The organism is Agrobacterium burrii (assembly GCF_017313405.1).
Classification (GTDB): domain Bacteria; phylum Pseudomonadota; class Alphaproteobacteria; order Rhizobiales; family Rhizobiaceae; genus Agrobacterium; species Agrobacterium burrii.
The window spans coordinates 1-56,666 of the sequence record NZ_JAFLNA010000021.1 but is presented as its reverse complement, the minus strand read 5'-3'; the positions used below and the strand labels follow the sequence as shown (position 1 = coordinate 56,666).

The window sequence follows — 56,666 nt, the reverse complement described above, 5'->3', positions numbered from 1 at the left end:
TTGCTTGAATTAGAATCCTCTAAATATACAGTTCAGTTACGCCATGGGGCGTGATCAAACATAAGAGGAGAGAGAAATGATTGCTAAATTTGCTTGTGTAGCCGCTGTTCTTACTATCGCTTCCGTTGGTCAGGCCAATGCCGGCGGTCTTCTGGGCGGTATCCTTTCCGGAAACAGCAACAAGGGCGGCGCGCTCGTCGTCGTGTCGCCAAGCATCGATCTGGGGCTCAACGGTATCCTGTCCAATAACGGGATTCTGAACGGCAACAAGACCGGCATCCTGAGCGGTATTCTGAACGGCAACAAGACCTCCGTTGATGTCATCGACAACAAGAATGACGGCGGCAAGAAGCGTCGGCACTAATCAGTCAGATCGAAAATCGACAGGGATTTTCGACGGTAACGATGCGCGCAGGACATAAGCCGGGAACGATCTCCGAGTTGCGTGTGTATGACGCATGGCGCTTCCGGCAACAACAAACGGCGCATCGCACAACTGAAAGGGGGCCTCGCGGCCCCCTTTTTTTGTTCATATTTTCTCGGCCATACTTTCACAATGTTGCGTGCTTAACGCTACTTCTGATGGATTTTGTAGATTGGACTTAGCCGTAATCGCTTAATTATGATCGCTCGGATTTACGTGTCTATTGTCTAATTTATATATTGTTATGTCTGGAAATATTAACGGATTTATATAGTTCATACTTATATTTTTATAATTTTCACACGATGTTAACCTTGTTGAGCTTCAATCATAAGGTGCGTTCACCTTGTTAATTACGTTGTGTTTCGTGGCGGATTTGTTCGTGCCCCGCAGCGTGGTGGGTGAAGTTATTTTTCAAGGAGCTATCGCATGTTGAAACAATCATTTCTGGCACTCGTCACACTCGGCGTGTTTTCGGGTGCTGCGGTTGCCGCTGATGCGGTCAATGACATTCCGGCTGCACCGTATGTCAATGACGTCGCGCCTTCCTTTTCCTGGGACGGTTTTTACGCCGGTGCTTCGGCTGGTTATGGCTGGAACCGTGTGAAGTCGACCACTTTTGGCGTCACCACAAAGCATGAATTCGATGGCGCCCGTTTTTCCGGTTTTGCCGGTTATAATTTCGAGGTGGCACCATCCGTCGTTCTCGGCGTCGAAGGTGACCTTGGTTATGCCTGGGGGGACAAAACCATTGTTACCAGCAAGGTTTCCGCAGGTCTGAACGGCTCCGCGCGTCTGCGTGCCGGTTATGCCATCGATCGTGCCTTGATCTACACTGCCGGCGGCTACACCGCGACCGACAGTGAAGTGGATGCACCGTTCGGCAAGGACAGCAAAATGCTGCACGGCTGGACGGTTGGCGCCGGTATTGATTACGCGTTCACCAACAATTTGTTCGGCCGCGTTGAATATCGCTACAACGATTTTGGTAAGGCGACGTATAGAACGGGTGCGATCTCGTCGGTCGGCGATGTCAATGAACATGTCGTCAAGGTTGGTCTCGGCGTAAAGTTCTGATCAGGGGCGCTTCCGCTCTTCCGAGAAGACGAGGTCGCTGATAGCGCCAACGCCATGGGCAACCATGGGACCGTTTTATCGATCCATACCGGCCCGGCGGAAGATGTTCTGCCGGGCCGGGTAACTTATTGCGAGGCTGTGCTTGCCGGGAGACGCGAAAGAAGAAGCACGTTTCGTTCAAAGCCAAAAAACGTGCGCTTCCTGATTTACGAGCTTGAACCGCGGTCGGTTTTGGTGAGATGGTGCGATCCTGTCCCGTCTCCCAGCTTCCAATCGATTCCCCATGCTTCAGAAAAGCACTTCGCCGGGCGCTTTTGATCGTCAGGCCTATATGATCGCGCTGCTGGTGTTCGTTGCCGGCGGCACCAACGCGGCTGTCGTGCCGTTTATCGGTTTTTACATCATTCAGGTGCTCGGCCATCCGCCGGCAACGCTTGGCCTTTATAGCGTGACGGCGATGGTTGCCTCGATTATCGCCAGCCGTTTTTATGGCGAGCGTGTCGATGCCGGGGTGCGGGTGCGGCCGTTGCTGCTTCTCTCCGTGTCCGGCGCTTTTGTCGCGGTGGGGGCTGCGACCTTCGGGCATTTGGGACTGCTGGTGGCGATAACGGCGGTCGGCATGGGGCTTTCCAACGCTGCCAGCACCCTCATCTTCAGTTACGGCCGTTATCACGGCCGGGTGCAGGCGTTGAATACCGCCTCTTATAACGCTTTCCTGCGGACGATGGTGTCGCTGGCGTGGATGCTGCTGCCGGCTGCAGCCTATCTCATCTTCGATCTTGCCGGCGCAAAGGCCGTATTTGGCATCGCCCTGCTGATGACGACCATCTGGGGCGGGCTTGCGCTTGCCATCGTGCCGCGCGGCCAGACATGCCCGATGGAGCGGCGGCAGGAGGGCGAGGCAGATGAGGGGCGCAACCTGCCGCTGCTTCTGGCGGCGGCGGCCAGTTTTTGCATGTCTTTCGCCCACGCGCTCTGCGCTTCCGCCCTGCCGGTTTTTTTGGTGCGCGAGGTGGGCCTGCCGGATTATGCGCCGGGTCTGTCGCTCAGCGTCAAATGCGCCATGGAGGTGCTGCTCATCCTGCTTGCGCCGAGGATCATGCGCCGGGTCAGTGCCCGCATCCTTCTCTGCATCGCGGCCGTGATGGCGATCGTCGCGTTCAATGTCATAGCTTCGGTCACGACGCTACCGGCCATGTTGGTCGGCGCGGCGCTGGAGGGAGCCTATTACGGACTTTGTGCCGGTACATGCCTGACCTTCGTGCAGGGTTTCGCACGCGGGCGCACGGCGCGGGCAACCGCGCTCTACATGAACTCCATCTTCCTTGCCGGGCTGTTTGCGGTGCCGCTGATGGGGTTTGTATCGCAATATGCGAGCTTCGGCGCGTCGATAAGGCTTGCTTCGGTTGGCGCTGGAGCGGCCCTGATGATGCTTTTCCTGACGCGACGCCAGGTGAGCGAGTAGGGCCTTTGTGCATGCCGAAAACCTCTCCTCCGTCATGCCGGCCTTGAGCCTACATCCAGCCATGGCGCGTCTGCACCGTGCGAAGTGTCCCTTTCGCGATCAAGGACTTTATCCCCCGGACCCCGGCTCAAGGCCGCGTTGACGGATACGGCCCCGTCCGCCCTTACGCTGAAATGTCGATGATACCGCAATCACCCGCCTCTGAGGCAAAGGCGAGCAGTTTGCCGGTGGCGCTCCAGTCCATGGCTGTGATCGCACCCTTGCCGGGGCGGCGCAGCAGAGCTTCCTTGCCATCTGCCAGGCGTACGCCGAGGATCATGCCGTCGATGAAGCCGATGGCCAGCACGTCTTCAACCGGGTGGAAGGCGACATGGGTGACCATGATGTTGGCGCGGCTACCGAGTTCTTCCGGCGCCTTGCCCATCGGGCCGTCCTTGCCGGCGAATGGCCAGACGATGGCGGCCGGTGCGCCGGAAGATGCAAGCCATTTGCCCTTTGCAGACCAGGAAATGGATTTGACCTTGGCGGGATACCCCGTCATGCGCATGTGGCGGGCTTCCATGCCGCCTTTCGTGGCCTCCATCTTCCAGCCATGCAGGGCGTTTTCCTGCATGGTGGTGACGAGGAACTTGCCATCAGGCGAGAAAATGACGCCGGTATGCGCGCCCTTCCATTCCAGATCGACCGGATCGCCGGCGCTCGCCACCCAATGCAGCGTCACGCCGTTATACCGCGCCACCGCAATGCGCAGGCCCTTCGGCGCAAAGGCGATGGCCTCCACCGTGCGCTCTTCCTTGAATTCCTTGACCGTGCCGTCCGACAGGCGCACGCAGCTGGACTTGCCGACGCCATAAGCGACCGCCTTCTGCGGCCCGCCGGCGACGACGCCGATCCATTTGCGCGGCACGTTCGCCAGCTCGCTGATGCTGCCGTCGTGGCCGATGCGTAGCACGCGCCCATCTTCGCCGCCGGAAAGCAGCGTGGCGCTGTAGGGATCGCGAATGCAGGTCAGAAGCCCGTCATGCGCCTGCGTTACCTTCTCGCCGCCATCCAGCCGGTGAATGGTGCCGGCGGCGGTGGCAAACAGCGGAATGTCGCCGAGAAAATGGGTCGAGACCACGTGGCCTTCGATATCAAGCGGGGCAACAGTCGGCATGGGGAATCGGTCTTTCGTCTATGTGTTTTTCGTTTGGTGGATTTCGGTCGCTGACCAAGTCGGGAAGACCCGTTGGTGCGGTTTCAACCCGTCGCGTCATGGTCGGGTCTGACCCGGCCATCCACATGCTGGCGGCAATGGGTCCTCGGGTCAAGCCCGAGGATGACGTCGAGAGTGGGGAAGGGCACCGGGAACACAAAAGAGCGTCTCGGTGCGTCCTTCAAAAACCTCAAGCGGTCGCGAGGCAGGCGTTGAAGCTCTTTTCCAGCTTTTCGCGGTCGAGTTCGCGGCCGATGAAGACGAGGCGGCTTTCGCGCTTTTCGCCTTCTTTCCATGGGCGCTGGTGATCACCTTCGATGATCATGTGCACGCCCTGCACCACGTAACGTTCCGCATCGCCCTTGAAGGCGATGATGCCCTTGAGGCGCAGAATGTTCGGGCCGTCGGTCTGCGTCACTTTCTGGATCCACGGGAAGAAACGTTCCGCATTCATCTCGCCGCCGCGCAGCGACACGGATTGCACCGTCACATCATGGATCGGCGAAACCGCGCCATGGTGGTGGTGATCGTGGCCATGGTCATGATGCGCGTGATCATGGTCGTGATGATGGTGGTCATGGTCGTGCCCATGATCATGGTCATGATGGTGGTGGTCGCAATCAGGACCGCAGGCGTGGTCTTCATGGCCGTGTTCAAGGAAATGCGGATCGTTTTCAAGCGCCCGTTCCAGATTGAACGCGCCCTGATCGAGAACGCGGGCGAGATCGACGCCCGAGCGGGTGGCCTTGTAGATGCGGGCGGAAGGATTGATGGCGCGAACGACGTCCTCGACGCGGGCCAGTTCTTCCGGCGTGACGAGATCGGTCTTGTTGACGATGACGACATCGGCAAAGGCGATCTGGTCTTCGGCCTCGCGGCTATCCTTGAGGCGCAGCGGCAGGTGCTTGGCATCAACAAGCGCAATGACAGCATCCAGCTCGGTCTTGGCGCGCACATCGTCATCCATGAAGAAGGTCTGGGCGACGGGAACCGGGTCGGCAAGGCCTGTCGTCTCGACGATGATGCCGTCGAAACGGCCGGGACGGCGCATCAGGCCTTCGACCACGCGGATCAAATCGCCGCGCACCGTGCAGCACACGCAGCCATTGTTCATTTCGTAGATTTCCTCGTCGGATTCGACGATCAGATCATTATCGATGCCGATCTCGCCGAATTCATTGACGATGACAGCGTATTTCTTGCCGTGGTTCTCAGAGAGAATGCGGTTGAGAAGCGTCGTTTTACCGGCGCCGAGATATCCCGTAAGCACGGTGACTGGAATGGGCTTGGCTGGTGCTGTTTCGGTCATGGAAAACCCCGCGTGGAGACAAGGCCCTTAGAGGCCTCAAGGAAGAAGTGTTGTCGTCCATATAGGCGCGACATCCGGGCAGTTCAAAGAGATTTTGGCCTAAACCGGCCAAGTGGTTCAAATTTTGTTATGAAATAACGTTATGTCAAAAGCGTGGACGTCTTCAAGCAGTTCGACAAGGCCGTTGACGGCGTGCGAGATCAGCCTTTCACCCTTTTGCGCCGTGGCAGCGGCGGCGTTTCCGGCAACGCCGTGAGCGTTGAGATCGCTCATCAGCCAGCCGAAGGCGTGCGGGCCATAGGCGCGCAGATGTTTGAAACGGCTGGCGAAATCGCTTTGACGCGAGGGGAAGTCGGCAACCTTGTCTATCGCCACCCGTTCCGGGCAGAGCGCCAGCATGACGGAGGTTTCGATATCGCCGCCATGGATGTCGAGAGCCTTGGCTTCCGGCGTCACAATATCCGCCGGCACGCCGAAACGGGTCCAGCTGGTGGCGACCGCCAGCATGCCGAAGCGGGCGCGGGCCTCGGTGGCGACGATGGTCATCAGTGGCGAATTGCCGCCATGGGCATTCAGCATCACGAATTTACGCACACCTTTTTCATATTCCGTCTTCGCAATGCCGAGCCAGCGCTCAACGGCCTCGTCGTAACGTAGTGTCTTCGTGCCCGGCACATCCATGTGTTCGATGGAATATCCGACGGGTTCCACCGGCAGGAACGAGACCGGCAAATGGCCGGGCAGGGCGGCGGCAAGACGGGCGACGATGCCGTCAGCAATCAGCGTATCGGTCTCGAATGGCAGGTGCGGACCATGCTGTTCATGTGCGCCCAGCGGCAACACGGAAATTGCACCGGTTGCGCGAAGATGAGGGTCTGTTACGTTTTCGTCGTGATAATGCGTGTATGTGTTTGGCATCTGGCAGTCCGCGCGTGCATTCGGTAAGGATTTCCAGCAACATATATCGGTTCCGCCACAGGGTAAAAGGCACTCGCATATGAGCAAGGATAAAACTGGGAACAAGGACAAGGGCGCCAAGAAGGAGAAGGGCAGCAAGAAAGTAAAGGACGCCAAAAAAAGGGATGAGAATTTCAACCCGGAGGAACTGGCGCAATCCATTACCCAGGCCGCCCGCTCCATGCGCACCGCGCTGAGCCACAGCCTTGCCGAAAGCGGTCTTTATGCCGGGCAGGACGGTGTTATTCTGGCTTTGGCGCAGGAAGGCAGCCTCACGCCGGGACAGATCGCCCAGAAGCTCGGCGTCAAGGCGCCCACCATGACGCGCACCATCGGCCGCATGGAAGCCCAAGGTTTCGTGGAACGTAGCGGTGACGACGAGGATGGCCGGGTCACGCTGGTAAAGCTGACGGAAGCCGGCCTGCAAAGCGTCGAACACATCAATGTCTCGATAGCCGATTGCGGCGCGCGGGCCATAGAGGGGCTTTCGGCCAAGGATGTGCGCACTGTGGTTAAACTTCTCAAGGTAATCGATACCAATCTTCAATAATTTGTTGAAATTTTTAAAAATAAAACTCTGTTTTGTGGGTATCTCTTAAACGGGTTGCGGATTTTGTTTAAATTGTTTAATTGCAATTTAAACAGGGACATCCGTCGCTGACATGCGTTTGGGAGGAATGCTGTGGCTCAAAAGATCAAACTGTCCACGATTGCCGAGAGTCTTGGTCTTTCGACCGCTACCATTTCCCTTGCATTGCGTGACAGTCCGCTGGTTGCCTCCGATACGCGCGACAAGATCAAGGAACAGGCGCGGGCGCTGGGTTATATCTACAACCGCCGCGCCGCCAGCCTGCGCACCTCGCGCTCCGGCATTGTCGGCGTGGTGTTTCACGATGTGATGAACCCGTTTTACGGCGAAATTCTCAAAGCCATCGAAAGCGAGCTGGACCGCAGCCGCCAGACCTTCATTCTTTCCAACCATTACGATTCGGTGGAAAAACAGCGCACCTTCATCGAAACGCTGCTGCAGCTCGGTTCGGATGGCATCATCATGTCACCCGCCATCGGCACGCCGATCGAGGATATGACGCTGGCCGAAGAGAACGGCATGCCCGCCATTCTGGTGGCCCGTTCGATGGACGGCGTCGATATGCCGACCTATCGCGGTGACGACAGCTACGGCATTTCGCTGGCGACCAACCACCTGATCAGCCTTGGCCACCGCACCATCGCCATGGTTGGTGGTACCGACCAGACATCGACCGGCCGCGACCGGTATCAGGGTTACGTCAATGCGCTGCGCAAGGCGGGCATCGAGGTTGATCCGAACCTGCGCATTCCCGGCCCCCGCTCCAAGCAGGGCGGTTTCGAGGCCGCCGTGCATTTCCTGTCGCTGCCGCAGAAGCCGACCGCCGCCGTCTGCTGGAACGATCTGGTCGCCATTGGCCTGATGAACGGCATTTCGCGCGCCGGTCTGGTGCCGGGTGTGGATATTTCCGTCACCGGCTACGACGACCTTGAGGAAGCCGCCATCGCCACGCCAGCGCTGACGACCGTTTCCAACGGGCAGGCCGAGGTCGGGCGTCTTGCGGCCCGCGCGCTGCTGGACCGGCTGGCCGGTAGCCACGAACCTGATGGCATTCACCTCATCAAGCCGGAAATGCGCATCAGGCAATCGACCGGGCCGGTGCGGCCGCGGGTGTGAGCCTGACCTGATGGCACAGCAGCGGTCTTAGCGTCGCGTCCCTTCGTCATTCCGACCCGGCCCGAAATTCGGCCGTCGTGTGTCTGCGATGGAAAGACGTTTTTTCAGGGAGGTGAGCCACGCCACCGCGCCGACGTCATCCTCGGGCCTGTCCCGAGGATATGCAACCTATTGATTTTGTGGATGTGATTAGATCCTTGGGACAAGCCCAAGGGTGACGTTGCGCGAAGCCGTATCCATTGCGCTCAATGCCTTCATGTGTATTCTATTTAGAAATTCACACCCGGCAGCGATGAATCGGTCCGGCATGACGGTGAGGGATACGTCAAAAAAATCGGCATGAAACTTCCGTCTGCCCCCATAGCATCCCCTTATTGCCCTTTTCACGGTCGTCTTTGTTTGAAAGGATCGCCGCCCAGAGGAGTGGCATGGCGAGCGGTTCGCTTGAAACCCACTCCGGCTATTGGAATGTTATCAGGAGGAATATCCGCTCATGTCTTACAAAAAGGCCGTCGTTCTCGTTCCCGGCAAGATAAACCCGCGCGTTCTCGAACGCCTCGAAGGCAAGGTCGAGATCGTGGCAGCGCCTGCCGGTGCAGAGCCGGTTCTGCCTGATGGTGCGGCTGAGCGCATCAATGCCATCGCCGTTTCCGGCGTCGTCAACGCCAAATGGATCGCTGCGCTGCCGAAACTCGAGATCATCGCCAATTTCGGCGTGGGTTATGACGGCGTCGATGCCAAACATGCTGCCACGCGCGGCATCGTGGTGACCAATACACCTGACGTGCTGAACGACGAGGTTGCGGATACGACGATTGCGCTGTTGATCAACACCGTGCGCCGTCTTTATCAGGCCGAGACCTGGCTGCGCGACGGCAAATGGGTCGGCGAAGGACCTTTTGCGCTTTCGCCGTTTTCGCTGCGTGGCCGCAAGGTTGGTCTCTTCGGCATGGGCCGCATCGGCCAGGAAATCGCCAAGCGGCTGGAGCCCTTCAAAGTGGAAATCGGATACCACACCCGCAGCAAGCGGGATGGCCTTTCCTACACCTATTACGGCTCACTGAAGGAGATGGCGCAAGCCGTCGATATCCTGATCTGCATCGTACCCGGAACGCCGGAAACACATAAGGCGATCAACACCGAAATCCTCTCGGTGCTCGGGCCGCAGGGTGTGTTCATCAATGTCGGCCGCGGCTCCAGCGTCGATGAGGATGCGCTGTTGGAGGCGTTGCGGAGCGGTGCTGTTGGGGCCGCAGGTCTCGATGTCTTCTACGCCGAACCGAAGGTGCCGGAAGCCTTCCTGTCGCTGCCGAATGTTTCCCTGCTGCCGCATGTTGCCTCCGCCTCGGTCCCGACGCGTAACGCCATGGCCGATCTGGTGGTCGACAATATTCTCGGCTGGTTCAAGGACGGCAAGGTGCTGACGCCGGTGCCGGAAACGCCAGTGAAAAGCTGATACCTTTCCTGCGTCATCCTCGGGCTCGTCCCGAGGATTCAACCACGTCGCGTTAAATCGATCGGTTGCAGATGCTCGGGACAGGCCCGAGCATGACGAAAGAGGCGAAACTCGGCGCTCACCTCATACCCATCCCTATTCCACAATCTCCCCAGTCGCGACCCAGCGCCCTTCGGCAAAGGACCGGGCCATGGCGTGAATGCTGCGCTCGATCTTCAGCCCTTCCTCGAAATCGATAATATGGGCCTTCTTGCCCTCGATTGCCGCGATCAATTCGTGGCATTCAATCACCTTCAGATCGTTGAAGCCTAGACCGTGGCCGGGGGCGGGGATGAAGCGGTCATAGGGCTTGTGGTGGGGTGCGGCGAGAATGGTTCTGAAACCCTGCTCTTCCGGGCGTCCGTCCGTGGTGTAGAGCTGGAACTCGTTCATCCGTTCCTGATCGAAAAGGAGCGAACCGGTGGAACCGTAAATCTGGACGGCGATGCGGCCTTTGCGGCCCCAGGCGGAGCGGTTGGCGATGAGCACGGCGGAAATGCCGCCTTCAAGCTTTAGCAGAACGCTGGCAAGATCGTGTGTTTCGACTGCGCGGTCGCCGCCGCCGGCAAGCGGTCGTGTTTCATAGGGTTTCACCATGTCGGTGATGGCGCTTTCGGCGTGGCCGAACAGGGCGTAGAGCAGCGACAGCGGGTGCACGGCGAAATCATCCAGCGCGCCATAGCCGGAAGAGGCCTCGCTCTTCCAGTAGAAGGGCTGGGTGGCATCCGCCATGAAGTCTTCGTCCATTTCGGCCCGGACGTGATAAACTTTGCCAATCGCGCCTTCGTCGATCAGGCGGCGCATATGGCGGATGACAGGGTTCTGGATGTAATTGTAGCCCATGGCGGCTGCCTTGGCGGACCGGCGGGCCGCATCGCGCATCTTCACCGCGTCAGTAAAGGCGGGCGCCATCGGCTTTTCACACCAGACATGTTTGCCGGCCTCAAGGGCGGCAATGGCCATTTCCGGGTGGAAAGCATTCGGCGTGGTGACGGAGATCACGTCAATCTCGGGATCGGCAAGTAGATCGCGCCAGTTGCCTGTCGAGCGGGCAAAACCGAACTCCGCCGCCTTCTTTGCCGCAAGCTCGGGGTTTACCTCCGCGAGCGTGACAAGCCGGGGACGTTCCACGTCGCCGAAAACGCTTGTGACATTGTTCCACGCAAGCGCGTGGCATTTGCCCATATAACCCGTGCCAATAAGTCCCACGCCAAGAGCGGCCATGGTCTCTCCTCCCAAATTTTTAAAGTGAAATATACCTGTCAGGGATTGTCGCGTTTGAAAATCCAGTCGTGATCGGGATGGTTCTTGAAGCGCCATTTGCGCATCGGCCCCGCCATCACGTTCAGATAATACATCTCATAGCCGTAGGGTGCGCCACAGGGGTGATGACCCTTGGGCACCAGCACGACATCGCCGTCCGACACCGCCATGGTCTCATCAAGCGAGCCATCTTCGGTGAAGACGCGCTGGAAGCCGAAACCCTGCGCCGGGTTGAGGCGATGATAATAGGTCTCTTCCAGATAGGTCATGTCGGGGTAGTTATCCTCATCATGCCGGTGCGGCGGATAGGACGACCAGTTGCCCGAAGGCGTGAATACCTCCGTTACCAGCAGGCTGTCGGCCACATTGCGCTCTTCCATGGCGATGGGGAAGATGTAACGCGTATTGGCACCCTTGCCGCGTTCTGTCAGCTGCACGCCGTTTGGGCCGATCTGCTGCGCCTCGCGGCTGCCTTTTTCGCCGGGTGCGGTGCAGACACCGACGGTGCAATCCGTTGTGGCTGTCAGCGACCATTCGGAGCCGGCCGGAACATAAACGCAATGCGGCGGCTTACGCTCGAACACATTCATGCGGTCACCGAGTTCACCGAAATCCTTATCCCCCGCGGAAATCGTCGCCTTGCCTTCGACCAGCACGAGGATAACTTCAGTATCGCCGGTATTTTCCGCAGCCGTCTCGCCCGGCTTCAGGCGGTAAAGGCCGAAACCGACATAACCCCAATCCGCGCTTTGGGGCGTGATATCGTGCACCTTGCCGCTGGTCGCGACCGGCTTGCGCAGAAGTGAGGTCATGGTGTTGTTCCTTTTTTGGTCAGTCGTTCAATTTATCGGGCGGCTATTCCCGCGTTTCCCTCATCCCTGTGCTTGTCACAGGGCTCCAGCCAGCCCCAAGTCCTTGGGCTGAGAGGAGTCTTTCCGCCGCGCCGACGCGCGTCGGCTGGATTCCTGTGACAAGCACAGGAATGAGGGAGGAGGGGTTGCCCCGGAACATACGATTCTAGGACGTATAGACGAATGCCCCCCGCTCAGCTCAGGCAGCCTCGGCCTTGTCCAGCCCCGCTTCGCGGGCAAAAGCCTTCAGCGATTTCAGCCCGAGGCTCTGATATTCGAAGGGGTTGCGCACGTCAGGATCCTGCTCGGCCTCGATCACCAGCCAGCCGCTGTAACCATGCTCGGCCGCCACTTTCAGAACCGGCGGGAAGTTCACGCCGCCTTCGCTGTCGCCGGGAACGGTGAACACGCCGCGGCGAACGCCTTCGAGGAAGGAGAGCCGGTCATTGCGAACCTGATCGGCAATGGCGGGACGCACGTTCTTGGCATGGATATGGCCGACGCGGCCCATATATTTCTGCGCGACGCGCACGGGATCGCCGCCACCGAACAGGCAATGGCCGGTATCGAGCAGCAGATGGGTCTTCGGCCCGGTGTGCTTCATCAGAAGGTCGATCTCGTCTTCGCTCTCCACCACCGTGCCCATGTGGTGATGATAAACGAGGGTGATGCCCTGTTCGGCCGCATAAGCTGCCAGCGCTTCGACGCCTGCGCCGAACGACGCCCAGTCCTCGGCCGCAAGGCGCGGACGGTCGACCAGCGCCGTGTCGTCTGCGCCATGGATGGCGTTGGAGGTTTCGCAGACGATGATGACTTTCGAGCCCATGGCCTTCAGGAGATCAAGCGCCGGCTGCATGGCCTTCTTTTCGGATTCGATGTCATCGGTCAAAAGGTTCAGCGAATGCCAGCCGGAGACGAAGGAGAGGCCACGCGGCGAAAGCACGCCTTTCAGGCCTTCCGGATCGGTCGGGAATTTATGGCCCTTCTCGATGCCGTCGAAGCCGATCTTGGCGGTTTCATCCAGGCACTGTTCGAGGCTGATATGGGCGCCCAGCGTGCGGTCGTCGTCGTTGGACCAGGCGATGGGGTTGGTGCCGTAACGGATCATCTTACTGTCTTTCCTTGAGATGGTTTTCATAACGGGCGCGCGCGCCGGCAATTTCGCCGCGCTCGGAAACTTCAGGCACCGCGACATCCCACCAGTGACCACCGGCCTGCGGCGTCGGGTAAGGGTCGGTATCGATGACGATGACAGTCGTGCGGCTGGAGGCACGGGCGGTGGCAAGCGCCTCTTCGAGTTCGGATATGGTGGACACCTTGCGTGCATCCGCGCCCATCGAGCCGGCATGGGCCACGAAATCAATGGCGATCGGGTTGACGTTGGTGTGGGCGTAGAGGTTGTTGAACTCCGCGCCGCCGGTTTCCATCTGCAGGCGGTTGATGCAGCCGTACCCGCGATTGTCGGTGATGACGAGCGTGATCTTCACACCCATGGCAACCGATGTCGCAAGCTCGGAATTCATCATCATGTAGGAGCCGTCGCCGACCATGACGATCACGTCGCGGTCCGGTTCCGCCATCTTGATGCCGAGGCCGCCGGCCACTTCATAACCCATGCAGGAGAAGCCGTATTCCATGTGATAGGAGAGCGGCAGCTTGGATTTCCACAGCTGGTGAAGCTCGCCCGGCATGGTGCCTGCGGCGCACATGACGACGGTATTGTCACGCGACTGGCGCTGTACCGCGCCGATGACCTGCATGTCTGTCGGCAGGCTGTTCACATGCTCTTCACCCGGTGCCGCCGTATCGGCATCGGCCTTTTCGAACCATGCCGCCTTGAGGCCCGCATCCGGTGCCGCAAAACGGTGACTGCCGAGGGCGGCCGACAGTTTTTCAAGCCCGATCTTGGCATCTGCCGTCAGGCTGATCGCATCATGCTTGGCGCTGTCATAGGGCTGCACGTTAAGCGCCAGGATCTTGCGGTTCGGGTTCTTGAACAGCGCCCAGGAACCGGTGGTGAAATCCTGAAAACGGGTGCCGACGCCGAAGACCAGATCGGCCTTTTCGCTGACGATATTGGCGCTTTCCGCACCGGTAACGCCGACGGGACCGAAATTGAGATCATGATCCCAGGCGAGGGCCGATTTACCGGCCTGCGTTTCGACGACGGGAATGGAGTGGGTTTCGGCAAAGCGCTTCAGCGTCTCGGTTGCGCCGGCAAAATGCACACCGCCACCGGCAACGATAACGGGGTTCTTAGCAGCCTTCAGCGCGGCAACCGCCTCTTCGAATTCCACGACATCCGGCTCAGGACGCCGCTGGCGCCAGACGCGCTTTTCGAAGAAACTTTCGGGGTAATCATAGGCTTCCGCCTGTACATCCTGGCAGAAGGCGAGCGTGACGGGGCCGCAATCTGCCGGGTCTGTCATGGTGCGCATGGCGCGGGGAAGGGCGGTCAGCAATTGCTCCGGGCGCATGATGCGGTCGAAATAACGGCTGACCGGGCGGAAGCAGTCATTGACCGTCATGGTGCCATCGCCAAAATCTTCGAGCTGCTGCAGCACGGGGTCCGGGCCGCGATTGGCGAAGACATCGCCGGGGATCAGCAGAACCGGCAGGCGGTTGACATGCGCGAGCGCTGCCGCCGTCACCATATTGGCCGCACCGGGGCCGATGGAGGAGGTGACTGCCATGGCCCGGCGGCGGCGCAGCTGCTTCGAATAGGCAATGGCCGCATGGGCCATGGACTGCTCGTTCTGGCCGCGATAGGTCGGCAGTTCGTCGCGGATGCCATAAAGCGCCTCGCCGATGCCGGCGACGTTGCCATGGCCGAAAATCGCCCACATGCCGGCGATATAGGTTTCGCCGTGTTCATTCATCTGCGCTGCCAGGTAACGAACCATGGCCTGCGCAGCCGTCATTCTGATTGTCTTCACGCTGCCTCTCCCTTTTTGGCGCGCGCCTCATCCCATATGTGGCACAGGCTGGTATAGCGCTGCGCCATGTCCCTGACCGCTTCCTGATCGGTGATCTTGCCGGCGAGCCAGGCCCGTGCGGCGTCTACGAAAATCGTGCGGCCGACGGCGAAACCTTTGACCAGATCGAAGTCGGCGGCAAGGCGGAAGCTTTCCTCCAGTTCGCTTTGTGGCGCGTCGAGACCGAGAACGACGATGCCGCGCACATAAGGATCGTTGCGATGCACGGCGTCGCAGGCGTTTTTCCACGCGGCACGGGTCTTCATCGGCTCCAGCTTCCACCAGTCGGGATAAACCCCGATTTCATAGAAACGCTCGACGATGCGGGCGGCGGTGAGATCGTCGGTCGGGCCGACCTTGGAGGGAATAACCTCCAGCAACATTTCCAGCCGGTTGCGGCGCGTGGCCTGGAACAGGCGGCTAACCGTTTCCTCCTGCGCGGCGCGCATCTCATCCGTATCGTCAGGGTGATAGAAGCACAGAACCTTAACGACATTTTCAAGCGGCCATTCGGAAAGCCCGCCGAAATCCTTGCCGAGTTCCGGTTCCAGCGTCAGCGGGCGCGAGCCCGGCCATTCCACCGGGCGGCCGATCCACAGGCCCGAGCCGCTGGCGGCAAAAAGCGCGTCGCGTCCGAGGCGTCCGTCGCAGAGAATGCCGTAACCCGGCCTGTCGCCCGCAACCGTCTGCGCCGCCTCAAGGCAGAGCTTCTTGAAAGCGCCGATCTTTTCGTGTTTCACGCCAAGCTCGTCGGCGATGGCCTCAAGCTGCATGCGATGGTCGAAGGCGAAGACGCGCATCGTGTCCCATTCGCCCTTGCGGTTGGTGGACCAATGCACCTGTTCCAGCGCCTCGTCCTTGCGCAGCGCCTTGTTGCGAATGCCGGCCTTGAAGAAATATTGCAGCTCTTCCCAGCTCGGATAGGCAGGCGTGCAGCCATGGCGGGAGACGGCGAAGGCGCCGCAGGCATTGGCGTATTTCAGCGTCGTCGGCCAGTCCTCGCCGCGCAGCCAGCCACGAAACAGCCCGGCCATGAAGCCGTCACCGGCGCCCAGAACGTTGAAGACTTCGATCGGAAAACCTTCGCCCGTCTCGCCATCGTCGAGGCTTGCGGGAATGTCGCCGGTGAAGACCGAAGCACCCATCGGCCCGCGCTTGCACACCAGCGTCGCGTTCGAAACCTTGCGCACGGCCTTCAACGCAGCGAGCGTATCGGTGGAGCCGCCGGCGATGTGGAATTCTTCCTCGGTGCCGACAATCAGATCGAAAAGATGCAGGGTGGATTGCAGCTTGGTGGTGACCTTCTGCGATTCGACGAAGCGGCTTTCGCCATCGCCATGGCCGGCAACACCCCAGAGATTGGGCCGGTAGTCGATATCCAGCGCGGTCTTTGCGCCATTTTCGCGGGCAAGTTTCAGCGCTTTCAGCACGGCCGCTTCGGTATTGGGATGGGACAGATGTGTGCCGGTGGCGCAGACGCAGCCAGCTTCAGCAATGAAGGCGGGGTCGATATCGTCTTCGCTCAGCGCCATGTCCGCACAGTTTTCGCGATAGAAAATCAGCGGGAACTGGTTCTGGTCACGAATGCCGAGCAACACCAGCGCGGTCAGCCGCTCCGGATCGGTTTTCACGCCGCGCACGTCGACGCCTTCGCGAACCAGTTGCTCACGGATGAAACGGCCCATATGCTCATCGCCAACGCGGGTGATGACGGCGCTGTTGAGGCCTAGCCGGGCAGCGCCGGCTGCGATGTTGGTGGGGGAGCCGCCAATATATTTGGCAAAGGAGGCCATGTCCTCCAGACGGCCGCCGACCTGCGAACCGTACAGGTCGACAGACGAGCGCCCGATCGTGATAAGATCAAGTTTTTTCAAAAGGTTCCTCCTTCGGGCCGCCTGTTGCGGCGGCCTGCCTCACATGTTTGGAGCGATATCGGACAAAGCTGCCCGCCCCTTTCGCCATCCCGTTCCGGCAGGCCTCCTCCGCCCACTGTCATCCGTCACGAGACGGACGAATATGGAATGCCCGTTTCATGGATTTGGATCATAAATTCTATTTTTTCCATTTTCAATAAAAATATTCAGGCCGTTTTGCGGGTTCCCACAGCTACGGCCAGCGTAATAGCCAGACAGAGCGTTGCGGAGAGCGAGCGGAATGCGCCGAAGTCGATTTCCGTGACCGTCAACAGCGTTGCGCCGGATTTTCGCAGCGGATTGACGGCGGAATCAGAGAGCGCAACCACCGGAATGCCATTGGCCCGTGCCGTTTCCGCCAGTTCCAGCGTTTCGGCGGAATAGGGAGAGAAGGTGATGGCGATCAGCGCGTCATCGCTGGAGATGGCGCTGATATTGCCCAGCCCGCCAACGGCGCTGTGCAGAACCGCTGGCACCTTCATTTTTTCGAAGGCATAGGCAAGGTAACTGGCTATGGGGAAAGACCGTCGCAAACCGATAATGTGGACAGTGCGCGCGCCAGCCAGTGCCGAAACCGCCTCGTCAAGCTGCCGCGTATCGACCGATTTCAGCAGCATTTCCAGCGAGGAACGACCGGCTTCGACAAATTCCGCAAGCAGGCTGGAGGCGCTTTCATCGCCCTTTTCACGCAGATGATCTAGTCGTGTGGTGTAATCCGGCCAGCCGCCGACATAGGAATCGCGAAACAGGCGCTGCATTTCCGAAAAACCGGAAAAGCCCATGATCTGGCAAAACCGCATGAAGGCCGAAGGCTGCACGCCAGCACCCTCTGCCATTTCGGCGACGGTGGAAACGGCAATGCGGTCCTGATTGGATGCGACATAATCGGCGCATTGCCGCAATCGTTTCGGTAGCCCCTCTGCAACCTGGAGCAACCGCTCCTCAAAAGCCTTCACCGATTCTGGCGCCTCGATTGCCGTCATTGTCGTTCCTTTATGCAGACTGAAATCGTGTGCACTTTAACTCCAGTGGAATTTTTATTCCATTGGGTTTTTTGAGGTATGAGTGATGGACGGGATCTGGGGCAGGAGTGACCAGCATACTCTCCTCATCCCTGTGCTCGTCACAGGGATCCAGCCGACGCGCGTCCGCGCGGCGGGGAGAGTCCTTTCAGCCCAAAGACTTGGGCTGGCTGGATTCCTGTGACGAGCACAGGAATGAGGAGAGTGCGCGTTCTTGCTTGTGAAGTAATCGAGAAAGATGCACGTTCATTTACATGAAGGGTTACGTTTATATTTTAGCATCCAAACGAAACGGCACGCTCTATACTGGTGTGACGAAGGATTTGCCAAACAGGATTTTCGAACACCAGAATGAACTGACACCCGGATTTACTTCGCGATATGGCGTGAAGATGCTCGTGTGGTTCGAGGAATACGACCTGTTGACGAGTGCGATCACACGCGAAAAAACGATCAAGAAATGGCCAAGACAGTGGAAGCTCAATCTGATTGAAAGCACAAATCCGGAGTGGGATGACATATCCGCTCATTTGCATGGCCTGTGACTCAGGCCTTATGGCCAAGCCGCCGACGGTCATCACACACTCACCTCATCCCTGTGCTTGTCACAGGGATCCAGCCGACGCGCGTCTGCGCGGCGAGAGAGTCCTTCCAGCCCAAGGACTTGGACTGGCTGGATTCCTGTGACAGGCACAGGAATGAGGGGAGATGCAGGGGATCCGTCTGAGCTGCCAGAAGCCGTTCCGGCTGAAAACCTGTTGTGGTTTCACTCCGATGCACTCAGTGCAACCCGCCAACCCCGAGATGCGTATCGATAATATCCGGGTTTTGTGCCAGTTCGCTGGACGGCCCTTCCCAGACGATGCGGCCGCGTTCCATGATAATGGCATGGTCGGCGAAGTCGATGGCCATCTGGATACGTTGTTCGACGAGAAGAATGGTCATTTCGCCTGACTGTGCCAGTTTGGAGAAGGCGGCCATCAGTTCTTCGCAGATGACGGGTGCGAGGCCTTCCAGCGGCTCATCGAGAAGCAGCACCCGCGGCTTCCCGAGAATCGTCCGGGCGGTGGAGAGCATCTGCTGTTCGCCGCCGGAAAGTTGCGAACCGAGATTGCGGCGGCGTTCCTTCAGGCGTGGAAACAGCGTATAGGCTTCCTCGATCGCGGATTTCGGCCGACCCTTGAGGCCGACGAAGAGGTTTTCCTCAACGGTCAGTGTTGGAAACACGTCGCGGGTCTGCGGCACGTAACCGAGGCCGGCTTTGGCGCGGGCGGCACTCGGCAGGGCGGCAATGTCCTGTCCGCCGAGGCGGATATCGCCGGAAAAGCGTTTCGTCTGGCCAGCCAGCGTGGCAAAAAGGCTGGTCTTGCCAACGCCATTGCGGCCGAGAACGGCAAAACGCGAACCTGATGGCACCGAAAGCGACAGGCCTTCGATGACGCGGGTCGGGCCGTAACCGGCCGTCAGGTTCAAGATTTCAAGCGGCGCTGCGGGCATCGGCGTAACTTCCCAGATAGGCTTGGCGGACTTCCGCATTGCTGGTGACATCATCAGGCGAACCGTCGAAGATGACGGCGCCGGCCGCGAGAACCACGACACGTTTGGCGAAGCGGAAAACCAGATCCATGTCGTGTTCGATCATCAATATGGCGAGATCGGCCGGCAGTCGGTCGAGCGCCTGCTCTATGCGCGCCGTTTCCGTCGAAGGTACGCCGGCTGCCGGTTCGTCGAGCAGCAGGATTTTCGGGCGAAGCGCCATGGCAAGCGCGATCTCGATCAGCCGTTGCTGGCCATAGGCGATTTCCCGCACCCTTGTTTCGGCAAGCGCCAGAAGGCCGAGCGTGCCGAGAATATCGCGCGCTTCGCTCATCACCGCGGGCATGGCGCGGTAACGGCCGAAAATCCGGCCGGTCTTTCCTTCCCGCTGGAGAATGGCGAGCGCCACATGTTCTTCAGGCGTCATATCCTGAAACAGCCGCGTGACCTGAAACGAGCGGACGAGTCCGCGCTTCACCCGCTGGCTGGCGCTGAGGCCTGTCACGTCCTCGCCGGCAATGCGCACCGTGCCGGCCGAGGGCTTGATGGTGCCGGTGACGAGATTGACGAAGGTGGTCTTGCCGGCGCCATTGGGGCCGATCAGCACCGTGCGGTCTCCCGGCGACAGCGATAGCGAGACATTATTGGTGACGACGAGGCCACCGAAATTCTTCTGCAGGCCGGAGACTTCGAAAATGGCGCTCATTTGCGATCTCCCCGCAGGCGCGCAATGATCTGTTCGCCTGCGCCGTAAAGCCCACGTGGTGCAAAGAGCACGACGGCAATCAGCAACAGGCCGACAATGGTGAGCCAATGGAATGGATTGGCGGCGGAAACGACATCCTCAAACCACATGAAGGTGACAGTGCCGATCAGCGCACCATAAAGCGAACCCGCTCCGCCCAGCACCAGCATGACCAGCCCTTCGGCTGAAAGCGTGAAGCTGAGGCTGTCGAGGCCGACGACCTGGGTGGAAATGGCGTTCAGCGCACCGCCAATGCCGGCGACGACGCCTGATATGACGAACATCTTCAAAATGGTGCCGTTGACCGAGCCGCCCATGGCCTGAATGCGGATGCTGTCCTGCTTGACGCCGCGACACAGCATGCCGAAGGGTGAGTTGACGATGACACTGAGGGCAAGGAAAACGAGGAGTAGCAGACAGACGCCATAGATATAGGCGGTGCGGCCGAAAAGATCGAATTCGAAGGTGCCGAACAGGGCGTCGGGCGAAACGCCTGATAGCCCGTCGCTGCCGCCGGTCCAGTTCGATGCCTTGTTGGCCGCCTCATGGAACAGATGGATGACGGCGATGGAAAGCACCAGCTGCGGCAGGCCGTGGGCGCGCAGCAGAACCGTGCCGGAGAGCAGCCCGGCGACGCCACCTGCTGCCGCGCCGATGGCGGTCATCAGAAGCGGATCGGTGATCTCGAAATGGGCGGCGGCGATGCCGGCGGCATAGGCGCCCGCACCGAAGAGCGCCGCATGACCAAGCGTCGCGACGCCGCAATAACCGGTGACGAGATCGATCGACAGCACCAGCAGTGCAATGGCGATGATTCGGGTCAGAAGCGCCAGATTATCCGGAAACAGAAAGTAGCCGATGATGGCTGCGGCGATGATGATGAGCGGCCCGGCGACAGCGCGCAGCGGCGAGCGCGTCTTTGGGATCTCAGCCGTTTCAGTTACGTCGTTCATGAGCACCGCCATCTCATTTCGCCCTTCCAAGAAGGCCGCGCGGGAACAACGTGATGATCACGATGACCGCCAGATAAAAGAAGAATTCGCCATATTCGGGGGCGAGATACCGCCCGGTCGTATCGATGGCGCCGAGCAGCAGGCAGGCTATCAGCGCGCCGGGAATGGAGCCAGCGCCGCCGACCGAGACCACCACGAGGAAGGTGACCATATAGCGCAGCGCATAATAGGGTTCGACCGGCAGCAGCTCCGCGCCGATGACCCCGCCCATGGCGGCAAGGCCGACGGCGATGGCGAAGCTGACGGCATAGATGACCTCGGTGCGCACGCCGAGCGCCGCAGCCATGGCGGCATTGTCCACCGCCGCGCGCAGCTTGATGCCGAAGGCGGTCTTTTCAAAAGTGAACCACAGCGTTGCCGCGACGGCGAGGCCGCTGACGATGGCGAAGATGCGGTGGGTGGCGATGGTGCGGAAGCCGAGATCGGTGGGGCCGGCCAATTGTTGCGGCAAGGGAATGGTTTTGAGTGTCGGCCCGAACACAAAATTGGCGATGCCGATGATGCAGAAGGTGATGCCGATGGTCATCAGCACCTGCGTCAGTTCAGGTGCGCCGTAAATCCGCCGGTAAAGGAAACGTTCGAGCGGTATGGCGATAATAATGGTACCGACGATGGCAACGAGGATCGCCGCCGCATAACCGAGACCGAGGCCGTGGGCGGCATAAGAGGCGAGGTAACCGCCGATCATGGCGAAAGCGCCATGCGCCAGATTGACCACCCGCATCAGCCCCATTGTCACCGATAGACCGATGGAAATGATGAACAGGACCATGCCATAGGCAAGCGCATCGATGAGGATGCTGAAGACCGTCTGCATGTTGAAAAAACTCCTCCCGGTGCTGTAACGCCCGTCCGGGCCGGAACCGAACCGCCGCAAGGGCGGCTCGACCGTTTCAAGAATGCCGCCATTGTGGCGGCGATGCCGGTGTCGCCCGTTATTTCGCCGCCGTCAGACCCGGATCGCCCTGTTTTTCGAAGGTCTGGACTTCCTTGTTGTAGTAGGAACCGTCATCGCCCTTGGCGACTTCGCGCAGATAGATGTTCTGCGTGATGTGGCGGCTTTCCGGATCGATGCTGACAGGGCCGCGCGGGCTTGTCCAGGAAAGACCCTTCACCGCCTCGACTGCCTTTTCCGCATCCTGTTTGCCGCCGGTGGCCTCGATCATCTTGCTGATGACATACATGCCGTCAAATGCGCTAACGGAGGGGAAAGACAGTTCCTTCGGATTACCGATCGCCTTGGTGGCGGCTTCCACGAAGGTCTTGTTCTCAGGTGAATCATGCGAGACGGCGTAATGGAAAGTCGTCTGCATGCCGAGTGCGGCCTCGCCGAGCGCCGGCAGGTCGGATTCCTGGGTGAGATCGCCCGGCGCGAAAAGTTTGACGCCAGCGGATTTCAGGCCGTTATCGTTGAAGGCCTTGACGAAGCCGAGCGTGGTCGGACCGGATGGCAGGAAGGCGAAAACCCCTTGAGCGCCTGAATCCTTGACGCGCTGCATAATCGGACTGAAATCATTGGTGGAGAGCGGCATGCGGATGGTTTCCACCACCTCGCCGCCGGCGGCGGTAAATGCCGCCTTGAAGGCGTTCTCGGCATCGACGCCGGGGCCGTAATCGCTGACCAGCGAAATGACCTTCTTCACACCGCCATCAAACGCCACCTTGGCGATGGGGGTGGAGGTCTGCCAGGTGGTGAACGAGGTACGCACCACATAGGGGCTTTTGGTGACGATGGCCGAGGTGGCGGCATTCATGATGACCATCGGCACATTGCCCTGCTTCAGAAGCGGGGTGACGGCCATGGCATCAGGGGTGAAATAGAAGCCGGCAAGATATTGCACGCGTTCCTTCACCACCAGTTCCTGCGCCAGCGCCTTGGATTGCGCCGGATCGGCCTGCGGCACGTCGCGATAGACGACCTCAATGCTGTCATCACCGACCTTGTTGCCGTGCAGCGCAAACCAGGCGTCGATGCCGGCCTTGAAGTTCTTGCCCTGCAGCGCGAAGGGGCCGGAGAACGGACCGACCACGCCGACCTTAATCGTCTCGGCATAAGCAGCAGAACTGAAGCAGATGGCCGCGATTGCGGCGGTGATCCGTAATTTCATGATTTCCTCCCAATTGATCCGTGGCTCCCATCCACCGATCCAGGCTGCCAGATTGATGAGTGCGATGACCAAAGTAAAATGAAATAAGGGGGGTAATAAATAACCTGACGGTTATCAATCCCCGCTTCATCCGCGTCTGCCTGCAATGGAACCCACAATAGGGATCGCTGGATGATTCTCAATACAAGGCCTGCCGGTAACCATCGCGGGCGGCTTGTCTGCGAGCTTCCGCGTCTGGATGTCCCGTTATCAAAACCGGCTGCAGCAGGGTGACGGGAAAACACGGATTTCATGCGCGCAAAATGATATGCCTTAACCAGTTCTAAGGGGATTGTTCGTAGTCTCGCGAAGCATATTTTGAAATTTATTTGGTGTCTGATGGGCGAATATCAAAATAAAGCTGTTGAGCTGATGCGAAATCGCGTCGGAGAAAGTATACTCAACAACAAGATCGAGCGCCGCGAGGCGTTTCTGCGCAAGGCGCTGGCTCTGTATCACGTCATGGGTGGTACGGGGGAGGGTGTTCAGGCGGCGACGAAGGACATTGCAACCCTGCCGGTGCCAACCGTCGACGTGGCCGTCGGAGATGTCATGTACAAGCTCGCCGCAATCGGCCATGTCGCCGATATCGATATCATTCAGGCCGGTTATAACAAGCTCGACGCCGCGAACCTGCATATCCTCAGCAAAGGCAAGAAGCTGTTGCAGAAGCAGCGGGAAAACAAGCTCGCCGCTACCACAATGCCGGCAAAATAAGCCTCATTTCCGTTCCTGCCCGCCGAAAGTGCGGTTCAGTGCATGCCCCAACACCAGGCTGGGGCATGCTATTTCAGACGTCAGGCGACGATCGGAATCCAGATTTCCACAGTGCCCCGTCCTGTTTGCGGATCGAAACGTCGATCATACAGTTCGAAATCGGGGGAGCGGGCAGTTTTAAGGCCGGCATCGGGCAAGACTTTGTTCCAGATCGTATAGACCGTTTTGGGAAGATCCGAGATATGGCCACTATGGGTGAAGACCGCGTAGGATTGCGCGGGCACCTCGATGTGATCCATGCCAGCTGTTTTCTTCAGCGCTTTGACGCCGGCTAGATATGTGCAGTTGCCAGCTTCATCCGCAACGCTGCATATGCCGTAAGCGGCCCCGGATACCGCCTCCTCGATATCGTTTTCACGAGTATTAAAGGCTTGCCAGAGCGCCGGAATAGCGCTGTTGTTCTCCAGCGAACAGGTGGTGCTGAGACCGACTACCAGGAAGGCCTCGGCGCGGCGCATTTCCGGTGGCTGGACTTCGACGAACATGTCTTTCTTCATTTTGAATGGCTCCATGAGATCAAGGGATGAGGTTGATCGGGCCTTGCGAACAATACTCGGTAATATGTTGAAATAATTCGCAAAGGCTCGTGTGAACGCCTCATGAGATCCGTATCCCGCACCAAGCGCGACGGTGAGGATGTCAGCATCGCACTGCGCGATGGTTCTGGCCGCCTCGGAAAGTCGACGCGCCCGGACATAGGACATGATCGACAGGCCGGTGGAAAGCTGGAACAACCGGCACATATGATGTGTGCTGATGGCGCAGCGGTCGGACAGGACCGTCAATGTCAGGTTTTTATGCAGATCGGTTTCGATCTGCCAGATGAGCTTGTCCAGAGCGGGCATGGGGTCTCCTGTGGTTCACGCCCGCACCATGCAAAACCGCTCCGCTTCATGCTTGATCGGGTTTGACTTGTTGTCGCGCATGGGCCTGACAATACAGGAGACATCCGAACATCTATCGGATGTTGCGCCGCTGCTTCCAAGTTGACCGGGTGCCAGCGCGCCCGAAGGTGAACACGCTGGCATGGGGTCCCTGCCTGGCGATGTCAGGCGACTTGCGGCGACACGATCTCCTGCCAGGCGTCATAGGCCGATAGAACCGTTTCCATCTGCGCGGTATGGCCGGTGATGAAATCATCTCCGTAGATCGTTTCGTCCGGATATTCAGTGATCAACGTCATCGGCACGGTGTGGCGGTCGTCGATGGAAGACAGGCACGGGAAGCCGTTGATGATGCGGAAGCCGGTTTCGCCGGCGTGGATTTCATAAAGCGCGATCTGGCGATTGTTGTAGTCGAGCAGGCCGGGAATGGCGCCCAGATGTCGGGTCACCCGGTCGAGCAGGGCTTCGGCCTGTCTTTCCCAATCCGCATGGTGACGGATGATGAGGAAGAAACCCTTCGGCAGCGTCCACATGGCGAAATTGCGCGGCACATAACCTGATAGAGGCCGGGTCCATTCATGTGAGGGATATCCGTGCAGGTTCACATGCAGGCTTGCGCCGCTCATCTCCTGCGCCTTGAAGCGGATTTCCTTCTCGTTGAGATGGCTGCCTGAATTTTCCGGCGTGCGATATTCGAGGTCGTCGCCCAGCGCCGTGTAGCGCGCGGCATGGTGCATATGGCGCGGATTGTCGAGGCGCAGCCGCTGATGCAGGGCGTAGCCGTCAGGGTTTTCCAGCGGCGAGATGGTGAAATGCGCGCCCCTGCGGTCTGCGAGTTTGCGGGCGGCGCGGATGGCGCCGACGATGCCTGTCGTTTCGTTGGGGTGCTGGCCGCCGCTCACCATCACGGCGGCATCGCTGCCGGCCACATAACGGGCGGAAAGGATGCGGCCAGAACGGGAGCGCGCCTCGAAGACTTCGCCGCCGATATCCGCCAGCAGAGCCGAAAGCTGCCCTGCCGCGATCGGTTCACGGGCCGTATCGATCGGCTGTTCGCCGCCGTCGAGGAAGGCGGTGGTGAGCTTGCGGGTCTCGATGCGGAGGGAGGTTTCGCCTTCGTTTTTGACGATTTCCGGTACGATCTGGCCGGGTTTCAGGCCCCGGTCACCCAGCGGTCGGCCGGATTTCTTCTGGAAGAATTCCAGCAGCGAGAAATAGAAATCCTCATGCAGTGCTTCACGCAGGCTGACGACTTCGTCGCCGATGGGCAGGACCATGTCTTCGGCCGGATGCGCGACGCGGATGTTCAGTTCCTCGAAATAGGGCTCTTCATTGCCCCAGCCGTGGTTGGCGACGGCATGGATTGCCGCTTCGAAAAGCTGCTCGTAATCCGTTGCCAGTCGCTCGCCCGTCGCGTCACCGGCAAGCCGGAACCAGCCGGTTGGCGAGACATTGGTTTCGCCGATGATATCGGTATGAACCCGGTTTGGGGCCAGAACCTTCAGGCTTTCCTTCTTGCCGTTGCGGCTCAGCGTAACGTCATAGTGGAAGGCGTCGCCGTCGCGGGCGGTGAAATTGATCTTCGCATCGCCCACCAGAGCCGCCAGCGGATAGGCCTCCAGCCGGAAACGGTTGGCGGGCGCATTGGCGTGCACCGGGTAACCCACCTCGATGGTGTCGACGCCTTCCAGATTGATCTCTTCCAGAAAGGTGAAGAGAAGCGGTTTGTAGGCGCTGCGGATACGGGCGCTGACGCCTTTTTTCTTCAGCCTTTCTTCGGCTTCGCGGCGGCTTTTGGCATCATCGAAGGTCCATGCCTCGAAGGACTGGCCGGGCCTGGCGCGGGCGACAAGCGTGTCCAGCGTGCGCTCGAAGGTCTGGTCGAAAATCTGGCTCATCTGGATTACCTCGAGGTTCTGCCTGTTGGGTCAAGGCTGTCGCGCAACCAGTCGCCGAGAAGGTTGAGGCCGAGCACGGTGAGCAGAATGGCAAGGCCGGGGAAGACGCTGACCCACCATGCCGTCTGCAAGTAAGTGCGGCCATCCGCCAGCATGCCGCCCCAGCTCGGAATGGTCGGATCAACGCCGAGACCGAGGAAGGTGAGGCTGCTTTCCAGCAGGATGTTGTTGGCGACGTTGAGCGTCATCAGCACGATGACCGGGCCGATGAGGTTCGGCAGCAGGTGCTGAAGAATGATGCGCCAGTCCTTCACGCCGATGGCGCGGGCCGAGAGAATGAATTCCCGCTCCCGCAGCGTCAGCACCGAGCCGCGCACGAGGCGGGCATATTGCACCCATTGCGATATGATCAGCAGGATGATGGTGTTGGTAAGGCTGCCGCCGACAATGGCGATGAAGGTGATGGCGAGCAGAATGAAGGGCATGGCGAGCTGGATATCGGCAAAGCGCATGACCAGCATATCCCAGAAGCCGCGATAATAACCGGCGACCAGGCCGACCGCGACGCCGAAGATGACCGCGCCGATGACCGAGGTGAAACCGACCAGCAGCGAAATCTTGCCGCCGGCGACGACGCGGGCGAGCACATCCCGTCCGAGCGGATCGGTGCCGAGCGGATGGGCGGCATTGGCGAAGGGTTTGGCAAGGCGCGCCATCAGGTCGATCTTGTCCGCCCCGCCCGGAAACAGCACGTCGGAAAAGACGACCGCAAGGCAGATGACGGTGGTGAGGGACGCGCCGAGGATGAATTCGAGATTGGTGAAGCGCGACAGGCGCGAGGTTTTGGCAGCCATCGTCACTTACTCCGTGCGGATGCGCGGATCGACCAGCCCGTAGGCGATATCGACCAGAAGGTTGATGCCGACGATCATCAGCGACAGCACGGTGATGACGGCCTGAAGCACGGGATAGTCACGCGCACCGACCGCATCGAAAGCCAGCGTGCCGAGACCCGGCCAGTTGAACACCCGCTCGATGACGACGATGCCGCCGAGCAGCCCGCCAAATTGCAGGCCGAAATAGGTGATGAGTGGAATGGCGCAGTTGCGCAGCGCGTGTTTGTAGAGAACCTTGCTTTCGCTGAGGCCCTTGGCGCGCGCCACCATGATATATTGCGAGCGCAGCGTATCGAGCATGGCGGTGCGCACGAGGCGCACATTGGTGGCGGTCAGGATGACGCCCATCGTCACTGATGGCATGATGTAGCTGGCAAAACCGCCCATGCCGCTCGGTGGCAGCCAGCCGAGCGTGATGGAGAACAGGAGAACCAGCATGGTGGCCAGCCAAAAATTCGGGAATGACAGGCCGATGAGCGAGAAGATGCGGATCACCTGATCGGCCGTCTTGCCGCGCGAGGTCGCGGCCTTGATGCCGAGCGGGATAGACAGCGCAATCGACACGGCCATGGAGATGAAGGCGAGTAGCAGCGTGGCGGGCAGGGCATCGGCGATGAGCCGCGAGACCGGCGTGCTGCCGGTGAAGCTGCGGCCGAAATCCAGCGTCACCAGACCCTTGAGGAAGCTGAAATATTGCACGAAGAACGGCCGGTCGGTGCCGAGCGCTGCGCGGATGCGTGCCAGATCGTCTTCCGTCATGCTGCCGCCGCCCTGGAACATGGTGACAGCCGGATCGCCCGTCAGGCGGACGGCGAAAGAAACAAGAAGGGTGATGGCGATGACGACAAAAATCGCCTGCAGCAATCGCTTGATGAGGAAACCGGCCACGTTTTTTACCTTGAAGAGAGACCCGACCTTGCCCGCATTGCGGCGGGCAAGGTGTGTTGTTCAGAAAACCAACCTGATTATTCGACGGTGACGTCGGTAAGCTTCAGGCGGTTATCCGGCGGTGCGATGAAACCCTTGACCCGCTTGTTGATGCCGTAAATGGCATTGGTGTTGTAAAGCGGAATTTCCAGCGCACGTTCGGCGGCATAAGCGCCGACTTCCTTGAGGATCTTTTCGCGCTCGGCACGGTCGGTCAGCGGACGCTGCGATTCCAGCAACTTGTCCAGTTTCTCGTCCTTGTCGTAAGGGTTCCACTTTTCACCCGAGTGATACATGGAATAGGCCGTGTTATCGTAATCGAAGGTCCAGCCGCCCCATTTCTGCTGGAACATCGCGCCGGTCTTGCCCTGCGGAATGATGTCGTTCAGCAGAACGTTGGTTTCATAGGGCTTGATGGTGGCGGTGATGCCGACCATGGACAGATAGCTGGAAATAACCTGCGCCACTTCGTTCATCGTCGCATCATTGCCGCGGATATCGATCTGCAGCGCCGCACCCGGCTTGACGCCGGCTTCCACGAGAAGCTTCTTGGCGCCCTCGGGATCGTAAGGCAGTGGCTTCAGGTCGGCATCGTAACCGAAGGACAGCGCGCTCTGGAAGCTGGCGATTTCCGAGGCCTGGCCGGCGAGGATCGACTTGACGATGGTGCCGCGATCGACGGCCATGATGATCGCCTTGCGCACTTTCGGATCGGCGGTGATGCCATCACGGGTGTTGAAACGCAGCGCGTCAACGGTCGGGCCGGGAACGCTGACGATCTCCAGCTTGGAATCGCCTTCGATGACAGGGATCATGCCGATCGGGATGGTCGGCGGAATGACGAGATCGACGCGGCCTGCCTGCAATTCGGCAACGGCGGTCGCCGGCTCGGCGATGAAGCGATATTCAAGCTCGGAAAGTTTCGGCGCACCGCCCCAGTAATCCGGGTTGGCTTCCAGCTTGATATTGGTCTTCGGCGCGTAGGAAACGAATTTGAATGCGCCGGTACCGACAGGGTTGAGGTTGAAATTGTCCTCGCCCTTTTCCTTGATGTAGGCAGGCGGAACGATCATGCCGCCATAACCGGCAAGCTTGGTGAGCAGCACCGGATCCGGCGCCTTCAGCTTCATGTCGACGGTGTAGTCGTCGATGACGTCAACGCTTTCGATGGCGACGTAGTTGGAGCGCTGCGGGCCTTTGGCACCCTGTTCGCCGAGAAGGCGCTCAAAGGTGAACTTGACGGCGGCGGCGTTGAAGGGCTCGCCATTATGGAACTTGACGTTCTGGCGCAGCTTGAAGCGGATGCGCTTGCCCTCGTCCAGCTCTTCCCAGGATTCGGCAAGGCCGGGAACCAGTTTCAGGTCCGGGCCGCGATAGGTCAGGCCATCGAAGATGTTGGTGGCCACAGCCGCCCATTGCACGAGGAAGGTGTCGATCGGATCCCAGCTGCCGGGGTCCTGCGGGCTGGAAATGGTCATCTTGCCGGCGGCGAAAGCCGGTGCTGCGGTGAAGGCCGTGCCGGCCAGCGCAAGCGCGACGAACGTTGTCGTCATCCCCTTTTTGATATTTGTCATCTACCTGTTCCTCTTCAGATGGTTGCGGTTTTTCGCGGTTGTTCAGGCGCTCTTTGCGATAAAGTGGCCCGGATTGATTTCCTCATGGGCGAGAATGGCCGGCTCATCGCCGACACGGCGCACGGGGTTGGGTATTTCGCCCTCGATCATGGCGATGCGGCGCTCGACGGACGGGTCGGCAACCGGCACGGCCGAAAGCAGACGGCGGGTATAATCATGCGTCGGCGTTTCGAAGACCTGCTGGCGGCTGCCCATTTCCATGATCTGGCCGAGATAAAGCACGGCGACGCGATGGCTCATCTTTTCCACCACCGCCATGTCATGGCTGATGAACAGGTAAGCGAGACCGCGCTCGGCCTGCAAATCCATGAACAGATTGATGATCTGCGCCTGAATGGAGACATCGAGCGCCGACAGTGCCTCATCGGCGATGATGAGTTTCGGGTCGGAGGCGAGCGCGCGGGCAATGCAGACACGCTGGCGCTGGCCGCCGGAAAACTCGTGCGGATAACGCGATGCATGTTCGGAGCTGAGGCCCACACGCTCCAGCAATTCATCCACCCGCCGCCGTACCGCCTTCTGATCATTGATCAAACCATGGGTGTTGATCGGCTCGGCAATCGAGAAACCGACCGTCTTGCGCGGATCGAGAGAGGCGAAGGGGTCCTGGAAGATGTATTGCACCTGCTGGCGCATGCGGAACCGTTCCGCCGACGACATCTGCGAATAGCTGCGTCCGTTGAAGGCAATTTCACCTGATACGGCTGTCTGCAACTGCTGGATGGTGCGGCCGATGGTGGATTTGCCGGAACCGGATTCGCCCACCAGCGCCAGTGTTTCGCCGGCATGAATATCGAAGCTGACCTTCTGCACTGCGCTGCAACGGTGCGTCGCCTTGCCGAACAGGTTCTTGCGAATATCGAAGCGAACGAACAGATCCTTGACCGACAGCAGCGGCTTGTCATCGTATTTCGCGGTGTTCTGCACACGCTCTTCGCCGACTATGACCGGCTGGCCATCCTGCAACACGGTGAGCGGCAGGCGCTTGGGAAACTCTTCACCGGTCATGCTGCCGAGGCGCGGCACGGCGGAAAGCAGGGCGCGCGTATAGGGATGCTGCGGATTGGCGAAGATATCCTTGACCGGACCTTCCTCGACCTTCTTGCCCTTCCACATAACGACAACGTCATCGGCCATTTCCGCCACCACGCCCATATCGTGGGTGATGAAGACCATGCCCATGCCGAGCTTCTTCTGCAGGTCGCGCATGATGTTGAGAATCTGTGCCTGAATGGTGACATCCAGCGCTGTCGTCGGCTCGTCGGCGATCAACAGCTTCGGCCGGCAGGCGAGCGCCATGGCGATCATTACCCGCTGGCGCATGCCGCCGGAAAGCTGGTGCGGATAACGGTGCAAAAGCTCGGCCGCATCGGGCAGGCGCACCATGTCGAGCAGTTGCTTTGCCTGCTCCATAGCAGCCGTCTTGCCCAGCTTCTCATGCAGAACAAGCACTTCACAGATCTGGTCGCCGATGGTGAAGACCGGGTTGAGCGAGGTCATCGGCTCCTGGAAGATCATGGCGATCTCCTTGCCACGGATCGACCGCATCTCCTTCTGAGAGGCCTTCAGCAGATCACGGCCTTCGAACAGGATACGACCTGCGGGGTAAGTCGCGCCCATCATGTCCGCAAGACGCATGGTCGAAAGCGAGGTGACCGATTTGCCCGATCCGGATTCGCCGACGATCGCCACCGTCCTGCCGGCTTCCACGGAAAAGGATATGTCGTCCACGACGCGGCTGTCGCCGAACTCGACGCTCAGGCCTTCGACCGAGAGGAGGGCGTTGCGGTTTGCGGCAGTCATGTCAGCGTCTCCGGCTTGGCGTGCGCGGCAATTCTGGCGCGGCCATCTGAATTATGGAAGGGCAAAGGGGCGTCGGACAGGCGTTTGGTATCAAGCTCTGAGCGAAAAACGTGAATGCCGGGGAGAGGCGCATGGTGTCTCACGCCGCCTCAAGGGCGCAATGCGCATCGGATGAGGCCGGCAAACGCGGATATTGCGATCTTGCCCCGGCTCTGAAAGCTACCGCGTCGGTGCCGGCAAAAAGTCCGGCATCGGCCCCGGAATCGATGTTGCGCATGAAACTGTATTCCCCACCCTTGTTTTACAAAAAAGCTAACAAAACCCGACAATCATGTCCAGAGTGTTGAACAATTTTTGTGTACTGCTCTACAAATACGCAAATGCGCTTATTTTGGGCGCGGTGTGTTCTGGCCATCGGGTGAGGAGAAGCCGATGGCTTTAGGTCGCTTTAAAAAGGGTCGCCGCTGGCTGGACTGAGGGCATATGGATGTACGGGTTCTCTCCATACACGAACTGGTGCTCGGGCTTGAACCGGTACTCCATTGCTTTTAACGGTTTGTGGATTCTGGACTAAATCCGGAAAGTTGCGCGGGCTAATTTTATCTTGATGTCGCAATGGTAGAGGTACTGCTATTCGTCGCCCGGGGCGCATGATGTAATTCAACAAGGATAGCGAACATGACGAATAGAACGGGTGCGGTCAGATTATCCGGCTTCCTGCGGTGCGCATCGGTGGAGGATATCCAGCTTGTGGAAACCCATCTTCCAGCGCACCTTCGTCTGACCAGAGCGGAACCCGGCTGCATTTCCTTTGACGTCACTCAGGCCGACGATCCTCTGATCTGGCGAGTGGAGGAACTTTTTGTCGATCGCGCCGCCTTTGATTTCCATCAGCAGCGGACGCGGGCATCGGAGTGGTTCACTGCCACCTCCGCCATTCCACGGGACTATGAGATAGTGACGCTGGCTTGAATGCAGATCGGCCGCATCGACATTACTGCCGGCTGCGGCCTGATCGGAGTTTGACGGGGCCTATTCCCGCGGCATGCCGACCGGTGGGGCGAGGCGCCGTTGCGCGGCAATGCGGAAGGGCGCGTTCATCGCACCATAACCGGCATAAGCCCCACGCCGCTCGATGATCTCGAAGAAGAAACCTTCACCGAAAGTGCGGCTGTAGATCTGGAAATATTCACCATTATCGTCGCGGTCATAAAGAATGCTCGCCTCCCGCAAGGCATCGGAAAATTCCGGTTCAAGCCCGAAACGGGCTTCGAGGTCGTCGTAATAATTGCGGGAGATCGGCAGGGCGTGGAAACCGCGCGCCTGCATTGCCTTTGCCGTCGCGAAAATATCATCGGTGGCAAATGCGATGTGCTGGATGCTGGTGCCGAAACCCTCGGCCAGAAATTTGCCGGCAAAGGTCTTGCGGTTGTCCGCGCCGTTCATGGTCAGGCGGAAATGCGGTGAGGGAACGCTTTCGATCGCTTGGCTGCGCACCAGACCGCCCGGATCGACCACATCCACCATCGGCGTGCGGCGGGTGGAAAACAGCGAGGTGTAGAACAGGAGCCAGGTCAGCATTTCATCATAATGCGTTGTTTGCGCTAGGTGATCGATACGCTTCAGCCCGGCATCGCCTACCGGTGCTTGGCCTTCTTCCGGCACGAATTCATTGTCCCAGATGGAGGCGAGCGCCGGCGAACCGTCAAGGAAATAGATGACGCCATTGCCCACGCCCTGAATGGCGGGAACGGCGACTTCGCCCGTCTTGCGCGGTTCAGTGAAGGTCGGCGCGCCGAGCGCTTCGGCTCGGGCAAGGGCTGCCTGCGCATCATCGACCTTCAGGCCGAAGGCATAGGCATTGGTGCCGTGGATGGAATAGGACGCACCGGCGAAACTGTCGCCTTCATCGCTGGTGTTGATGACAATACGGATATCGCCCTGCGTATAAAGATTGACATCGCGATTGCGGTGCTTGCCGGTTCTTTCGAAGCCGAGCGTGGCGAGCAATGTCTCCAGATGGGATTTTTCTTCCGGTGCCGTGGTGAATTCGACGAATTCCACCCCTTGCGTTTGCACCCGTTCCGGCATGGCGGGCACATCGATGCGAATATCAGGTTCGAGACGGCGCACCTGATCCATGAGGTTGATGAGCGAACGGTGACCGTCCTCGGCGAGCAGGCGGGCCGAGCCGCCGCGAAATTGGTCGTTGAAGATTTCGAGCGACAGCGGGCCGCTATAACCCGTTGCGGCCACGGCGCGCATAAAATCCACCACCGGCAGGTCGCCTTCGCCGGGCATGTTGCGGAAATGGCGGCTCCAGTAGAGCAAATCCATGTCGATCAGCGGCGCATCGGCCAGCTGCACGATGAAGATCTTGTCGCCGGGAATGGAGCGGATCGAATTGGGGTCGATCTTGCGCGACAAAGTGTGGAAACTGTCGAGAATGATGCCGACATTGGCGTGGTCGGCGCGGCGTACCACTTCCCATGCGTCGCGGTGATCGCTAATATGCCGGCCCCAGGCCAGCGCCTCGTAACCGACGCGCACGCCGTGTTTTGCCGCAAGCTCCCCAAGTTCACGGAAATCGGCGGCGGCGCGGTCGATGCCGCCGAGCGATACCGGCGAGACATTGGAACAGATCAGCATCAGATCGGTGCCGAGTTCGCCCATGATGTCGAATTTTCGCTGGGCGCGGTCGAAGGCGCGGGCGCGGTGCGGTTCCGGCATGCCCTCGAAATCACGGAATGGCTGGAAGAGCGTGATGTCCAGACCGTGATCGGCGGCCAGCGCCTTCACCTCGCGCGGTGAGGCGTCATAGGTCAGGAAATCGTTTTCGAAAATCTCCACGCCACTGAAGCCCGCCTTGGCGATGGCCGCAAGCTTTTCGGGAAATTCTCCGCTGATCGACACGGTCGCGATGGATGTGCGCATTGGCATGCTCTGTCTGCCTGTGTCATAGCTCGCCATATTGCCTTCCTTTTCAGCCTTATGTACTGATTGGTTAATAATCAGGGCGTGACCGCAGGCCGCCGCCCCACCGATGGAATGGATGATGACCAAAAGCGCGACGTCGAACGGAACCCGAGACAGCCGGCAGGCGAAGCGCGATCCGGAAGGGGTTCGCCGCGACATTCTTTCGGTCGCCATGGAAGAGTTTTCGCAGAACGGTCTTTCCGGCGCCCGCATCGATGAAATTGCGGCCCGCACGCGCACGTCCAAGCGCATGATCTATTATTATTTCAGCGACAAGGAGAGCCTCTACCAGCGCGTGCTTGAGGAAGCCTATGCCAAGGTGCGCGGCGGTGAAAGCGATCTGGAGCTTGACGATCTGGAGCCGGCGGCGGCGCTCGACAAGCTCTGTCGGTTCACCTTCGACCACCACCGGCGCAATCCGGCCTTCATCCGCATGGTGATGATCGAAAACATTCACCACGGCCGCCACATGCAGTCCTCCGAAACGATCCGCCAGTTGAACCGGCCGGCGATCGACGCGCTGGAAAGCGTGCTGCTGCGCGGCCAGAAAGGCGGCATCTTCCGCGATGGCATCGATGCGCTGGAACTGCACTGGCAGATCAGCGCGCTGTCCTTCTTCAACGTTTCGAACGCCGAGACCTTTTCGTTCATCTTCGGCGACGGCCTGTTTACCGAAAACGGTCAGGAGACATTGTCGCGGCATGTCAGCGACATGGTCCTGCGTTATGTGCTGACGCCCGCCCATATCACGACAATCGGGAAAAACGGTTGATGAGGTGGCGAAGCGCCACCTCGTAACCTTCGATGCCGAGACCGGCGATTACGCCTTCGGCGCGGGTCGAGACGTAGGAATGGTGGCGGAAAACCTCGCGTTTGTGGATGTTGGAAATATGGACCTCGATGACAGGTGCCTCGAAGGCATTCAGCGCATCGAGGATCGCCACTGATGTGTGGGTGAATGCGCCGGGATTGATGACAATGCCCGACGATTTGCCCCGCGCGTCGTGAATCCAGTCGATTAGCTCATATTCGCGGTTGCTCTGCGCGAAGAACAGCTCATGGCCGGCAGCATCGGCCACCTTGCGGCAGTTAACCTCCACGTCGGCCATGGTCTCATAGCCGTAGATTTCCGGCTGGCGCTGGCCGAGCAGGTTGAGATTGGGTCCGTTCAAAACAGTAAAAAGGCTCATGCCACCCCCTCCGCCATGCAAAGTTCGGTGAAATGCGCCGTCATCCGTTCCGCATCCGGCTCGCGGCCGCAGAAGAGACGGAATGCGCCGACGGCCTGAAACACGGTCATGCCGCCGCCGGGCAGGGTGCGACAGCCTTTTGTTGCTGCCGTCGCCAGAAGCTCGGTGACCAGCGGCATATAGACGATATCGGCCACCCAGTGCCGCTGTTCGATGAGATCGGCCGCAACCGGCATGCCGGGGTGGGCGGGCATACCCATTGGCGTCGCATGGATGAGACCATCGGCGAAGGGCAGGGAGGCACCCGGGTCGTCAACGGCAAAGGCGCGGCCTTGGCCGAAACGGGCATTGAGTTCGCCGGCCAACCTTTCCGCCCGCGGGAAATCGCGGTCGAAAATGTCGAGACGGGCGATGTCGAGCTTCAGCGCGGCGTGCGCCACGGCCACACCCGCACCGCCAGCGCCGACCAGCAGCGCCCGGTCACGTTTCGCATCCGGCAGGCCGCGCACGAAACTTTCGTAAAAACCGTACCAGTCGGTATTGTGGCCGATGCGGCGACCGTCTTTGAAGACGACGGTGTTGACTGCACCCAGCATGCGGGCATCGTCCGACAATTCATGCAGGTGCGGAATGACCGCCTGTTTGAAGGGATGGGTAATGTTGGTGCCGGCAAAGCCGCGCGTTTCCAGCTCTTCGAGCAGATCGGCAAGGGCGCTGGCCGGCAGCTTGCGGGCGGTAACGTCGACCAGCTCATAAGTATAATCGAGCCCGTGGGCCGCCCCTTCGCGCATGTGCAGCGCCGGCGATTTGGAAAGCTGGATATCGGCGCCAATCAGGCCGACCTTGAAGGATTTTGTTTCTGTCATGATCGGGTGTCGTTCGTCGGTTCGGGGCAGGCTGCGCCTGCCTTCAGGTTGCTGGCGAGGTGTTGAAACCTCTCCTTCGTCATCCTCGGGCTTGACCCGAGGATCCTAGCCCGTTGAAATCAGTGGATCCTCGGGTCAAGCCCGAGGATGACGTCGCGTATGCCGAGAGGTCGCCACAAGTCTGAGGGCAGATGGACGAACCTCAATGGTGGGCGAGAATTTCGCCGAGGAACGTGCGGGTGCGCTGGTGCTTGGGGTCGCGGAAGAACTCGTCCGGCGGGCCTTCCTCGATGATCTCGCCTTCCGACATGAAGACGACGCGGTCGGCAACCTGCCGGGCGAAACCCATTTCATGGGTGACGCAGATCATCGTCATGCCGTCACGGGCAAGGCCGATCATGGTGTCGAGCACTTCTTTCACCATTTCCGGATCGAGCGCCGAAGTCGGCTCATCGAACAGCATGGCTTTCGGCTCCATGCACAGCGCACGGGCAATCGCCGCGCGCTGCTGCTGGCCGCCGGAAAGCTGCGCCGGATATTTGTCGGCCTGATTGAGAATGCGCACGCGCTCCAGATATTTGCGTGCCGTCGCTTCCGCTTCGGCTTTCGAAAGCCCCTTCACCCGCATGGGCGCGAGCGTGCAGTTTTCCATGATGGTTTTGTGCGGGAAGAGGTTGAAGCTCTGGAACACCATGCCCACTTCGCGGCGAACCGCATCGATGGCGCGGCTGGAATCCGAAAGCGTCGTTCCCTCGACCGTGATCTTGCCCTCCTGGATTTCTTCCAGATGGTTGATGCAGCGGATAAGGGTGGATTTTCCCGAACCCGACGGGCCGCAAAGGACGATTTTCTCACCCTTGCGAACCGTCATGTCGATATTTTTAAGCGCGTGGAAGGCTCCATACCACTTTCCAACCCCTTGAAGGGCGATAAGCGGAACCTCGGCAGTGGTGGATTGTGGCATGGAAACCTCCGGATTACTTCACGGTGAAGGGGATGTCGGGCAGGCTGTCCGGGAAGGCCGGAACTTCGCGCTTCATCCACTTATCGTAGATCTTGGCCAGCTGGCCATCGGACTTGATCTTGTCGAGGAAGGCGTTGACGGTCTCGTTCCAGTCCTTTTCTCCCGGGCGGGTGCCGGCGCCGTTATAAAGCGTCGTCAGATCGAACTTCGGCTCGTATTTGCCTTCCGCCGCCTTGTTCAACCGGTCGCCATAAAACTGATTGCCGCCGACGGCTTCCACCTGGCCCGAGATCAGCGCCTGAATGTTGGCGGCGTCATCGTCGAAGCGCAGGATGTTTGCCTTGGAGCCTGCACCTGCGGTGATCGAGGTGTCCATGGCGCTCGACTTCGGCACGCCAACGGAAACGCCGGTCAGATCGTCATAGCCGGCGATCTTCTTGTCCTTCGGGCCATAGACGGACAACACGTTGCCGGCATAGGGCTTGGAATACTGGATGGTATTGGCGCGCTCGGCCGTCATGCCCATGGTTGCGAACAACAGGTCGACCTTGCCGGTCAGCAGGGCGGGGATGCGATTTGCCACGGCAAGCGGCACGAATTCGACCTTGACGCCGAGATAGTCGGCAAAGGCCTTGCCGATATCGGCATCGAGACCGTCCTGTACGCCGGTGGAATTGACGAAGCCCCATGGCGAATTGTCGCCCTGAATGCCGATGACGACCTTGCCCTTGGCCTTGGCCTCATCGACGGTGCCGGCGAAGGCGTCGACCGGCGCGACAAAGGGTAGCGCAACCGTTGCCGCGGCAAGCGCGAGCAGAGCGCGGCGAGAGAGTTTCATCGTGGTGGTTTTCATCTTTTGCTCCTCCTTACAAAGCTGATGAGATGGTTTTGGTTGTTAACGGGAATTGGCCTGCATCCGCCTTTCCACGCCCGCACCCCAGAGGGAAAGCGGCCAGCAGATCAGGAAATAGATGATGCCGACGATGGCGAAGACGGTGAGCGGGCGGAACGTCTGGTTGGAGACGATCTGTCCGGCACGCGACAGCTCGACGAAACCGACGATGGCCGCAAGCGAGGTGCCTTTGATGAGCTGCACCAGAAAACCGATGGTGGCCGGCAGCGAAATCTTGAAGGCCTGCGGCAGAACCACGTCCTTCATGCGGGAAATATAATGCAGGCCGAGCGCATTGGCGGCTTCTGTCTGGCCTTTCGGCACCGCCTGGATGCCGCCGCGCCAGATTTCACCGAGAAAGGCGCTGGCATGCAGGGTAAACGCGATGGCGACGGCGACCCAGGCGTCGACATTGAGGCCCGCGAGCGCCACGCCGTAATAAACCACGAAAAGCTGCATCAGCAACGGTGTTCCCTGGAACACCGCAATGAAAGCCGTGCTTGCGCGCTGGACCGCCACGCTATCGGCAACACGGGCAAGCGCCACGCAGAGACCGAAGACACCGCCGCCGATGAAGCCGATCACGGTCAGCGCCAGCGTCCATTTCAGGCCTTGCATCAGGAAGAAGAGTTGGTTGGGACCGATGGATTCCATTGTCTTCTCCTCACTTGACCGGATAGCTGAAGGATGCGCGGGAGATGAGCGAAAAAACGCCCATCATCAGCGAGGAAATGACCAGATAAAGCAGCGTGATCGAGAAATAGACCTCGAACGACCGGAAGGTGTCCGCCTCGATTTGCTGCGCCACCGATGTCAGTTCGTAAGCCGCGATCGAGGTGCAGACCGATGTCGTCAGCGTCAGCATGATGAACTGGCTGGTGAGCGACGGATAGACCGCGCGCAACGCCGGCTTCAGAATGATATGGCGGAAGATTTGCGACCGTTGCAGGCCGAGCGCCAGTCCAGCTTCCACCTGCCCCTTGGGAATGGAATCCACGCCGCCGCGAATGATTTCAATGGCATAGGCACCGCCGTTCAGAGCCAGCGCGATGATGGCGGTGACGGTGGGATTGAGCTTGATGCCGATCTGCGGCAGGGCGAAGAAGATGAAGAATATCTGTACCAGAAACGGCGTGTTGCGGATGACTTCCACAAAACCGATGACCAGACTGCGCAGCAGCTTGAACCGCGAACGACGGGCAACGACGCCGAGAACGCCGATGACGGTGGCGAGCGACATGCCGGCGATGGCAAGGCCGATCGTTGCCAGACAGGCTAAAAGCAGCTCGGGAAGGCGGTCCATGACCACCGAAAAATCGAGACTGTAAGACATTCTTCCTCCCAACCCGTTCGGGTCCGGACAGGCGTTTCGCCTTGCCCGTATCGCTTTGGACACCTGGTGGTGCCAAAGCCCTCCATTGTTTTGCTCTGCCTTGGAAGCTCTTCTTCCTCTTCCCCGGCATGTCTTAACGAGAATGTTTGTACCAGTTAGTTCATTTTAGAGTCAAGCGTCATGCCCGGTGAAAAGCGCCTCAAAAGCGGTTTTTTCTTCATTTTGTTTTTATGAGAAAGCCTTGTTATATCAATATGTAAGGCGAAAATTCGCAAGCGGTTTCGATGCACGGTTGCGCTGCCTTGGCTTTCCCATTGGAAGCGCCCGGGAACCTGTCTTCTTTTGAAAAACAACCAGTCTTTCGGCTAGTCTTCGCCGGCTCCCAGCCTGTCGATCTGCCCGGCAAGCCGCTCGGCAATCAGAAGTGCGGCGCCTGTTGCCGTCACCATTTGCGGCAGCGTCATCCATTCGAGCATCCAGCCCGCGCCGGAACGTTCCTGTTCATGGACGAGGGACTGATGCAGCGCCGATATCTGCACGGCGTTGAAGCGTGAAAGCGTCACCAGCGTTTCCGCATTGACCGGGTTCTGCTTGTGCGGCATGGCCGAGGAGCCGCCGCCGCCGGAAAGGCGGATCTCCGCGCCGAGTTCGGCCATCAGCGCGATATCCTGTCCGAACTTGCCGAGCGCGCCGGTGATGAGGGAGAGAATATTGCCGAATTCGGCGATGCCGTCGCGCTGGCTCTGCCATTGCGGTCTGTCGGCAAGACCGAGCCGTTTTGCAAGATCGGCGCGGACCGCGCCGGCATGGTCGCCGAGCTTTTCCAACGTACCGGCCGCACCGCCGAACTGGAGGGCAAAACCGTTCTGCGAAAAGGTTTCAAGCCGCAGCAGGTGGCGCTCCAGCGGTGCGGTCCAACTCGCGGCCCGGTCGGCGACGGTAATGCCGATGGCGGCCTGCATGCGGGTATAACCCGTCAGCGGGTTATGGCCGTCACGGGAGGCGAGGTCACTGAGCGTATCGATGAGGTGGCCGAGGCGGATAGTGATGATTTCAGTTGCCGCCTTCAACCGCAGCATCAGGCTGGTATCGATGACATCCTGGCTGGTCGCGCCGAAATGCACTTTGTCCGCTGCCTTGCCGGCGACCGCTGCCCGCATCTGCCGCACCAGTTCCGGCACCACCACGCCATCCTTTGCGACGCCGTGGCGAAGCGCCGTCATATCGGCGGCAAAGTCAGTCAGCCCCGAAACGATGGCTTCCGCCACACCATCCGCCAGAATACCGGCCTCGGCTTCCGCTTCCGCCAGAGCCGTTTCGAAGCGGGCCATGGCGTCGATATCCGCTTTTGCCGCAAACAGTTCGACGATCTCGCTATCGCCGAAAATGCCTGACAGAAACGGATGTTCGAAGGGTGTAAGGCTCATCTCAGGTTTCGCTTCCGCTTAGATATCGAAAAACACCGTTTCGCCTTCGCCCTGAAGACGGATATCGAAACGATAGATATTCCCCTCTTCCTTTCTGGCGACAAGCGTGGCGATGCGGCTTTTCTGTTCGACGCGGCCAAGAACCGGATCGGCTGCATTGGCCTCCTGCTCTTCCGGAAAATACATGCGGGTCTGAAGGCCGATATTGATGCCGCGCGCCACGATCCAGAAGGTGATGTGCGGCGCCATCGGCCGGCCGTCGCGGAAAGGCACGGTACCCGGCTTGATCGTCTCGAAAATGAATTCGCCGGTATCCATGTCGCCGGGTGAGCGGCCCCAGCCGATGAAATTTGGGTCGGCCTTGCCGCGGGTTTCGCTCGGGCTGTTGTAAAAACCGTCCGTATCCGCCTGCCAGATTTCGACCAGCGCGTCCTTCAGCGGCATGCCTGCGCCGTCATAGACAGTGCCGCGCACGCTGATGCGCTCGCCACGGGCCTTGTCGTTGTAGAGCGCGCCAGATCCGAGATCCTTTTCGAACACGCCTTCGATGCCGACGAAATTGGGTGTGCAGCCGATATGCACATAGGGGCCTGCCGTCTGCGAGGCGGTCTCTTTGAAATAGTTGAGCGGCTGAACCATGGTCAGTTGCCCTCCATGCGGTTTTCGAAAAGGGTGGAGCGGCGACCGCGCAGCACGATATCGAACTTATAGGCCAACATATCCATCGGCAGCGTCGCATTCATGTCCAGCGGTGCGATCAATCTTCTGATCGCATCCTCGTCCGGAATGGTTTTGACGATGGGACATTTCCAGATCAGCGGATCGCCTTCGAAATACATCTGGGTGATGAGCCGCTGAGCAAAGCCGTGGCCGAAGACCGAGAAATGGATGTGGGCCGGCCGCCAGTCATTGACGCCGTTCGGCCAGGGGTAAGCGCCCGGCTGGATGGTCTTGAACCAGTAATAACCGTTCTCGTCGGTAATCGTGCGGCCGACGCCGCCGAAATTCGGATCGATGGCGGCGAGATAGCTTTCCTTCTTGTGGCGATAGCGTCCGCCGGCATTGGCCTGCCAGAATTCCACCAGCGCGCCATCCACACCGCGGCCGCGCTCGTCCAGCACCCGGCCGTGCACCAGAATGCGCGGGCCAACCGGCATTTCGCCGGGGCGGGCATAGTTGAGGATGAGGTCGTTATCCAGCGGGTTCAGCATATCATGGCCGAAGACCGGGCCGGTGATCTCGCTTTTCGTGCCTTCCAGCGAAATCAGCGCGCGCTGCGGTGAACGCAGAATGGAGGTCTTGTAGCCGGGCGCATAGGCCAGCGGGTGAATATCGCGGTTGCGCGCGAAGAACGGCCCGGTTTCGGGCGGCTGGTTGCTCATTTCGTCTCCTCCCCATCGCCAGAATTATCATGGGAACTATCGGCCTTCATGCTGGCCAGGGCAAGCTTGGCGATCTTGAAAGCATGGTTGGCGGCAGGCACGCCGGCATAGATCGCCACATGCAGCAGCGCCTCGCGGATGTCGGCTTCGGTGGCGCCGGTATTGGCGGTGGCGCGCACATGCATGGCCAGTTCCTCATCCTGCCCCAGCGCGGCGAGCAAGGCGATGGTGACCATAGAGCGCTCGCGCTTCGTCCAGTGATTGCCGGACCACACCGTGCCCCAGGCGGCTTCGGTGATGAGTTGCTGGAAAGGCTGGTCGAAGCCGGACGTCATGGTCTGCGCCCGGTCCACATGGGCGTCGCCCAGCACCGAGCGACGGGTTTTCATGCCCTGTTCGAAACGTTCATTCTTGTCGATATGGTCCGCCATCGGTCAATGCTCCGGCAAGGTCTTCAGAAAAATGCACGCTGCCTGTGTGTAGGCACGCGGCTGTTCAAGGCAGGGAATGTGTCCGCAGCCGGCAATGGTTACAAAGCGGCTCGCAGGGATAAGATCGGCCAGCGACCGCACCAGTTCCGGCGGGGTGGAGCCGTCCTGATCGCCCGCGACACAGAGTGTTGGCACGGCGAAGCGGCCTGCTTCTTGCGTAAAATCCGCATCGCGGATGGCGGCGCAGGTGCCGCTGTAACCCGCTTCCGGCTGCTGGCATAACATGTTGCGCGCACCGGCATAAGCGGCATTGCCCGGTGTGCGGAAAGCGGGCGTGAACCAGCGTTCCATGACGGGATCGACCAGCGAGGCGAGGCCGTCGGCGGCAATCTTGTCGATGCGTGTATTCCACATTTCGGCCGTGCCGATCTTGTGGGCGGTGTTGCTAAGCACCAGGGCGCGGACGAGATCGGGACGGCGCGCATAAATCCCCTGCGCAATGAGGCCACCGACCGAGAGGCCCCAGATAATGGCGCTTTTAACGCCGAGATGATCGAGGAGTTCGATCAGGTCACCGGCATGATCGTCGATGGAATAGGGAGTGCGCCCGACATCGGAAAGCCCGTGGCCGCGCTTGTCGTGCAGGACATGCGCATAATCATCGCCCAGCGCTTCTATCACCGCATCCCAGATGCGGAAATCGGTGCCGAGCGAATTGATGAAGGCGATGACCGGCTTGCCGCTGTCCAATCCCTTAATGCGATAATGGATCACAGTCTCGCCGCAGCGCAGAAAATGCATGATGTGCTCCTCCTGCGAAGGATATTGCAAGCCGGTTCCGGTTAAGTAAAATGACATTATCGATGAAAATCATAACCTATGGATTATATGAGCGATGGTCGACCAGCGTATCAAGTTCCGCCACCTGCAGACTTTCGTGGAGGTGGCGCGCCAGAAAAGCGTCATCCGCGCGGCGGAAATCCTGCATGTCAGCCAGCCGGCGGTGACGAAGACCATTCGCGAGCTGGAAGAGATTCTCGGCGTCTCGTTATTCGACCGCGAGGGGCGCGGCATCCGTATCAGCCGTTATGGCGAGGTGTTCCTGCGCCATGCGGGCGCGACGATGACGGCGCTGCGTCAGGCGGTCGATTCGGTCTCGCAGGAGGCGGCGCGTGCCGGTCCTCCCGTCCGGGTCGGCGCTCTGCCCACGGTTTCGGTGCGGATCATGCCGAAGGCGATGGCCGGTTTTCTGGCGGAAAAGACCGGTAGCCCGGTCAAGATCGTCACCGGCGAAAACGCCGTGCTGCTGGAGCAGCTGCGTGTCGGCGATCTCGATCTCGTCGTTGGGCGTCTCGCCGCGCCGCAGAAAATGGCGGGCTTTTCTTTCGAACATCTCTATTCTGAAAAGGTGCGCTTCGTGGTGCGCGCCGGCCACCCGCTGCTTTCTCCGGGCCTTTCGGTGTTCGATCACCTGCATGAATATCCGGTGCTGATGCCGACGCGGCAATCCGTCATCGGTCCTGTTGTTGAGCAGTTTCTGATCGCCAACGGCGTTCCGGCCCTGCCGATCCGCATCGAAACCGTCTCGGATGCCTTCGGCCGTGCCTTCCTGCGTACCAGCGATGCGATCTGGATCATCTCGGAAGGCGTGGTGGCGGCAGATGTGGCGGATGGCATTCTGGCGATCCTGCCGGTTGAGACCGGCGACACCAGCGGTCCCGTGGGGCTGACGGTCAGGGCCGATACGCAGCCCTCCCTGCCGCTGTCGCTGCTGATGCAGGCTATTCGCGAGGCAGCGAGCGAGTTGCTGGATGGGAAAACGGAAGCTGCATCTCAGTAAGGAAGCCCGACATAGTTTTCCGCAAGGGCCGTGGAAGCGGCGCGGGATTGGACGAGATAGTCCAGCTCCGCTTCCTGAATGCGCTGGCCGAAATCTCCCGTATCGGGAAAGCGGTGCATCATCGTCGTCATCCACCATGAGAAACGCACAGCCTTCCAGACGCGGGAAAGCGCCTTTTGCGAATAAGCATCGATGCCGGCCTTGGACCTGTCGCGATAAAACTCGATCAGCGCCTCGCTCAGATAATGCACATCGCTGGCGGCGAGGTTGAGGCCCTTAGCACCGGTGGGTGGTACGATGTGTGCGGCATCGCCCGCCAGAAACAGCCGCCCAAACCGCATGGGTTCGCAGACGAAGGACCGTAGCGGCGCGATGGATTTTTCGAAGGAAGGGCCGGTTACCATGGCATCCGCATGGTTTTCCGGCAGGCGACGGCGGATTTCATCCCAGAAACGCTCGTCACTCCAGTCCTCGGGCCGGTCATCCAGCGAACATTGGATGTAATAACGGCTGCGTGTGTGCGAGCGCATGGAACAGAGAGCAAAACCGCGCGGGTGGTTGGCGTAGATAAGTTCGTGGTTGACCGGCGGCACATCGGCCAGAATGCCGAGCCAGCCGAAGGGGTAGACTTTCTCGAATTCCTTGATCGCGCCCTGAGGCACCGATTTGCGGCTCACACCGTGAAAACCGTCGCAACCGGCGACGAAATCGCAATCGATCCGGTGGGTTACGCCGTCTTTCTGGTAGGTGACATAGGGGCTTGCGCCATCAAAATCATGCGGTTCGACATTGCCGGCGTCATAGATCGTCACAAGGTTTGCCGCCTCACGCACATCCATCAGGTCATGGGTCACCTCGGTCTGGCCATAGACCATGACGCGTTTGCCGGCGGTCAGATCGAACAGATCGATGCGATGGTCGCGGCCGTCGAAGGTCAGCGAAAAACCGTCATGCGGCAAGCCTTCCCGGTGCAGGCGCTTGTCCGCGCCAACCTTTTCCATCAGCTGCACCGTGCCTTCTTCCAGCACACCGGCGCGGACGCGGCCGAGGATGTAATCCTTGCCGACCCGGTCGAGAATGACGGTCTCGATGCCTTCTCTCGCAAGAAGCTGGCCGAGCAGAAGCCCTGATGGGCCGGAGCCGATGATGACGACCTGTGTGCGCATTATTTCCTCCCGAACTTGTCTCCGGTCAAGAAATTGACCAAGGCGGGCCACAAGCTCAATGGACTTTCTGATCCGTAAGTTGCACAATCCGACCATCAGACGGAGGAGTGTGGTGAGATGCGGGTTGCTGCGAATGAGGGGCTTTATGGCGAAGAAGCAGCGCAAGGCACTGATTTTCGCTTCCATTGTGAGACGCTTTTTTCAAGAAGCAGCTTGCACCGCTTCGAAATCGGGTTGCATCGCCATTCCGCCTTTCTGCAAATCTTGTACATTTTTGGCGGCGAGGGCGATGCGTTGCTGGATGGCCGTATCGAGCCTATCCGTCCGCCGGTCGCCATCATCGTGCCGCCGGGTTTCGAACACGGCTTCCGTTTTTCACGCGATATTGGTGGAGTGATCGTCACCATGCTGCCGGGCGCGCTGCCGGCATCGGTGCAGGCGCTTTTGCTGCGCAATTTCCAGCGGCCAGTGCTTCTGCGGTTGCGGGATTTTGCCGAGGAAGAATGCCTGCGCCAAGGTTTCGAACGGATTTCCGCCGAATATGAGGCCCGTGAGATCGGCCGGGATGCGATGATCGAAGGCCAGCTCGCCACCGTCGTCACGCTTTTGACGCGGGCGGCGCGCCCGCTTCTGGAAACGAGCGGCGAAGGCCTTGCGGAGCAGCGTTTCGAACGGTTGCTGTCGCTGATCGCCCGCCATATCCGCGAGCCGCAAAAAGCCGGGTTTTACGCCAAGAAGGTCGGTCTGTCCGAGACTCATCTCAACCGTCTGGTCCGCTCGGTTTCCGGCCTCAGCCTGCAGCGGCTGATCGCTAAGCGTCAGATCGAGATAGCCCAGCAGGAACTGATCTTCACCGTCTCGAGTGTGCAGATGATCGCCGAAGGGCTGGGCTTTGCCGATCCCGCCTATTTCAATCGCTTCTACAGGCGTGAGACAGGCATGACGCCGCGCGCCTGGCGGGTCGCCGAACAGCAGAAAATGGGCGATTCCCGCGCGCGACAGAAAGAGCCTCAGACCAGCATTCTCGCCAGTTCCCGCTGAACGGCAAGAAGTTCCGGCAGGTAGCGCTCCACCAGATCCTCCATCGAGGCCACCGAGGCGGCGAGCCCGACATTAAGCGCGGCGACCGTCTGGCCGCGCACGCTTTTCAGCGGCACGGCGATGGAGCGAAGACCGATTTCGACTTCCTGATCGATCAGCGCATAACCGCGATGGCCGGTCGCCTCAATCTCGGCGAGCAGGGCGTCCATGCTGGTGATCGTTCTTTCCGTGCGGGCGACCAGGCGGGAGGCCTCGAGGATTTCGTGTTGCCGCTCGTTTGGCTGCGCCGAAAGAAGAACGCGGCCCATGGAGGTGCAATAAGCGGGCAGGCGTGAGCCCGGCATCAGCGCAATCGACATGACGCGTTGCTGGGCGGCCCGCGCCACATAAACGATCTCGGTCTCGTCCAGAATGGAGACTGAGGTGCTCTGGCCGATCTCCTCCGACAGGCGGTCTAGCAGCGGCTGCACGATCTTCGGCAGCGGCATTGTGGCCAGACAGCCGGTGCCGAGCCGCAGCACCTTGGGTGTGACGGTGAAGAATTTGCCGTCATAGGCCGCATAACCGAGTTCCGAGAGTGTGAGCAGACAGCGCCGTGTCGTCGCACGATCAAGCCCGGCAATCTCGGCAGCATCGGAAATCGAAAGCCGTGGACGCTCGGCGCTGAAGGCCTCGATCACCCGCAATCCCTTGGCGAGACCGCCCATCATGTCTCTTTCACTGACGGCCATGCTCAAGCTCCATTTGTGCGATATACGAACAAAAATCATATAACGCACAAAATTCTTGCCGTCGAGGCATTTTCGGCTTTACCTCATGGCCAAGCAGCCTTGTCGGTTCCATCCGCTCGGCTGGATGGAGGTTTTAAGAATGGACAAGACAATCAAGAGTGCTGAAGAGGCGCTTTCCGGCATCGGTGATGGTGCGACGATCATGATCGGCGGTTTCGGCGGATCGGGCGCGCCGATCGAGTTGATCCATGCGCTTATAGACAAAGGGCCGAAGAACCTGACGGTCATCAACAACAATGCCGGCAATGGCCGCATTGGCATCGCCGCGATGATCGACGCTGGCATGGTCAGGAAAATGATCTGCTCCTTCCCGCGCTCTTCCGATCCGCGTGCCTTTACAGACCGGTATCTGGCCGGCGAAATCGAATTGGAACTGGTGCCGCAAGGGACGCTCGCCGAGCGCATCCGCGCCGGCGGTGCCGGTATTCCGGCCTTCTACACCCCGACCGGCTTTGGCACCGAATTGGCGCAAGGCAAGGTCATCGCAGAATTCGACGGCCGCTCTTACGTGCAGGAGCGCTGGCTGAAGGCGGATTTCGCCATCGTCAAGGCCGAACTTGGCGATACCTATGGCAACCTCACCTACAACAAGGCCGGGCGCAATTTTAACCCGCTGATGTGCATGGCCGCAAAGACGACCATCGCGCAGGTTTCCAGGATCGTCGCCGCCGGAGAGATCGACCCGGAGCATGTCGTTACCCCCGGTATTTTTGTGAACGGCGTCGTGGAAATCCCCGATCCGCAACAGGAAGAAGTCCTCATTCGTGCGGGAGTAGCATACGCATGACCCAGACCATCGACACCCGCGAAGATATCAAGCTCTCCAATGCCCAGATCGCCTGGCGCGCGGCGCAGGACATCGAGGACGGTGCTTACGTCAACCTTGGCATCGGCTTTCCGGAAATGGTGGCGCGTTATCAGCCGCCCGGCCGTCAGGCGATCTTCCACACTGAAAATGGCATCCTGAATTTCGGCGAAGCGCCGCCGGAAGGCGAGGAGGACTGGAACCTCATCAATGCCGGCAAGAAGGCCGTGACGCTGAAACCCGGTGCCGCCTTCTTCCACCATGCCGACAGCTTCGCCATGGTGCGCGGCGGGCATCTGGATGTGGCGATCCTCGGAGCCTATCAGGTGGCGCAGAATGGCGATCTCGCCAATTGGCGCGTCGGCTCCAGGGGCGTGCCGGCCGTCGGCGGGGCCATGGATCTGGTGCATGGCGCCAAGCAGGTTTTTGTCATCACCGAACATGTCACCAAGAATGGCGAACCGAAGCTCGTTGAGACATGCGCTTTTCCGCTCACTGGCGTCGGCTGCATCACCCGCATATATACCAGCCATGCGGTGATCGACGTGGTGGATGGCCGTTTTGTGCTGCGCGAAAAACTGCGGGCGATGACGTTTGAGGAATTGCAGGCCATGACCGGTGCGCCACTGCATGTGGATGGCGAGGTAATCGATCTCGTCGCCCCGGAACTGTGAGGAAAAACCGATGACCGACGCATTCATCTGCGATTATATCCGCACGCCCATCGGCCGCTTTGGCGGCGCGCTATCTTCGGTGCGGGCCGACGATCTCGGGGCGGTGCCTCTCAAGGCATTAATGGAACGCAATCCGTCCATCGACTGGGAAGCCGTCGAGGATGTGATCTTCGGCTGCGCCAATCAGGCGGGCGAGGATAACCGCAACGTGGCGCGCATGTCGTTGCTGCTCGCCGGCCTGCCGGTTTACGTGACGGGAACGACCATCAACCGGCTGTGCGGCTCGGGCATGGACGCCGTCATTGCGGCCGCCCGCGCCGTGAAATCGGGCGAGGCGGAGCTGATGATCGCCGGCGGCGTGGAAAGCATGAGCCGCGCGCCCTTCGTTCTGCCAAAGGCGGAAAGCGCCTTTTCGCGCAATGCCGAAATTTATGACACCACCATCGGCTGGCGTTTCGTCAACCCGCTGATGAAGGCGCAATATGGCGTCGATTCCATGCCGGAAACCGGTGACAATGTTGCCGTCGATTATCAGGTCTCGCGGGAGGATCAGGATGCCTTTGCGGTGCGCAGCCAGCAGAAGGCGGCGGATGCGCAGGCTAATGGCCGTCTCGACAAGGAAATCGTTTCGGTGACGATCCCGCAGCGCAAGGGTGATCCGCTTGTTGTCTCAAGGGACGAACACCCGCGTGCGACAAGCCTTGAAGCGTTGGCGAAGCTGAAGCCGGTGAACAAGCGCGATGGCGCGACGGTGACGGCGGGCAATGCCTCCGGTGTCAATGATGGTGCGGCCGCGCTCATCATCGCTTCGGCGGAAGCGGCGAAGAAATATGGGCTCACCCCCATTGCCCGCATCCTCGGTGGTGCCGCCGCCGGTGTGCTGCCGCGCGTGATGGGCATCGGCCCGGCCCCGGCCTCGGCCAAGCTCCTGACGCGGCTCGGGTTGAAGCAGGAACAGCTTGACGTGATCGAGCTGAACGAGGCCTTCGCCAGCCAGGGACTTGCGACGCTGCGCCAGCTCGGCATTGCCGATGACGATGCGCGGGTGAATGCTAATGGCGGCGCGATCGCGCTTGGCCATCCGCTCGGCATGTCGGGTGCCCGCATTGCCGGCACGGCGGCGCTTGAACTTTCGCTGACGGGCAAGCGGCTTGCGCTCGCTACCATGTGCATCGGCGTCGGGCAGGGTATTGCCGTGGCGCTGGAGCGAGTCTGACCGGATAGCGGCATTCGGTATCGGTATACGGGGCGAGTGCCGTCGTGATACGGTGCGGATGCTGCTGTAAAATGGGGTGAATGCCGCTGACTCAGTTTCATTACGCGTGATTGGAACCATTCAGACCACTCGGCAGACGATTTTCTCGCCTTGCCCCCCCAAATTCCCCTCATTCCTGTGCTTGTCACAGGAATCCAGCCAACGCGCGTCTGCGCGACGAAAGAGTCCCTTCAGCCCAAGGATTTGGGCTGGCTGGATCTCTGTGACAAGCACAGAGATGAGGGAAGGAGGCGTGGTGAAAAACAAAGAGATGGGGAAGGAGGCATGGCGGACTAGACATAGCGGCTAGTCGTGGTGGATGGTAAAGCAGACGCCACACTGAAGACGAAGCCTCAGCATTTTCCCATGACGCTTCCCGCCATATTCCTCAGCCCATGTTGGATTCCATCATTATACGTGACATGTTTTGCGAGATATGACAGGAATCTTTCCGGGGAGCCAACATGAAGCGTCCGACCATCACCGATGTCGCAAAAGCCGCGAGCGTCAGCGTCGCCACCGTCGACCGGGTACTGAACGGCCGCCTGCCGGTGCGGGAGGAAACCGCGCGGCGGGTATTCGAGGCGGCGGAGAAGATCGGCTTTCACGCCACCAACATCATTCGCCAGCGCATGCTGGCCGATATGCCGTCCTATAGTCTCGGCATCATCCTGCGCAAGGAACGGCATGCTTTCTACCAGACCTTTGCCGACGAGCTGGAGCTTGCGGCGCGCAACATCCGGGATCGCCACCTCAATCTGCGTATTGAATTCGCCCAGTCGGGGGAGCCGGCTGAGCTTGCAGCGTTGCTGACAGGCATGAAGGGCCGCGTGCAGGCGGTTGCCGCCACGGGGCCGGACCATCACGATGTTACGGCCGCCGTCGAGGCTTTGAAAGCCAAAGGCATTCCGACGTTTTCGTTGCTGTCCGATTTTGCCCAGGGCGTGAGGGAGGCGTATCTCGGCGCCAACAATATGAAGGTTGGGCGCACGGCCGCCTGGATGATTTCGCAACTGGCGCGCAGCAGGGGGAAGGTGCTTTTGCTGCTGGGCGGCCACCGGTTCCACGGCCATTCGCTGCGCGAAACGGGCTTTCGCAGCTACATGCGGGAATATGCGCCGGAATTCGAGGTAATGGATGCCCTCATCACGCTCGAAACGCGTCGCCTGACCTATGAGCTTGTCATGGACACCATCGCCAAGCACCGGGATCTCGTCGGCATCTATTGCATCGGCGGCGGCATGGAAGGGGTGGTCGAGGCCATGCAGCAGGAAAACAAGCAGGAGACAATCGTCTGTCTCGTGAATGAACTCACGCCCGAGTCCCGTCAGGCACTGCTGGAAAGGCGCATCAGCGGCGTCTTCCAGACACCGCTTCGCGAGTTGTGCGCCGACCTTCTTGCCACCATGGTCCACACCATCGAACACGGTATTGCGGAAACGCCGGGACAGCGTTTTGTGCCTGCGCATCTGTGGGTTCCTGAGAGCCTTTGATGGTTTGATGGATTCCATCATAAATCCGGTGTGTGTTTCTATCAGGCTTGATGGTTTCGGTGGTCTCTGACGCGTTGACGCCGGGACCGGACTAGGAAATCTTGGCCGCGGGTGGAACGGGCAGGAGGCCGGACCCACACGACATTAGATTATTTCGAGGCTGTTTGACGCTGCGAGTTTTCCTTCGCGGCGAAGGCCAGCTTTTGCCGGAAGACGGTGGTGGCGCGATGCGCTCAAGCCGGCTCGACCGGTTCTTTTCAAAGGGGTTTGGAGGAGAACGACATGAAAAGACATTTCGCAATTGCAGCTTTCGCCGCGATGCTGGCAACGGGCGCATCGGCGCAGACCGTCGGGGTTTCTATGGCCCTGTTCGACGATAATTTCCTGACCGTGCTGCGCAACGGCATGATTGATTATTCCAAGGGCATGAGCGGCGTTTCGCTGCAGGTCGAGGATGCGCAGAACGATGTCGGCAAGCAGCTGAGCCAGGTGCAGAACTTCGTCGCCGCCGGTGTCGATGCCATCATCGTCAATCCGGTGGATACGGACGCGACCGTGGCGCTTTCGCAGGCCGCTGCCGCCGCGGGCATTCCGCTCGTTTACGTCAACCGCCAGCCGGTCAATCTCGACAGCCTGCCGGAAAAACAGGCCTTTGTCGCCTCCGATGAAAAGCAGTCGGGCACGTTGCAGACGCAGGAAGTCTGCCGGCTGTTGAAGGAGGCGGGCAAGACGGAAGCCAGGGCCGTGGTGATGATGGGCGAGCTTTCCAACCAGGCGGCGCGTATGCGCACGCAGGATATCAAGGATGTCGTCGCCACGCCCGATTGCAGCTTCATCAAGCTTGTCGAGGAACAATCCGCCAACTGGTCGCGCACGCAAGGGTCGGACCTGATGACCAACTGGCTTTCAGCCGGCGTTGAGTTCGATGCCGTCATTTCCAACAATGACGAGATGGCCATCGGCGCTATCCAGTCGCTGAAGGCGGCGGGCCGGTCGATGGACAGCGTCATCATCGCCGGCATCGACGCCACGCAGGACGCGCTTGCCGCCATGGCGGCGGGGGATCTGGATGTCAGCGTTTTCCAGAATGCCGCAGGGCAGGGCAAGGGTGCTCTCGATGCGGCGCTGAAACTCGCCAAGGGTGAGACGATCGACAAGAAGGTCTTCGTTCCCTTCGAACTGGTGACGCCTGACAACCTCAAGAACTATCAGGCCAAGAACTGAGCCATGGCCTTGCCTTGGCGGCTTCTCCGCTCCCGGGGAGTGCCGCCGGGCGGGCCGAACGCGCCGGAGCCGGCAGGATGGTCGGCTCCGGCGAAACAAAATGATGCAATCAGCAGCGATTTTCCGTGGGAGGAAACCTTGAAGAAACTATTGATGGCGACGGCGCTCTGCATCTTCGCGACACCGGCCCTTGCCGAGACCCGCATCGCAGTCTCGATGACGTCTTTCGACAATCCGTTTCTGACGATCCTGCTTAACGGTATCAGGGCTGAAGCCGGGCGCGATAAAAACATCGAGCTTCTGGTCGAGGACGCCCAGCTCGATCCGTCGAAGCAGCTCAATCAGGTGCAGAATTTCATCGCCAATGGTGTCGACGCGATCATCGTCAATGCGGTGGATGGCGATGCCACTGCCGCAATCACCAAGGCCGCATCAGCCGCAAAAATTCCGCTGGTTTATGTCAACCATCCGCCGGCCGAGCTGGAAACCGGCCTGCCTGACGGAACGGCCTTTGTCGGTTCCAACGAACTCGATTCCGGCACTATGGAAGCTGAAGCCGCCTGCAAGCTGATGGGCGGCAAGGGCAAGGCCGTCATCCTGATGGGGCCATTGGAAAACCATGCGGCGCTGGTGCGCACCAGGGATGTCGAAACGGTATTTTCCAAACCGGAATGCAAGATCGAAACCCTCGAAAAGCAGACAGCGAATTGGAGCCGCACGCAGGCGCAGGACCTCGTATCCTCCTGGCTGACGGCGGGCATCCAGTTCGATGCCGTCATAGCCAATAATGATGAAATGGCGATCGGAGCCGCGCAGGCGCTCAAAGCAGCGGGCGTTTCCATGAAGGATGTCGTCATTGCCGGCATCGACGCCACGCCGGATGGTCTTGCCGCCATGCAGGCCGGCGATCTCGATATCACCGTTTACCAGAATGCGACGAAGCAGGGGGAGGTCTCCGTCCAGACGGCGGTGAAGGCCGCTGCCGGGCAACGCACTGAGAAGACGCTCTGGGTGCCGTTCGAACTCGTTACACCGGAAAACATGTCCGCCTACGCGAAATAGACGGGGCTTCGGCCCCGGTCTTTTTATCCCTCCACTGGAAACAGCCATGAAACATACGCTCGATCCCCACATGTTCCGGCATCTCTCGTTGCCTGAGACCTGCCGCAAGGTCGCCGAACTCGGTTATGATTACGTCGAACTTTCGCCGCGCCCGGATTTCCTCTCCTGGTGGACACGGCCCAAGGTCTATCCCGAACGGGTCGCCGAATTCAAAAAGGCGTTGAAGGACCACGGTGTCGGCCTTGCCACGCTGCAACCCATGTACCGCTGGGCAAGCCCCTATCCGGACGAATGGGAAGTGGCGATCGACAACTGGAAACGCGCCATCGAGATCGCGGTCGAGATGGAATGCCCGATGTTCGTTTCGGAATTCGGCCGTGGCGGCTCGCCGGACCGCAGCCTCAACGACCGCTCCGGCCTGCACCGGCCGGAAACCTGCGAGGCGCAGTTCTTCCGCGCCATGGATATTCTGGTGCCGATCCTGGAGCGGGAAGGGCTGGTGCTGTCGCTGGAGGCGCATCCCGAAGACTGGATCGAGGAGATCGCGCCGGCCATCGACATCATCAAGACCATCAATTCCAAGGCGGTGAAGGCCTCCTTCATCGCGCCGCACACGTTCTTTTACGGGCCGGACATGGTGGCGAACCTGCGCGCGACGGAGGGCCATCTGGTGCATGTGCGCCTTGCCGATACCTATGATCACAACAAGTCGTCGCAGCTGCGTTACATCGTCAATCCGCCCGGCTCGAAGGTGAGGGTGCACCAGCACACCGATTTCGGCCAGGGCGAGATCGACTGGGAGACCTTCTTTGCGACGCTTGCCGACATGAAATTCGACGGCGTGCTGTCGAACTGCGTCTTTGCCTGGGAAGATCGCGTCGATGAAAGCGCGCGGTTCATGCTCAGCGAAACCCGGCGATACGTCGCCAAATACTGGAAATGAGGTTTTTCAGATGACTGTGAGAATTGGTGTCGTCGGCACCGGCGCAATCGGGCGCGATCACGCCCGCCGTATCAACAAGGTTCTGGGCGGCGGGAAGATCGTTGCGCTCAGCGACGTCAACCGCGCCTCGGCCGAGGCGGTCAAAAACGACATCGCCCCGGATGCCGTCGTTTTCGCAACCGGCGAAGAGCTGATCGCATCGCCCGATGTGGATGCCGTGCTCGTCACCTCATGGGGCGCAACCCATGAGCAATATGTGCTGGCGGCCATTGCTGCCGGAAAGCCATGCTTCTGCGAAAAGCCGTTGGCGACGACGGCGGAAGGCGCAAGGCGCATCGTCGATGCCGAAGTGGCGCATGGCAAGCGGCTGGTGCAGGTGGGCTTCATGCGCCGTTACGACGCCGGTTACGTGGCGCTGAAACAGGCGGTGGATAGCAAGATCGGCGCGCCGATCATGGTGCATGCCGCCCACCGCAACCCGACGGTTCCGGAACAGTACGTCACGCCCATGGCGATCCACGACACGATGATCCATGAGATCGACGTGTTGCGCTGGCTGCTTGACGATGACTATGTTTCGGCCCGCGTTCTCTTTCCCCGCTCCGCTGCCCGCAGCCATGCGAAGCTGAAGGACCCGCAGATCGTCATTCTCGAAACCGCCAAGGGCACGATCATCGACGTCGAAATCTTCGTCAATTGCCACTACGGCTATGATATCCAGTGCCAGGTGGTGGGTGAAGACGGCATTGCCAGCCTGCCGGAGCCGATGTCGGTGCAGACGCGCCTCGGCGCCAGGCTGCAGAACGATATCCTCACCGACTGGAAGGATCGCTTCATCGCCAGCTACGATGTCGAATTGCAGGATTTCATCCACGCGGCGGCAAAGGGCACGGCCTCGGGACCGAATTCCTGGGACGGCTACGTCGCCGCCATCACCTCCGACGCTTGCGTGGCCGCGCAGGAGAAGGACGGGGCGGTCGTTGAAATCAAGCTTCCCACC

Annotated in this window: 55 protein-coding genes; 20 read left to right on the top strand and 35 right to left on the bottom strand. The window is 59.8% G+C overall.

The window, feature by feature from the left end; genetic code table 11:
* The first annotated feature begins 76 nt into the window (after positions 1–76).
* The 3 genes from JZX89_RS27310 (at position 77) to JZX89_RS27300 (ending at position 2,966) form a co-directional block, all read left to right on the top strand.
* A complete protein-coding gene (locus JZX89_RS27310) occupies positions 77–364 on the top strand; it encodes a hypothetical protein (protein WP_149901568.1) in 288 nt (95 codons plus the stop codon).
* A 489-nt stretch (positions 365–853) separates the two neighbouring features.
* A complete protein-coding gene (locus JZX89_RS27305) occupies positions 854–1,501 on the top strand; it encodes an outer membrane protein (protein WP_207135998.1) in 648 nt (215 codons plus the stop codon).
* Positions 1,502–1,784: 283 nt separating this feature from the next.
* Complete coding sequence (locus tag JZX89_RS27300; RefSeq protein WP_207135997.1) at positions 1,785–2,966, top strand: MFS transporter; 1,182 nt, start codon at positions 1,785–1,787, stop codon at positions 2,964–2,966.
* 163 nt (positions 2,967–3,129) lie between these two features.
* Here JZX89_RS27300 and JZX89_RS27295 read toward each other — a convergent pair whose 3' ends face one another.
* The 3 genes from JZX89_RS27295 to JZX89_RS27285 form a co-directional block, all read right to left on the bottom strand.
* On the bottom strand, positions 3,130–4,122 hold the full coding sequence (locus JZX89_RS27295; RefSeq protein WP_207135996.1) for a WD40 repeat domain-containing protein: 993 nt from the start codon (positions 4,120–4,122) through the stop codon (positions 3,130–3,132).
* A gap of 229 nt (positions 4,123–4,351) precedes the next feature.
* Positions 4,352–5,470 carry a CobW family GTP-binding protein gene (locus JZX89_RS27290; protein WP_153516865.1) on the bottom strand — a complete coding sequence of 373 codons (1,119 nt, stop codon included), beginning with the start codon at positions 5,468–5,470 and terminating at the stop codon, positions 4,352–4,354.
* A gap of 117 nt (positions 5,471–5,587) precedes the next feature.
* Positions 5,588–6,388: a creatininase family protein gene (locus JZX89_RS27285; RefSeq protein ID WP_207135995.1), complete on the bottom strand. Its 801-nt coding sequence runs from the start codon at positions 6,386–6,388 to the stop codon at positions 5,588–5,590.
* 79 nt (positions 6,389–6,467) lie between these two features.
* On the opposite strand from JZX89_RS27285, the gene JZX89_RS27280 reads away from it, so the two are divergent.
* The 3 genes from JZX89_RS27280 to JZX89_RS27270 all read left to right on the top strand — a co-directional run bounded on the left by JZX89_RS27280 (position 6,468) and on the right by JZX89_RS27270 (position 9,588).
* Positions 6,468–6,977: a MarR family winged helix-turn-helix transcriptional regulator gene (locus tag JZX89_RS27280; protein WP_149901562.1), complete on the top strand. Its 510-nt coding sequence runs from the start codon at positions 6,468–6,470 to the stop codon at positions 6,975–6,977.
* A gap of 132 nt (positions 6,978–7,109) precedes the next feature.
* Positions 7,110–8,132 (top strand): LacI family DNA-binding transcriptional regulator, encoded by a 1,023-nt coding sequence (locus JZX89_RS27275; protein ID WP_080793893.1) that lies wholly within the window; start codon positions 7,110–7,112, stop codon positions 8,130–8,132.
* A 493-nt stretch (positions 8,133–8,625) separates the two neighbouring features.
* Positions 8,626–9,588 (top strand): 2-hydroxyacid dehydrogenase, encoded by a 963-nt coding sequence (locus JZX89_RS27270; RefSeq protein WP_207135994.1) that lies wholly within the window; start codon positions 8,626–8,628, stop codon positions 9,586–9,588.
* Positions 9,589–9,723: 135 nt separating this feature from the next.
* On the opposite strand, the gene JZX89_RS27265 is transcribed toward JZX89_RS27270, so the two are convergent.
* The 6 genes from JZX89_RS27265 to JZX89_RS27240 all read right to left on the bottom strand — a co-directional run bounded on the left by JZX89_RS27265 (position 9,724) and on the right by JZX89_RS27240 (position 17,612).
* Entirely contained in the window at positions 9,724–10,851 is a 1,128-nt protein-coding gene (locus tag JZX89_RS27265) for a Gfo/Idh/MocA family protein (RefSeq protein ID WP_207135993.1), read from the bottom strand.
* Positions 10,852–10,889: 38 nt separating this feature from the next.
* The gene (gene iolB / locus JZX89_RS27260; RefSeq protein ID WP_207135992.1) at positions 10,890–11,702 is read right to left on the bottom strand and encodes a 5-deoxy-glucuronate isomerase; all 813 of its coding nucleotides are present in this window, start codon (positions 11,700–11,702) and stop codon (positions 10,890–10,892) included.
* Between the two features lie 238 nt (positions 11,703–11,940).
* The gene (gene iolE, locus JZX89_RS27255; RefSeq protein WP_207135991.1) at positions 11,941–12,849 is read right to left on the bottom strand and encodes a myo-inosose-2 dehydratase; all 909 of its coding nucleotides are present in this window, start codon (positions 12,847–12,849) and stop codon (positions 11,941–11,943) included.
* A gap of 1 nt (position 12,850) precedes the next feature.
* The gene (gene iolD / locus JZX89_RS27250) at positions 12,851–14,677 is read right to left on the bottom strand and encodes a 3D-(3,5/4)-trihydroxycyclohexane-1,2-dione acylhydrolase (decyclizing) (RefSeq protein WP_207135990.1); all 1,827 of its coding nucleotides are present in this window, start codon (positions 14,675–14,677) and stop codon (positions 12,851–12,853) included.
* On the bottom strand, positions 14,674–16,590 hold the full coding sequence (locus tag JZX89_RS27245; RefSeq protein WP_207135989.1) for a bifunctional 5-dehydro-2-deoxygluconokinase/5-dehydro-2-deoxyphosphogluconate aldolase: 1,917 nt from the start codon (positions 16,588–16,590) through the stop codon (positions 14,674–14,676). The genes iolD and JZX89_RS27245 overlap by 4 nt, the downstream gene beginning before the upstream one ends.
* Before the next feature lie 206 nt (positions 16,591–16,796).
* Positions 16,797–17,612, bottom strand: coding sequence for a MurR/RpiR family transcriptional regulator (locus tag JZX89_RS27240; protein ID WP_207135988.1), 816 nt, complete (start codon positions 17,610–17,612; stop codon positions 16,797–16,799).
* A gap of 293 nt (positions 17,613–17,905) precedes the next feature.
* On the opposite strand from JZX89_RS27240, the gene JZX89_RS27235 reads away from it, so the two are divergent.
* Entirely contained in the window at positions 17,906–18,196 is a 291-nt protein-coding gene (locus tag JZX89_RS27235) for a GIY-YIG nuclease family protein (RefSeq protein ID WP_207135987.1), read from the top strand.
* A gap of 235 nt (positions 18,197–18,431) precedes the next feature.
* Here the strand turns inward: JZX89_RS27235 and JZX89_RS27230 are convergent, their stop codons facing one another.
* From JZX89_RS27230 to JZX89_RS27210, 5 genes are all read right to left on the bottom strand, one after another.
* Entirely contained in the window at positions 18,432–19,148 is a 717-nt protein-coding gene (locus tag JZX89_RS27230; RefSeq protein ID WP_149901554.1) for an ABC transporter ATP-binding protein, read from the bottom strand.
* Entirely contained in the window at positions 19,129–19,893 is a 765-nt protein-coding gene (locus JZX89_RS27225) for an ABC transporter ATP-binding protein (RefSeq protein ID WP_153516859.1), read from the bottom strand. Before JZX89_RS27225 ends, JZX89_RS27230 begins: the two co-directional genes overlap by 20 nt.
* Positions 19,890–20,897, bottom strand: a complete 1,008-nt coding sequence (locus tag JZX89_RS27220; RefSeq protein ID WP_207135986.1) for a branched-chain amino acid ABC transporter permease — start codon at positions 20,895–20,897, stop codon at positions 19,890–19,892. Before JZX89_RS27220 ends, JZX89_RS27225 begins: the two co-directional genes overlap by 4 nt.
* Position 20,898: 1 nt before the next feature.
* Complete coding sequence (locus tag JZX89_RS27215; RefSeq protein ID WP_207135985.1) at positions 20,899–21,762, bottom strand: branched-chain amino acid ABC transporter permease; 864 nt, start codon at positions 21,760–21,762, stop codon at positions 20,899–20,901.
* A gap of 118 nt (positions 21,763–21,880) precedes the next feature.
* Positions 21,881–23,053 (bottom strand): ABC transporter substrate-binding protein, encoded by a 1,173-nt coding sequence (locus JZX89_RS27210; protein WP_207135984.1) that lies wholly within the window; start codon positions 23,051–23,053, stop codon positions 21,881–21,883.
* A gap of 378 nt (positions 23,054–23,431) precedes the next feature.
* On the opposite strand from JZX89_RS27210, the gene JZX89_RS27205 reads away from it, so the two are divergent.
* Entirely contained in the window at positions 23,432–23,809 is a 378-nt protein-coding gene (locus JZX89_RS27205; RefSeq protein WP_149901608.1) for a hypothetical protein, read from the top strand.
* Between the two features lie 80 nt (positions 23,810–23,889).
* Here the strand turns inward: JZX89_RS27205 and JZX89_RS27200 are convergent, their stop codons facing one another.
* From JZX89_RS27200 to JZX89_RS27170, 7 genes are all read right to left on the bottom strand, one after another.
* Positions 23,890–24,714 carry an AraC family transcriptional regulator gene (locus tag JZX89_RS27200; protein WP_174375143.1) on the bottom strand — a complete coding sequence of 275 codons (825 nt, stop codon included), beginning with the start codon at positions 24,712–24,714 and terminating at the stop codon, positions 23,890–23,892.
* A 203-nt stretch (positions 24,715–24,917) separates the two neighbouring features.
* Entirely contained in the window at positions 24,918–26,651 is a 1,734-nt protein-coding gene (locus JZX89_RS27195; protein ID WP_207135983.1) for a M14 family metallopeptidase, read from the bottom strand.
* A 5-nt stretch (positions 26,652–26,656) separates the two neighbouring features.
* Positions 26,657–27,505, bottom strand: coding sequence for an ABC transporter permease (locus JZX89_RS27190; protein WP_149901547.1), 849 nt, complete (start codon positions 27,503–27,505; stop codon positions 26,657–26,659).
* A gap of 6 nt (positions 27,506–27,511) precedes the next feature.
* Positions 27,512–28,435, bottom strand: a complete 924-nt coding sequence (locus tag JZX89_RS27185) for an ABC transporter permease (protein ID WP_188356158.1) — start codon at positions 28,433–28,435, stop codon at positions 27,512–27,514.
* Positions 28,436–28,512: 77 nt separating this feature from the next.
* Positions 28,513–30,048: an ABC transporter substrate-binding protein gene (locus JZX89_RS27180; RefSeq protein ID WP_207135982.1), complete on the bottom strand. Its 1,536-nt coding sequence runs from the start codon at positions 30,046–30,048 to the stop codon at positions 28,513–28,515.
* Positions 30,049–30,090: 42 nt separating this feature from the next.
* The gene (locus JZX89_RS27175; protein ID WP_153516852.1) at positions 30,091–31,911 is read right to left on the bottom strand and encodes an ABC transporter ATP-binding protein; all 1,821 of its coding nucleotides are present in this window, start codon (positions 31,909–31,911) and stop codon (positions 30,091–30,093) included.
* Between the two features lie 139 nt (positions 31,912–32,050).
* Positions 32,051–32,188: a hypothetical protein gene (locus JZX89_RS27170; protein ID WP_174375138.1), complete on the bottom strand. Its 138-nt coding sequence runs from the start codon at positions 32,186–32,188 to the stop codon at positions 32,051–32,053.
* Between the two features lie 401 nt (positions 32,189–32,589).
* Between JZX89_RS27170 and JZX89_RS27165 the strand changes: the two genes are divergently transcribed.
* Positions 32,590–32,883 carry a putative quinol monooxygenase gene (locus JZX89_RS27165; protein WP_174375137.1) on the top strand — a complete coding sequence of 98 codons (294 nt, stop codon included), beginning with the start codon at positions 32,590–32,592 and terminating at the stop codon, positions 32,881–32,883.
* A gap of 60 nt (positions 32,884–32,943) precedes the next feature.
* Here the strand turns inward: JZX89_RS27165 and JZX89_RS27160 are convergent, their stop codons facing one another.
* Positions 32,944–34,845, bottom strand: coding sequence for a bifunctional sugar phosphate isomerase/epimerase/4-hydroxyphenylpyruvate dioxygenase family protein (locus JZX89_RS27160; protein WP_207136019.1), 1,902 nt, complete (start codon positions 34,843–34,845; stop codon positions 32,944–32,946).
* Between the two features lie 121 nt (positions 34,846–34,966).
* Between JZX89_RS27160 and JZX89_RS27155 the strand changes: the two genes are divergently transcribed.
* Positions 34,967–35,659 carry a TetR/AcrR family transcriptional regulator gene (locus JZX89_RS27155; protein ID WP_149901543.1) on the top strand — a complete coding sequence of 231 codons (693 nt, stop codon included), beginning with the start codon at positions 34,967–34,969 and terminating at the stop codon, positions 35,657–35,659.
* Here JZX89_RS27155 and aroQ read toward each other — a convergent pair.
* The 11 genes from aroQ to pcaD all read right to left on the bottom strand — a co-directional run bounded on the left by aroQ (position 35,634) and on the right by pcaD (position 44,173).
* Positions 35,634–36,077 (bottom strand): type II 3-dehydroquinate dehydratase, encoded by a 444-nt coding sequence (gene aroQ / locus JZX89_RS27150; RefSeq protein ID WP_207135981.1) that lies wholly within the window; start codon positions 36,075–36,077, stop codon positions 35,634–35,636. The two genes, JZX89_RS27155 and aroQ, sit on opposite strands and share 26 nt — an antisense overlap.
* The gene (locus tag JZX89_RS27145) at positions 36,074–36,943 is read right to left on the bottom strand and encodes a shikimate dehydrogenase (protein WP_207135980.1); all 870 of its coding nucleotides are present in this window, start codon (positions 36,941–36,943) and stop codon (positions 36,074–36,076) included. Before JZX89_RS27145 ends, aroQ begins: the two co-directional genes overlap by 4 nt.
* A 202-nt stretch (positions 36,944–37,145) precedes the next feature.
* Positions 37,146–37,907: an amino acid ABC transporter ATP-binding protein gene (locus JZX89_RS27140; RefSeq protein ID WP_149901540.1), complete on the bottom strand. Its 762-nt coding sequence runs from the start codon at positions 37,905–37,907 to the stop codon at positions 37,146–37,148.
* A gap of 13 nt (positions 37,908–37,920) precedes the next feature.
* Positions 37,921–38,760 carry a transporter substrate-binding domain-containing protein gene (locus JZX89_RS27135; protein ID WP_207135979.1) on the bottom strand — a complete coding sequence of 280 codons (840 nt, stop codon included), beginning with the start codon at positions 38,758–38,760 and terminating at the stop codon, positions 37,921–37,923.
* 42 nt (positions 38,761–38,802) lie between these two features.
* Positions 38,803–39,453 (bottom strand): amino acid ABC transporter permease, encoded by a 651-nt coding sequence (locus JZX89_RS27130; RefSeq protein WP_149901538.1) that lies wholly within the window; start codon positions 39,451–39,453, stop codon positions 38,803–38,805.
* Between the two features lie 10 nt (positions 39,454–39,463).
* The gene (locus JZX89_RS27125) at positions 39,464–40,132 is read right to left on the bottom strand and encodes an amino acid ABC transporter permease (RefSeq protein ID WP_153516847.1); all 669 of its coding nucleotides are present in this window, start codon (positions 40,130–40,132) and stop codon (positions 39,464–39,466) included.
* Between the two features lie 365 nt (positions 40,133–40,497).
* Entirely contained in the window at positions 40,498–41,559 is a 1,062-nt protein-coding gene (locus JZX89_RS27120) for a 3-carboxy-cis,cis-muconate cycloisomerase (RefSeq protein ID WP_207135978.1), read from the bottom strand.
* Between the two features lie 18 nt (positions 41,560–41,577).
* Positions 41,578–42,198, bottom strand: a complete 621-nt coding sequence (gene pcaG / locus JZX89_RS27115) for a protocatechuate 3,4-dioxygenase subunit alpha (protein ID WP_207135977.1) — start codon at positions 42,196–42,198, stop codon at positions 41,578–41,580.
* A gap of 2 nt (positions 42,199–42,200) precedes the next feature.
* Positions 42,201–42,941 carry a protocatechuate 3,4-dioxygenase subunit beta gene (gene pcaH, locus JZX89_RS27110; RefSeq protein WP_207135976.1) on the bottom strand — a complete coding sequence of 247 codons (741 nt, stop codon included), beginning with the start codon at positions 42,939–42,941 and terminating at the stop codon, positions 42,201–42,203.
* Positions 42,938–43,372, bottom strand: coding sequence for a 4-carboxymuconolactone decarboxylase (pcaC, locus tag JZX89_RS27105; protein WP_174375130.1), 435 nt, complete (start codon positions 43,370–43,372; stop codon positions 42,938–42,940). Before pcaC ends, pcaH begins: the two co-directional genes overlap by 4 nt.
* Positions 43,373–43,375: 3 nt before the next feature.
* Positions 43,376–44,173, bottom strand: a complete 798-nt coding sequence (pcaD, locus tag JZX89_RS27100) for a 3-oxoadipate enol-lactonase (RefSeq protein WP_207135975.1) — start codon at positions 44,171–44,173, stop codon at positions 43,376–43,378.
* 94 nt (positions 44,174–44,267) lie between these two features.
* Here pcaD and pcaQ point away from each other — a divergent pair, with 94 nt between their 5' ends.
* A complete protein-coding gene (pcaQ, locus tag JZX89_RS27095) occupies positions 44,268–45,212 on the top strand; it encodes a pca operon transcription factor PcaQ (protein WP_207135974.1) in 945 nt (314 codons plus the stop codon).
* Here pcaQ and pobA read toward each other — a convergent pair.
* Positions 45,206–46,378 carry a 4-hydroxybenzoate 3-monooxygenase gene (gene pobA, locus JZX89_RS27090; protein WP_207135973.1) on the bottom strand — a complete coding sequence of 391 codons (1,173 nt, stop codon included), beginning with the start codon at positions 46,376–46,378 and terminating at the stop codon, positions 45,206–45,208. The two genes, pcaQ and pobA, sit on opposite strands and share 7 nt — an antisense overlap.
* A gap of 117 nt (positions 46,379–46,495) precedes the next feature.
* Between pobA and JZX89_RS27085 the strand changes: the two genes are divergently transcribed.
* Positions 46,496–47,419 (top strand): helix-turn-helix domain-containing protein, encoded by a 924-nt coding sequence (locus JZX89_RS27085; RefSeq protein WP_207135972.1) that lies wholly within the window; start codon positions 46,496–46,498, stop codon positions 47,417–47,419.
* Here JZX89_RS27085 and JZX89_RS27080 read toward each other — a convergent pair.
* Positions 47,389–48,150, bottom strand: a complete 762-nt coding sequence (locus JZX89_RS27080) for an IclR family transcriptional regulator (RefSeq protein WP_174375125.1) — start codon at positions 48,148–48,150, stop codon at positions 47,389–47,391. The two genes, JZX89_RS27085 and JZX89_RS27080, sit on opposite strands and share 31 nt — an antisense overlap.
* 139 nt (positions 48,151–48,289) lie before the next feature.
* On the opposite strand from JZX89_RS27080, the gene JZX89_RS27075 reads away from it, so the two are divergent.
* The 8 genes from JZX89_RS27075 to JZX89_RS27040 form a co-directional block, all read left to right on the top strand.
* Positions 48,290–48,997: a 3-oxoacid CoA-transferase subunit A gene (locus JZX89_RS27075; RefSeq protein WP_174375124.1), complete on the top strand. Its 708-nt coding sequence runs from the start codon at positions 48,290–48,292 to the stop codon at positions 48,995–48,997.
* A complete protein-coding gene (locus JZX89_RS27070; RefSeq protein ID WP_207135971.1) occupies positions 48,994–49,689 on the top strand; it encodes a CoA transferase subunit B in 696 nt (231 codons plus the stop codon). The genes JZX89_RS27075 and JZX89_RS27070 overlap by 4 nt, the downstream gene beginning before the upstream one ends.
* Before the next feature lie 10 nt (positions 49,690–49,699).
* Positions 49,700–50,905, top strand: coding sequence for a 3-oxoadipyl-CoA thiolase (gene pcaF / locus JZX89_RS27065; protein WP_207135970.1), 1,206 nt, complete (start codon positions 49,700–49,702; stop codon positions 50,903–50,905).
* A 503-nt stretch (positions 50,906–51,408) separates the two neighbouring features.
* On the top strand, positions 51,409–52,437 hold the full coding sequence (locus JZX89_RS27060; protein WP_207135969.1) for a LacI family DNA-binding transcriptional regulator: 1,029 nt from the start codon (positions 51,409–51,411) through the stop codon (positions 52,435–52,437).
* A gap of 282 nt (positions 52,438–52,719) precedes the next feature.
* On the top strand, positions 52,720–53,661 hold the full coding sequence (locus JZX89_RS27055) for a sugar ABC transporter substrate-binding protein (RefSeq protein WP_153516833.1): 942 nt from the start codon (positions 52,720–52,722) through the stop codon (positions 53,659–53,661).
* A 138-nt stretch (positions 53,662–53,799) separates the two neighbouring features.
* Entirely contained in the window at positions 53,800–54,723 is a 924-nt protein-coding gene (locus tag JZX89_RS27050) for a substrate-binding domain-containing protein (RefSeq protein ID WP_501985971.1), read from the top strand.
* Positions 54,724–54,769: 46 nt separating this feature from the next.
* Positions 54,770–55,666: a sugar phosphate isomerase/epimerase family protein gene (locus tag JZX89_RS27045; protein WP_207135968.1), complete on the top strand. Its 897-nt coding sequence runs from the start codon at positions 54,770–54,772 to the stop codon at positions 55,664–55,666.
* Positions 55,667–55,676: 10 nt separating this feature from the next.
* Positions 55,677–56,666, top strand: a 990-nt coding sequence (locus JZX89_RS27040) for a Gfo/Idh/MocA family protein (RefSeq protein WP_207135967.1), incomplete at its 3' end; no start/stop codon positions are given.

Bases quoted from the DNA above. Each gene is read 5' to 3' on its own strand.
- JZX89_RS27170 (WP_174375138.1), bottom strand. From the start codon at position 32,188: ATGCGCAACATCGATTCCGGGGCCGATGCCGGACTTTTTGCCGGCACC.
- pcaC (WP_174375130.1), bottom strand. From the start codon at position 43,372: ATGGCGGACCATATCGACAAGAATGAACGTTTCGAACAGGGCATGAAA.
- JZX89_RS27300 (WP_207135997.1), top strand. From the start codon at position 1,785: ATGCTTCAGAAAAGCACTTCGCCGGGCGCTTTTGATCGTCAGGCCTAT.
- JZX89_RS27085 (WP_207135972.1), top strand. From the start codon at position 46,496: ATGCGGGTTGCTGCGAATGAGGGGCTTTATGGCGAAGAAGCAGCGCAA.
- pcaG (WP_207135977.1), bottom strand. From the start codon at position 42,198: ATGGTTCAGCCGCTCAACTATTTCAAAGAGACCGCCTCGCAGACGGCA.
- JZX89_RS27135 (WP_207135979.1), bottom strand. From the start codon at position 38,760: ATGAAAACCACCACGATGAAACTCTCTCGCCGCGCTCTGCTCGCGCTT.
- JZX89_RS27070 (WP_207135971.1), top strand. From the start codon at position 48,994: ATGACCCAGACCATCGACACCCGCGAAGATATCAAGCTCTCCAATGCC.
- JZX89_RS27295 (WP_207135996.1), bottom strand. From the start codon at position 4,122: ATGCCGACTGTTGCCCCGCTTGATATCGAAGGCCACGTGGTCTCGACC.
- JZX89_RS27190 (WP_149901547.1), bottom strand. From the start codon at position 27,505: ATGGCTGCCAAAACCTCGCGCCTGTCGCGCTTCACCAATCTCGAATTC.
- JZX89_RS27310 (WP_149901568.1), top strand. From the start codon at position 77: ATGATTGCTAAATTTGCTTGTGTAGCCGCTGTTCTTACTATCGCTTCC.
- JZX89_RS27155 (WP_149901543.1), top strand. From the start codon at position 34,967: ATGACCAAAAGCGCGACGTCGAACGGAACCCGAGACAGCCGGCAGGCG.
- JZX89_RS27280 (WP_149901562.1), top strand. From the start codon at position 6,468: ATGAGCAAGGATAAAACTGGGAACAAGGACAAGGGCGCCAAGAAGGAG.
- JZX89_RS27225 (WP_153516859.1), bottom strand. From the start codon at position 19,893: ATGAGCGCCATTTTCGAAGTCTCCGGCCTGCAGAAGAATTTCGGTGGC.
- JZX89_RS27210 (WP_207135984.1), bottom strand. From the start codon at position 23,053: ATGAAATTACGGATCACCGCCGCAATCGCGGCCATCTGCTTCAGTTCT.
- pobA (WP_207135973.1), bottom strand. From the start codon at position 46,378: ATGCGCACACAGGTCGTCATCATCGGCTCCGGCCCATCAGGGCTTCTG.
- JZX89_RS27290 (WP_153516865.1), bottom strand. From the start codon at position 5,470: ATGACCGAAACAGCACCAGCCAAGCCCATTCCAGTCACCGTGCTTACG.
- JZX89_RS27195 (WP_207135983.1), bottom strand. From the start codon at position 26,651: ATGAGCCAGATTTTCGACCAGACCTTCGAGCGCACGCTGGACACGCTT.
- JZX89_RS27265 (WP_207135993.1), bottom strand. From the start codon at position 10,851: ATGGCCGCTCTTGGCGTGGGACTTATTGGCACGGGTTATATGGGCAAA.
- aroQ (WP_207135981.1), bottom strand. From the start codon at position 36,077: ATGAGCCTTTTTACTGTTTTGAACGGACCCAATCTCAACCTGCTCGGC.
- JZX89_RS27240 (WP_207135988.1), bottom strand. From the start codon at position 17,612: ATGACGGCAATCGAGGCGCCAGAATCGGTGAAGGCTTTTGAGGAGCGG.
- pcaF (WP_207135970.1), top strand. From the start codon at position 49,700: ATGACCGACGCATTCATCTGCGATTATATCCGCACGCCCATCGGCCGC.
- pcaQ (WP_207135974.1), top strand. From the start codon at position 44,268: ATGGTCGACCAGCGTATCAAGTTCCGCCACCTGCAGACTTTCGTGGAG.
- JZX89_RS27180 (WP_207135982.1), bottom strand. From the start codon at position 30,048: ATGACAAATATCAAAAAGGGGATGACGACAACGTTCGTCGCGCTTGCG.
- JZX89_RS27060 (WP_207135969.1), top strand. From the start codon at position 51,409: ATGAAGCGTCCGACCATCACCGATGTCGCAAAAGCCGCGAGCGTCAGC.
- pcaD (WP_207135975.1), bottom strand. From the start codon at position 44,173: ATGCATTTTCTGCGCTGCGGCGAGACTGTGATCCATTATCGCATTAAG.
- JZX89_RS27145 (WP_207135980.1), bottom strand. From the start codon at position 36,943: ATGACAGAAACAAAATCCTTCAAGGTCGGCCTGATTGGCGCCGATATC.
- JZX89_RS27285 (WP_207135995.1), bottom strand. From the start codon at position 6,388: ATGCCAAACACATACACGCATTATCACGACGAAAACGTAACAGACCCT.
- JZX89_RS27160 (WP_207136019.1), bottom strand. From the start codon at position 34,845: ATGCGCACATCCATCGCGACCGTGTCGATCAGCGGAGAATTTCCCGAA.
- JZX89_RS27080 (WP_174375125.1), bottom strand. From the start codon at position 48,150: ATGGCCGTCAGTGAAAGAGACATGATGGGCGGTCTCGCCAAGGGATTG.
- JZX89_RS27125 (WP_153516847.1), bottom strand. From the start codon at position 40,132: ATGTCTTACAGTCTCGATTTTTCGGTGGTCATGGACCGCCTTCCCGAG.
- JZX89_RS27305 (WP_207135998.1), top strand. From the start codon at position 854: ATGTTGAAACAATCATTTCTGGCACTCGTCACACTCGGCGTGTTTTCG.
- JZX89_RS27215 (WP_207135985.1), bottom strand. From the start codon at position 21,762: ATGCAGACGGTCTTCAGCATCCTCATCGATGCGCTTGCCTATGGCATG.
- JZX89_RS27045 (WP_207135968.1), top strand. From the start codon at position 54,770: ATGAAACATACGCTCGATCCCCACATGTTCCGGCATCTCTCGTTGCCT.
- JZX89_RS27075 (WP_174375124.1), top strand. From the start codon at position 48,290: ATGGACAAGACAATCAAGAGTGCTGAAGAGGCGCTTTCCGGCATCGGT.
- JZX89_RS27200 (WP_174375143.1), bottom strand. From the start codon at position 24,714: ATGCCCGCTCTGGACAAGCTCATCTGGCAGATCGAAACCGATCTGCAT.
- JZX89_RS27230 (WP_149901554.1), bottom strand. From the start codon at position 19,148: ATGCCCGCAGCGCCGCTTGAAATCTTGAACCTGACGGCCGGTTACGGC.
- JZX89_RS27140 (WP_149901540.1), bottom strand. From the start codon at position 37,907: ATGCCACAATCCACCACTGCCGAGGTTCCGCTTATCGCCCTTCAAGGG.
- JZX89_RS27220 (WP_207135986.1), bottom strand. From the start codon at position 20,897: ATGGCGGTGCTCATGAACGACGTAACTGAAACGGCTGAGATCCCAAAG.
- JZX89_RS27205 (WP_149901608.1), top strand. From the start codon at position 23,432: ATGGGCGAATATCAAAATAAAGCTGTTGAGCTGATGCGAAATCGCGTC.
- JZX89_RS27270 (WP_207135994.1), top strand. From the start codon at position 8,626: ATGTCTTACAAAAAGGCCGTCGTTCTCGTTCCCGGCAAGATAAACCCG.
- JZX89_RS27175 (WP_153516852.1), bottom strand. From the start codon at position 31,911: ATGACTGCCGCAAACCGCAACGCCCTCCTCTCGGTCGAAGGCCTGAGC.
- iolB (WP_207135992.1), bottom strand. From the start codon at position 11,702: ATGACCTCACTTCTGCGCAAGCCGGTCGCGACCAGCGGCAAGGTGCAC.
- iolE (WP_207135991.1), bottom strand. From the start codon at position 12,849: ATGATCCGTTACGGCACCAACCCCATCGCCTGGTCCAACGACGACGAC.
- pcaH (WP_207135976.1), bottom strand. From the start codon at position 42,941: ATGAGCAACCAGCCGCCCGAAACCGGGCCGTTCTTCGCGCGCAACCGC.
- JZX89_RS27055 (WP_153516833.1), top strand. From the start codon at position 52,720: ATGAAAAGACATTTCGCAATTGCAGCTTTCGCCGCGATGCTGGCAACG.
- JZX89_RS27235 (WP_207135987.1), top strand. From the start codon at position 17,906: ATGAAGGGTTACGTTTATATTTTAGCATCCAAACGAAACGGCACGCTC.
- JZX89_RS27165 (WP_174375137.1), top strand. From the start codon at position 32,590: ATGACGAATAGAACGGGTGCGGTCAGATTATCCGGCTTCCTGCGGTGC.
- JZX89_RS27130 (WP_149901538.1), bottom strand. From the start codon at position 39,453: ATGGAATCCATCGGTCCCAACCAACTCTTCTTCCTGATGCAAGGCCTG.
- JZX89_RS27120 (WP_207135978.1), bottom strand. From the start codon at position 41,559: ATGAGCCTTACACCCTTCGAACATCCGTTTCTGTCAGGCATTTTCGGC.